We start from the raw sequence: 57671 nt of genomic DNA, 5'->3' as shown, positions 1-57671 counted from the left end.
AAAGGTCGATTTACCGGCCATGTTGGGACCGGTGAGCAGCCAGAGCTGGCCGGACTTTTGCGCCGGGCTTGGTGAGAGGTCGCAGGCATTGGCGATGAACGGCTCGCCATTGCGCTTCAGGGCCTGCTCCACCACGGGATGGCGGCCGGCCTCGATTGCGAAGCCGAGGGAATCGTCCACGTCCGGTCGCACATAATTGTCGTCGACCGCGAGTTTTGCCAGCGAGGTCGCGACGTCGAGCAAGGCGAAGGCGTGGGCGGCGGCGCGCAGATCGTCGCTGATGGCCATGGCCTTGGCTGACAGCCGCTCGAAAATCTCGAGCTCGAGCCCGAGGGCGCGGTCGCCGGCATTGGCGATCTTGGCTTCGATCTCGCCGAGTTCCGAGGTGGTGAAGCGCACTTGGCCCGCCAGTGTCTGGCGGTGGATGAAGGTGGCGTTCAGTGGCGCCGACATCAGCTTGTCGCCGTTCTGCGCGGTGACCTCGACGAAATAGCCGAGCACGTTGTTGTGCCGGATCTTCAGGCCTTTCACGGACGTCGTGTCGGCGTAGCGCGCCTGCATCGAGGCGACGACGAGACGCGAGGCATCGCGCAGGTTTCGGGCTTCGTCGAGCGCGGGCTCATAGCCCTGTCGAACGAAGCCGCCATCGCGCTTGATCAGCGGCAGCTGCTCGTCGAGCGCGCTGGCGAATTCCGCCGCGAGCTCCCGTGAGGGCCTCTGCAGCGCCGCCATCACCACCGCGATCTCCTGCGGCGGCTGATCGAGCTCGGAAAGCCGCGCCAGGACCTGGTCGGCGGCGATGACGCCGTCGCGCAGACCTGCGAGGTCGCGCGGGCCGCCGCGGCCGACCGAGAGACGCGCCAGCGCGCGCGACATGTCGGGCGCGCCGCGCAATATGCTGCGGATGTCTTCGCGCGCGGCGGAATCGGCGACGAAGGTGCTCACCGCATCGAGCCGGCGCGCGATGGCCGGCGCATCCGTCAGCGGCGCGGCCAGGCGTTGGGCAAGCAGGCGCGAGCCTGCCGAGGTCACCGTGCAGTCGATCGCATCGAGCAGCGAGCCGCGGCGTTCGCCTGCGAGCGTCCGGGTCAGCTCGAGATTGGCGCGTGTCGCCGGATCGATCGCCATGGTCGCGCCGGAAGCTTCGCGCGCGGGCGGCGACAGTGGCGGATGCTTGCCGACCTGGGTGCGGTCGACATAGGTGACGGCTGCCGCTGCGGCGGTGGCCTCCAGCCGCGTCAGCTGCGTCAGCCCGTCCATGGTCGCGACGGCAAAGTAGTCGCAGAGGCGCTTCTCGGCGGTGGCGCCATCGAAGACGTCGCGGGTCAGCGGGGTCACGGCCGGCAGCTCGCGCAAGGTCTGTCCGAGCTCGCTGTCGTTGTAGAGCGCGTCGGTGACGATGGCTTCGTTCGGGTTGATGCGCGCCAGCGTTGCGGCGAGCTCGCCGCCCGAACATTCCATCACGGTGAATTCGGCGGTCGAGATGTCGATCCAGGCGAGGCCGAAGCGGTCGCCGCCGGCAGACGAACGCGCCCGCGCGATCGCGAGCAGATAATTGTTGGCGCGCGCATCGAGCAGCGTGTCCTCGGTCAGCGTGCCCGGCGTCACAAGCCGCACCACGCCGCGGCGGACCACGCTCTTGTTGCCGCGCGCCTTGGCTGCAGCGGGATCCTCGGTCTGCTCGCAGACCGCGACCCGATGCCCAGCCGAGATCAGGCGGTGCAGATAGTCTTCGGAGCGCTCGACCGGCACGCCGCACATCGGGATGTCGGCGCCTTGATGCTTGCCGCGCTTGGTCAAGACGATGCCGAGCGTCCTGGAGGCGATCTCGGCGTCCTCGAAGAACAGCTCGTAGAAATCGCCCATCCGGTAGAACAGCAGCAGGCCCTGATGCGCCGCCTTGATCTCCAGGTACTGTTCCATCATCGGCGTGACGCGCGCGATGGCTTCCGCTGGCGAGGCGGGCGCTTCGTCGGGAGGCGGTACGGGTATCGGCTGTTGCATGGTCATGGGCGGCGCAACCTACAAAATTTCGCCTCCTGCTCCTATCGCTTTGGCCGGGAAGGGGAGGTTTTCCACGTTGTCCGCATTGCGGCATGCGTGGCCGGCGTGCGGACCCCTCGGAACACGCGTGTATCGGTCGATTGACCTGTTGCGGGCGCCCTCCTAAAACTCCGCCGTCATTGAAGAATTCTGGCCGAACCGCGGCATTCAGGGAGAACAACGATGCGTGACGTCTTTATCTGCGATGCCGTGCGGACCCCGATCGGCCGCTTCGGCGGCTCGCTCGCCAAGGTGCGTGCCGACGATCTTGCCGCAGCCCCGATCAAGGCACTGATGGCCAAGCACCCCAACCTCGACTGGGCGCAGGTGGACGAAGTCTTCTTCGGCTGTGCCAACCAGGCCGGCGAGGACAACCGCAACGTCGCCCGCATGGCGCTCCTGCTCGCAGGTCTGCCGGACTCGGTTCCCGGCCAGACGCTCAACCGGCTCTGCGCCTCCGGCCTGGATGCGGTCGGTGCGGCCGGCCGCGCCATCCGCTCCGGCGAGATCGAGCTCGCCATTGCCGGCGGCGTCGAATCCATGACGCGTGCGCCGTTCGTGATGGGCAAGGCGCAGGAAGCCTTCTCGCGTTCGGCCGAAATCTTCGACACCACGATCGGCTGGCGCTTCATCAATCCGCTGCTGAAGGCGCAGTATGGCGTCGACGCCATGCCGGAGACCGGTGAGAACGTTGCCGAGGAATTCCAGGTCTCGCGCGCCGACCAGGACGCTTTCGCCATCCGCTCGCAGCAGCGCGCGGGTGCGGCGATCGCGGCCGGCTATTTTGCGGAAGAAATCATCCCGATCACCATTCCCGGCGGCAAGGCGGGTCCGATCACTGTCGACAAGGACGAGCATCCGCGACCCGAAACCACGCTCGAAGGTTTGGCAAAACTGAAGCCGATCGTGCGCAATCCCGGCACGGTGACCGCCGGCAACGCCTCCGGCGTCAATGACGGCGCCGCCGCGATGATCCTGGCTTCGGAAGCTGCGGTGAAGAAGCATGGCCTGACGCCGCGCGCGCGCATCCTCGGCCTTGCCTCGGCCGGCGTGCCGCCGCGCATCATGGGCATCGGTCCCGTGCCCGCGACCCGCAAGCTGATGGAGCGGCTCGGCAAGAAGATCAGCGATTTCGACCTGATCGAGCTCAACGAGGCCTTTGCCTCGCAAGGCATCGCCTGCATGCGCCAGCTCGGCGTCGCCGACGATGCGGATTTCGTCAATCCGCATGGCGGCGCCATCGCGCTCGGCCATCCCCTCGGCATGAGCGGCGCGCGCCTCGCGCTCACCGCCGTCCACGGCATGGAGAAGCGCGGCGGCAAGCTCGCGCTCGCCACCATGTGCGTCGGCGTCGGCCAGGGCGTCGCGGTCGCGATCGAGAAGCTGAACTGACGGTCCACGCAGTGGACCGTCATCCCGGAGCCGCTCGCTAGAGCGGAATCCGGGATCTCGAGGTTCCGGGTTCAGCCCTGTCGGGCTGCCCCGGAATGACGGGCGATCGGGAGGCGGGCATGATCATCGAGCGCGAGCAGGACGTCACGGCCGCGGCACTGGCGGTGATGGAGCGGACTTCCGATCCGCGCATGCGCCAGATCATGATCTCCCTGGTCAAGCATTTGCACGGCTTCGTGCGCGACGTCCGCCTGACCGAGAAGGAATTCCGGGACGCCACGGCGATCGTGGCCGAACTCGGCAAGCTGACCACCGACACGCACAACGAAGTGGTGCTGATGGCGGGCTCGCTCGGCGTCTCGCCGCTGGTGTGCCTGCTCAACAACGGCGATCAGGGCAATACCGAAACCGATCAGTCGCTGCTCGGGCCGTTCTGGCGGTTGAACTCGCCGCGGGTCGAGAATGGCGGATCGATCGTCCGCTCCGAGACCCCGGGCGCGCCGCTGTTCGTGAACGGCCGCGTCGTGGACAAGGAGGGTCGTCCGGTCGTCGGCGCCGAGGTCGATGTCTGGCACGCCTCTCCGGTCGGCCTCTACGAGAACCAGGATCCTGACCAGGCCGACATGAACCTGCGCGGCAAGTTCACGACCGACCAGGATGGGCGCTTCTCCTTCCGTTCGGTGATGATGGTCGGCTATCCCATTCCGACGGGCGGCGTGGTCGGGCGCCTGCTGGAGGCGCAGAGCCGCCATCCCTATCGCCCCGCGCATCTGCATGCCCTGATCCTCAAGCCGGGCTTCAAGGTCCTGATCTCGCAGGTCTACGATCCCAACGATCCCCATATCGACAGCGACGTGCAGTTCGGCGTGACGCAGGCGCTGATCGGCAAGTTCCTGCGCCATGACGCGCCACATCCGACCGAACGCGAGGTTGCGACGCCCTGGTATTCGCTCGACCATGTCTACCGGCTCGAAGTCGGGGAAGCCCTACTGCCACGTCCGCCGATCAAATAGGGCTCAAACCCGCTTCCCCCAATTAGTTATATCCTATAATGATTGGCGGAAGCGTTGTCCGGCCGGACCACAATGGCCGGGGAGGAGTTCGCCAATGACATTCATCTATCCCGTCGATAGCAACAAGGCGCATCCGCTGCCGCTGTCGCCCGAGTACAAGAGCTCGATCAAGCGCGCGCCCAACAAGCCGTTGATCCCGATGCGCCATACGTTGTCGGAGCTGACAGGTCCGGTCTACGGCCACGAGACCGTGCGCGAGGGCGACAACGACCTCACCACCCAGCACAAGGGCGAGCCGATCGGCGAGCGCATCATCGTGCACGGCCATGTGCGCGACGAGGACGGCCGCGGCGTGCCGAATTCATTGGTCGAGATCTGGCAGGCCAATGCCTGCGGTCGCTATGTCCATGTCCGCGACCAGCATCCGGCGCCGCTCGATCCGAACTTCACCGGTGCCGGCCGTACCGTGAGCGATGCCGCCGGCTACTATCGTTTCGTCACCGTCAAGCCGGGTGCCTATCCCTGGGGCAATCACCACAATGCGTGGCGTCCCGCGCATATCCATCTGTCGGTGTTCGGCCATTCCTTCGTCACGCGCCTCGTGACGCAGATGTATTTTCCGAACGATCCGCTGTTCCCGTTCGATCCGATCTTCAACTCGGTGCCGGACGAGAAGGCGCGGGCGCGGATGGTCTCCTCGTTCGATCTCGAGAACACCCAGCCCGAATGGGCGCTGTGCTACCGCTTTGACATCGTGCTGCGCGGCAAGAACGCCACCCCCATGGAGAATCACTAAGTGCAGGATTCTGTGACGCCCGACGGTATCACCCCATCGCAGACCGTCGGTCCGTTCTTCAAATACGGCCTGACGCCGAACGGCGAATACGCCTGGAACGACGCGTTCACCAACTCGACGCTCACGCCCGACGTCACCGGCGAGCGCATTCGCATCGAGGGACGTGTGTTCGACGGTGACGGCGTTGCCGTGCCGGATTGCATGCTGGAGATCTGGCAGGCGGACGCGCAGGGCCGCTTTGCCGACCCGCAGGACAAGCGTGCGTTGCCGAATGCGAGCTTCCGCGGCTTTGCCCGTTGCGGCACCGACAAGGACGGCAATTACGCGTTCGAGACCATCAAGCCGGGCACGGTGCCGGATCCCGATGGCAAGCCGCAGGCGCCGCACATCCTCCTTGCGGTGTTCGGCCGCGGCATGCTGCGGCATCTCTACACCCGGATCTATTTCAGCGACGAGGCCGGCAACGCCGCCGATCCCGTGCTGGCGCTGGTGCCCACCGAGCGCCGTGCCACGCTGACTGCGGTGCGCGAAGCCGGCAAGCCGGCCTACCGGCTCGACCTGCGGCTCCAGGGTGACAACGAGACCGTGTTCTTCGACGTGTGAGGCAATGCGTGCCGGGAGGCTTGGTCGCCGGCACGCATGTCTCATCTGGCGCATCGCACGTGTGCGTCAGCCTCGCTGACTCAAATACCGATGGCTTGACGTCAAATTCCCGTAGTTAGACGGGGTTCGCGCGATACAATTTCGGCGCGAAGCAATTCCGTATTTACCGTATTCGTCTAGGGTGGCTGCAGTTTTGACACCGCCCTGGATTGTTTTCATGAAATTTCGCCTGTCGTTGTCATCTGCGATCATTGCGTTCGGCATCGTTCTCGCCATCGGTTTTGCCGCCGTGGTTTCGACCAGCCTCTACGCCTTGAAAGAGCTCAAGGTCGGCGGTCCGCTCTACTCCGACATCAAGCTCGGCAACGACCTCATCGCGGACATTCTGCCGCCGCCGGAATATGTCATCGAGGCCTATCTCGAGGCGACCCTGGCCATGCGCGAGCCGGACCAGCTGGCGGCCCACGGCGAACGTCTGGTCCAGCTCCGCAAGGATTACGACGAGCGCAAGGCCTTCTGGGTCACCTCCAGCCTCTCGACCGACCTGAAAACGGCGCTGGTGTCCAAGTCCGACGCCGAGGTGCAGAAGTTCTGGAAGGCGTCCGACCAGCTCCTGCCGGCCCTCAAGGCCAAGGACGCCGCTGCGTCCGAGCGCATCTATGCGCAGGTGAAGGACGCCTACACCGCGCATCGCGCCGTGATCGACAGCATCGTCGAGAACGCCAACAAGCAGAATGCCGCCATGGAAAAGCTGGCCGCGGACCGCGACAGCTCGATGCTTTATATCCTCCTCGGCGTCTCCACCGCTGTCCTGGCTTTCGTTGCTGCGGGCCTGCTCGGCGTCGCCCTCGGCGTGGTGCGGCCGATCGTGCGCATGACGGGCACGATGCAAAAGCTTGCGACCGGCGATCTCGCCGCCGACATTCCTTTCGCTGACCGTAAGGACGAGGTCGGCTCGATGGCGGGGGCGCTTGTGGTGTTCAAGCAGGCGGCGATCGAGAATTCCCGCCTGCGCGAGGAGCAGTTGCGGCAGGAGCAGGCGGCGGCGCTCGCCAAGCGCTCCGCCCTGCACCAGATGGCCGAGACCGTCGAGCGCGAGACCGGCCGATCGGTCGACACCGCCGGCGCAGCGACGCAAGGCGTCGAGCGGGCGGCGTCCAGCCTGTCGGAGATCGCGAGGTCGCTCTCCGCACAGTCGCAGGCGGTCGCGGCGGCCTCCACCCAGGCCCTGGGCAGTTCGCAGACCGTCTCGGCCGCGGCCGAAGAACTGAGTGCCTCGATCCGCGAGATCGCAAGTCAGGTCGTGCGGACCAGCACCGTCACAAAATCGGCTGTCGCCGGCCGCGAGCAGGCGCGTTCGACCATCCAGGCACTGGCCGGATCGGTGAAGAAGATCGCCGAGGTCTCCGACCTCATCGGCGGCATCGCCGGCCAGACCAACCTTCTGGCGCTCAACGCCACGATCGAGGCCGCCCGTGCCGGCGAGGCCGGCCGCGGCTTCGCCGTGGTCGCCGCCGAAGTAAAGTCCCTGTCCGACCAGACCGCCAAATCCACCGAGGAGATCACGCGGCTGATCACCGAGATTCAGGCCTCGACGCAGGCCGCGGTCGATGCCGTCGAGACGATGGGAGGGCACATCGTCGAGATCGACGGCGTGGCGACCTCGGTTGCCGCCGCCATGGAGGAGCAGGACGCCGCGACGCGGGAGATCACGCGGTCGATTTCCGAATCGGCTTCAGCGGCGAAGGAGGTCTCGGCCAAGATCGGCAATGTCAGCCGCGACGCCGCTTCCGTGAACGAGCGCGCCGCCGAGGTCAGGCAGGCGATCGCCGGCATGGCGGCCAATCTCGAACAGCTTCGGTCGGTCGTGGTGCGGACCGTGCGCGACTCGACCGAGGCGGCTTGAGCGCGGCGTCGGTTCGGCCGCTGGTGCGCGGGGCTATGATCGTGCAGTATGGCGCGGGACAGGGGCATCGTGAATTTCATGACACCTCCACAACTGCCTGATGTCGTTGAGCCCGCCCGACTGACGGCGGCACTGCGCAGAGGCGGCGTGCTGGACGCCGGCGCGGTCCGCGAGGTGAAGGTGCTGCATCAGCGCGACACCGTCGTGTCACACATCGTCCGTCTCGGTCTGCGCTATGTGGGTGAATCCGGCGGCGCGCCGCAGACACTGATCCTGAAGACCGCGAATTCCGACTTCGCCGAGAAGCTTGCCAATGGCGGCCGGCACGAGGTCGAATACTACACGCGACTGACGCCAAGCATGCCGCAGGGCCTGGTGCCCCGCTGCTTCGACGGACATTTCGACGAGGGCAACCTCACCTGGCATCTCCTGCTCGAGGACCTCACAGACAGCCACGACATCGCGGCGGCCTGGCCGCTGCCGCCGTCGCGTGAGCAGACGATCGCTATCGTCACCACGCTCGCACACTGGCATGCGGCCTGGTGGGACCATCCGGGCCTCGGCGACACCGTCGGCACCTGGGCGAGCCCTGAGGACAGTGCGGAGCGCATGGAGACCTTCGCGGGCCATTACGATCGCTTTGCCGATTCTCTCGGTGACCGCCTCAGCGAGGAGCGGCGCACCCTCTATCGCCGCCTCATCGATCAGTCGGACCGGCTCTCTCAGCGTTACCATTCCCGCCGTCATCTCAGCATCACCCATGGCGATGCTCATGTCTGGAATTTTCTGCTGCCGCGCGCAGGCGTTGCCGATACCGTGCGCATCTTCGATTTCGACCTGTGGAGCATCAACGTTCCAACCCACGACCTCGCCTACATGATGGCAATGCATTGGTATCCGGAACGCCGGCAGGCGCTCGAGCGCTCGCTGCTCAATTTCTACCATGACACGTTGATCGAAAGCGGCATCACCGGCTACACGCGCGGTGCGCTCGATCGCGACTACCGCTGGGCGGTGCTCTGGCAGGTCACGAGGCCGGTCTGGCAGTGGAGCATCAACATCCCGCCGGTGATCTGGTGGAATAATCTGGAGCGGATATTTGCGGCCGTGGATGATCTGGGCTGCGAGGAGTTGTTGGGGTAGTTAGCCGCATATTCAGTGTCGTCCCTGCGTTCGCAGCGACGACAGTGGAGATTGCGGCTGGACGAATCCTTACGCCACACCGTTACTCCATTACCGCATGCTCCGGTCCCGCCGCCTGCTTGCGCAGCGTGGCCTTGGTCGAGCCGATCAGCAGGGCGAGCGGGATGGTGCAGAGGATGAAGAACATCACCAGCTGATAGTCGTAGGCGAAGGCGATGATCTGCGCCTGCACGCTGACCATCCTGTCGGCCATGGCGCGGCCGGCGTCGGAAGACAGGTTGATCAGGCCCCTGACGTCGGGCATCTGCAGTGCATGGTTGAACGGGTTGATGTGCTCGGACAGGATCGCATAGGTCCGCCGCGTCCCCTGCGTCAATTGGGCGATGACGACGGAAATGCCGACCGAGCTCGCGACGTTGCGCATCAGGGTCAGCATCGCGGTGCCGTCAGTGCGCAGATCGTTCGACAGCGTCAGGAACGCCACGGTCGACAGCGGCACGAAGACCAGGCCGAAGCCGAAGCCCTGGATGATGCTGACCGTGACGATCTCCGGCACCTGGGTCAAATCGGTCCAGCCGGTCATCTGGAACAGCGAGCCCGCGGTCAGCGTCAGGCCGGCGATGATCAGCGTGCGCGCCTCGAAATAGCGCATCATGCGGCCGACCAGCATCATCGCGAAGAAGGTGCCGAAGCCGCGGCTCGCCAGCAAGAGGCCGGCGGTGATGATGGGATAGCCGATCACGTTCTGCATATAGGGTGAGGCCAGCGCCATGGTCGAGAACAGCACGAGCCCCATCACGATCATGAACACGCAGCCGGTGACGAAGTTGCGATCCCGAAACAGCGCGAAGCGGATGAACGGGGTCGAGGTCGTGAAGGAGTGCGCGAGGAAGAAGTAGAAGGCGACGGCCGAGACGATGAACTCCGCGAGGATCTCATTGGATTCCAGCCAGCCCAGCTGCTCGCCGCGGTCGAGGGCGAGCTGAAGCGAGCCGATCGCAACCGCCAGCGCGGCGAAGCCGAACCAGTCGAATTTGAGGCTGAGATTCTTGTCCGTCTCGTCCATGAAGACGATCAGCCCGAGCACGGTGATGAAGCCGAACGGCAGGTTGACGAAGAACACCCAGTGCCAGGAATAGGTCTCGGTCAGCCACGCGCCCAGCGAGGGCCCCATGATCGGGCCCATCATCACGCCCATGCCCCAGATCGACATCGCCTTGGCGCGTTCCTGGAGCGTGTAATAGTCGAGCATCACCGATTGCGACAACGGCACCAGGGCGGCGCCGAACACGCCTTGCAGCAGGCGGAACAGCACCATCTGGTTGATGTCCTGGGCGAGGCCGCACAGCACCGAGGCCATGGTGAAGCCGGCCGAGCAGATGATGAAGATGCGTTTGCGGCCGAAGCGGTTGGCGATCCAGCCCACCGGCGCCGTCATGATCGCGGCGGCGACGATGTAGGAGGTCAGCACCCAGTTGATCTGGTCCTGTGAGGCCGACAGCGTGCCCTGCATGTAGGGCAGGGCAACGTTGGCGATGGTGGTGTCCAGCGCCTGCATGATGGTCGCGGTCATGGCGCAGATCGTCACCATGTTCCGGCGCAGGCCGGGGACCATCAGGCTGGCATTGGGACCGGACATCGGATCAGTCCTTGCGTTTAGTCTTTATCTTGGCTCGCTGTCGCTGACAGGCCGAGCAGGCCGGCGAGCGAGCGCTGATGACCGGTGTCGATGGTGGCGTAGACGCTCATGCCGGCCTTCAGCTTCCGCACATATTTGTCGGTCTCGTCGAAATAGATGCGGATCGGCACGCGCTGCACCACCTTGACGAAATTGCCGGTGGCATTCTGCGGCGGCAGGATCGCGAATTGCGCACCGGTGCCGGGCGAGAGCGAGCCGATCTTGCCCTTGAAGACGTGGTTCGGGAACGCGTCGACCTCGAGCGTGACGGGCTGTCCTTCGGTGACGTGCGTGAGGTCGCTCTCCTTCGGATTGGCGTCGACCCAGGGGTGGGCGACGTCGATGATGGAAAACACCGGCGTGCCGGCGGCGACATAGCGGCCGAGCTGGATCTGCTCGACCTGCGTCGCCACGCCGTCCATTGGCGCGCGCAGCACGGTGTGGTCGAGGTTGCGCTGGGCATCGTCCAGCTTGGCTTTCGCCTGTGCGTAAGGCGGGAATTGTTCCAGCGGCAATTCGGGGTCGCCGAGCAGCTGCGTCTTGGCGTTGGAGAGCTGTTGCTTGATGTATTGCGCCTGCGCGCCGGCGGTGACCAGCGCATTCGAGGCATTGTCGAGATCGAGCTGCGAGCCGTAATTGTTCTTCACCAGCGATTGCTTGCGCTCGACATCGCGCTGCTTCAAATCGATGCCTTGCTGGGCGAGGCCCAGCATGTCGCCATAGATCTTGATGTTGGCGACGAGGTTGTCGTAGGTCGTGCGGGCCTGCGCGAGCTGCGCCTTGGCTTCGTCCACCGCGTGGCGAAACGGAGCGGGGTCGATCTCGAACAGCTCGTCGCCCTGCTTGACGGACTGGCCTTCCTTCACGACGACCTTCTGGATCTTGCCGGAGATGTCGGGCGTCACCAGCACCTTCTGCGCGCCGACATAGGCGTCGTCGGTGCCGACATAGCGGCCGCCATGTAGGTAGAAAGTGATGCCGCCGATGGCGGCGATGACAGGCAGCACGACCAGGAGCAGGAAGCGGCGGTAACGCCGCAGGCCCGCAACCAGGCGGCGGCGCGGATCGGTGCCGGCCTTCTTGGTGGGCTTGCCGCTGTCGGTCTTCTGCTCGGGCTGGAACTTGAGGACTTGGTCAGCCATAGCGCTGCTCCTTACGCGCCTGTTCCGCGCCGCTGGTCTGGATCGCGGTACGCACGTTTTCCTTGATGGTTTCGAGCTGGGTCAGGAGGCGATGGGCGTCCGCCGGCGTGATGCCGTCGAGCGCGTTGGCCGTGAGCTCGGACTTCAGCCCGCTCATCCGGCCCAACAATTGCCGGCCAGCCTTCCTCAGATACAGGCGCTTGACGCGGCGGTCCGAAGCGTCGCTGCGCCGCTCGATCCAGTCGTTGTCGCAGAGCTTGTCGATCAGGCGGGTCAGCGTGATCGGCTGCATCTCGAGCAGTTCAGCGAGTTCCGACTGCTTCATGCCCTCGCTGCGCTCGACCTTGGCCAGCACCGCCCATTGCGCCCGGGTGATGCCGAACCGTGATGCCTCCTTGTCGGCATAGACGCGCAACAGGCGGTAGAGCTCACCGAGCGTGAACAGGAAGTTCTGGTCAACGGACCCGCGGGTCATAAGCTTGGTCTCCAATAAGCTTGGGATATAATAAGCAAGCTTATGATTATTCCATGGCGGATTATCAGGATGCTGTCCCGCAGCGCGAGCATGGCTGGCAGCCGGTCGCAGGGTCGTGCTTTGGGTTCCCGGGCTCAAATGCTAGAACGTGGCCGCATGACCCTCGCAAAGCCGGCATTTCCCGCGCCTGACCACGATCACGGCCGCTGCACCGCGGACGCGCTGGCGCATGCCGAGGAGGTCTGCAAGCAGCGCGCACAGAAATTCACGCCGATACGCCGTCAGGTGCTGGGCGCCCTGCTCTCCAGCCATCGCCCGCTTGGCGCCTATGAGGTGATCGACGAGCTTGCCAAATCGATGTCGCGGCCGGCCCCGATCACGGTCTACCGCGCTCTCGATTTCCTGATGGCCAACGGCCTCGTGCACCGCATCGAAAGCCGCAATGCCTACCTTGCCTGTGCCGCCCACGACCACGACGCGACCTCGGCGGTGGCGTTCCTGATCTGCGAGCGCTGCGGCCTGGTCGGAGAGATCCCGTCGGCGTCCTTCGCCGGGGACCTCAATGCCGCGGCGCGCAGCTCGGGCTTTGCGCCTAAATTGTCCGTGGTGGAGATCACGGGCGTCTGCACCCATTGTCAGAAAGCTGCATAGAGCAACAACGGCGCAAAGCCGGTAATCGGGAAGAGATGTCCTCGCCACAAGCCAACTATTCCGCCGCACGTCCCCTCAGTGCCGGCGCCATCGCTCTGATGCTCATGCTGTGCCTGACCTGGGGGTTCAACCAGATTGCGGTGAAGCTCGTGCTGCCGGACATCCCGCCGATGCTCCAGGCCACGATCCGGTCGGCGGGTGCGCTGCCGGTGCTGTTCCTCATCGGCACGTTTCGCGGGGTCAAATTCTTCGAGAATGACGGCACGTGGAAGCCGGGCCTGATCGCCGGGCTGATGTTCGGCATCGAATTCGTGCTGATCTTCCAGGGGCTGCGCCTCACCTCGGCCTCGCGCGCGGTGGTGTTCCTCTACACCGCGCCGTTCTTCGTTGCGCTCGGCTCCTACCAGGTGCTCGGCGAACGGCTTGGCGCCTCGCAATGGCTGGGTCTTGCCATCAGCTTTGCCGGCGTCGCGCTCGCCATCGGTGTGCCGCAGCCCAATGTCGATTCGCATGTTCTGCTCGGCGACCTCATGATCGTCGGCGGCGCCGCGCTTTGGGCGGCGACCACGCTGGTTGCCAAGGGCACGCGGCTGCGGTTTGCCGCGCCGGAGAAGGCGCTGGGCTATCAGGTCGCGATCTCGATCCCGATCCTGGGACTGGCGGCCTGGCTGTTCGGCGAGACCATCACGCATACCCCGGCGCCGCTATCGCTCGGCCTGATGGCCTTTCAGGCGATCTGGGTGGTTGGAACCACGTTCACGCTTTGGTTCGCGCTGGTGAAGGCCTATTCGGCCAGCAAATTGTCGGCTTTTACCTTCATCACCCCTTTGTTTGGCGTCGTCGGTAGCTATTTCATCATGCACGACACCCTAAGCTTGGCGTTCGGGGCGGCAGCCGTCCTTGTAATTGCTGGGCTTTTTCTCGTTAACCGTCCCAGCCAAGTCGCTGCGGCGCCGCGCGATGCATTGCTGAACGTCACCAAAACCTGATATTTGGACCCCATGAACAAGCCCGAAACCACCATCGATTCCGACATCGCGGGGCCAGCGCCGCGCCATCATACCACCCAGGTCAAGGTCGGCGACGTCGCCGTCGGCGGCGGTGCGCCGATCGTCGTGCAGTCGATGACCAACACCGACACCGCCGACATCGACGGTACCATCGCCCAGGTCGCAGCGCTCGCGCGCGCCGGCTCCGAAATGGTCCGCATCACCGTGGACCGCGAGGAAGCCGCGGCCGCCGTGCCGCACATTCGCGACGGCCTCGCTAAGCGCGGTATCACCACGCCGCTGATCGGCGACTTCCATTATATCGGCCACAAGCTGCTGGCGGCCTATCCGGCCTGCGCCGAGGCGCTCGCCAAGTACCGCATCAATCCCGGCAATGTCGGCTTCAAGGACAAGCGCGACACCCAGTTCGCCGACATCATCGAGATCGCCAACAAGAACAACAAGCCGGTCCGCATCGGCGCCAATTGGGGCTCGCTCGACCAGGAGCTGCTGACTAAGCTGATGGACGAGAACACCGCCTCGTCCGACCCGCGCGATGCGCGCGCGGTGATGCGCGAAGCCATGGTGCAGTCGGCGCTGCTGTCGGCGGCGCGCGCCGAAGAGCTCGGCATGCCCAAGAACCGCATCATCCTCTCCGCAAAGGTCTCGGCGGTGCAGGATCTGATCGCCGTCTACGAGGTTCTCGCCAGCCGTTCCGACTACGCCATCCATCTTGGCCTCACCGAAGCCGGCATGGGCACCAAGGGCATCGTGGCGTCGTCGGCCGCGCTCGGTATCCTCTTGCAGCAGGGCATCGGCGACACCATCCGCATCTCGCTGACGCCGGAGCCCGGTGGCGACCGCACCCGCGAGGTGCAGGTCGGCCAGGAGCTCTTGCAGACGATGGGCTTCCGCACCTTCGTGCCGCTGGTCGCGGCCTGTCCCGGTTGCGGCCGCACCACCTCGACCACGTTCCAGGAGCTGGCAAGCTCGATCCAGGATTTCATCCGCGACGAGATGCCGACCTGGAAGACGAAATATCCCGGCGTCGAAGAGCTCAACGTCGCGGTGATGGGCTGCATCGTCAACGGCCCCGGCGAATCCAAGCACGCCAATATCGGCATCTCGCTGCCGGGCACCGGCGAAGCGCCGGCCGCGCCCGTGTTCGTCGACGGCAAGAAGTTCCGCACGCTGCGCGGCCCGACCATCTCCGCCGACTTCAAGGCGCTGGTGATCGACTATATCGAGCAGCGTTACGGCCAGGGCGCCAAGGTGCCGGTGACCGCGGCGGAGTAGGCGTCGCTCGAAGCATTCGAAATTACGGGGCGGGTTGGCGCAAGCAACCCGCCCCGTTTCTTTGTGTGCTGACCGTTCCCGGATTGCGCTTCGCTCCATCCGGGCTACCATGCTTCCAATCAAGAATGATCGGGAGCAACACCCATGAGCTCTTTGTCCGGCAAGCAGGGTCCGCGCTATCGCCACACGGCCGATGACGGCGTGCCGTATGAGACCATCGCGGTCGAAAAGCTCACCCCCATCATCGGCGCGGAAATATCGGGCGTCGACGTCGGCAGGCTCGTCTCCGACGACGCCCGCTCAAATCAGCAGATGGACGAGATCCATCGCGCGCTCGCCGAAAACCTCGTCATCTTCTTTCGCGACCAGCAGATCACGCCACAGCAGCATCTCGCCTTCGGCCGCAAGTTCGGCGAGCTGCATTTTCATCCCGCCGCGCCGCATGAGGACGAAGACCCGGCGCTGATGAAGATCTACGCCGACAAGAACTCGCCGCGCGCCAACGGCGAGGGCTGGCACTCCGACGTGTCCTGCGATCTCGAACCGCCGATGGGCTCGATCCTCTACATCAAGCAGTGCCCGCCGCGCGGCGGCGACACGCTGTTCGCCAACATGTATGCCGCCTATGAGGCACTGTCCGACCGCATGAAGGCCTATCTCGATGGCCTCACTGCGCTGCACGACGGCGAGCCGATCTATCGCGGCCTCTATGCGAACTATGGCGTCGCCGACCGACCGTCCTATCCGAGCGCCGAGCATCCCGTGGTGCGGACGCATCCGGTCACCAACAAGAAGGCGCTCTACGTCAACCGCGGCTTCACCCGCCACATCAACGGCATCCCGCGCGACGAGAGTGACGCGATGCTCGCCTATCTCTACCAGCACGCCGAAAACCCGCTGTTCCAGTGCCGCTTCCGCTGGACCGAGAACGCCATCGCCTTCTGGGACAACCGCTGCACCCAGCACCGCGCGATGTGGGACTACTGGCCGCATACACGCTCGGGGACGCGGGTGACCGTGAAGGGCGAGCGGCCGGTTTAGGTGGCGACCGTCGCCGATTGCTAAGTGATCTGAATCACGGATTTGGCGCTGCCCCCGTTGAATGATGTGGGCTCGCGGTGCTGCTTGCAGGCGCTGCAACCAGCGATATACTTGCGAAGGGCGATTTGGGGGAAATTATGCGCTGGGTGGCGGCTACCATTCTTGCGCTCGTTTTTTACGGGTTCGCGGGACAAGCGCTGGCTGAGAAGCGCGTGGCTCTGGTGGTTGGCAATTCGTCGTACCGGAATGTCCCGAGCCTTCCGAATCCCCGGAATGACGCCGCCGAGATTGCCTCGCTGTTCAAATCTGCAGGATTTTCCGCGGTCGATGCCCGCCGTGACCTCGGAATTTCAGATATGCGGCGCGCGATCAGCGATTTCGCCGAGATGGCAAGCGATGCCGACGTGGCCGTCGTCTATTTCGCCGGCCATGGCATCGAGGTCGACGGTGTGAACTACGTCATTCCCGTCGACGCGAAGCTGTCCCGCGATTTCGACATCGAGGACGAGGCCATTTCCCTCGATCGCATTCTGAAATCGATCGAGCCGACCAGGCGACTTCGCCTCGTCATCCTGGATGCGTGCCGAGACAATCCGTTCTTGAAGACCATGAAGCGAACCATAGCCTCCCGATCGATCGGTCGCGGTTTGGCGAAGGTCGAGCCCGCGGTGTCCGATACGCTGATTGCCTTCGCGGCCAAGGCCGGATCGGTCGCGCTGGACGGCGATGCGAAAAACAGTCCCTTCACGTCCGCGCTCCTGCACAACATTGCTGCTCCCGGCTTGGACCTGCGGATTGCGTTCGGTCGGGTTCGTGACGAAGTGCTGAAGGTCACCAATCGTCACCAGGAGCCGTTCGTCTACGGATCATTGGGCGGCTCCGTCGTCTCGATCGTCGATGCACCGAAACTGCCGCCTCCGCCGACGACGGATGATATCGTGTGGAATGCCGTGAGGGATTCGACCTATCCGGGCGTGTTCGAGGATTTTATCGCGAAGTTTCCGACCACCCCGCATCTGAAGGCGGCCGAGGCGCGGCGCGACGAACTGAGGCAGGCGCAAGCTGCTGCAGCCGCGCGCATACCCCCGCCGCCGACCGCCGACGAAATCGTCTGGGCGGCGATCAGGGATTCGACCTATCCCGCGATCTTCGATGATTTCCTCAGCAAGTTCCCGGCCAGCAAGCATCGAGCCGAAGCGCAATCGCGTGCCAACGAACTGCAAAAGCAGATTACGGCCGCCGCCGCCCGCATTCCGCCGCCTCCGACGGCCGATGAGGTCGTCTGGGATGCCATCAAGGGCTCGACGTATCCGGCAATCTTCGATGATTTCGCCAGCAAGTTTCCCGCGAGCCCGCATCTGACGGACGCACAGATGCGGCGGGATGAGCTTAAAAAACAGATTGCCGCCACGCAGGCTCCGCCGCCTCCCGCCGCAGAGGACATCGTCTGGGCCGCGATCAGGGGCTCGCGTGATCCCGCGATCTTCGATGAATTCGTAAGTAAATATGCGGCGAGCTCGCACGTCGCGGACGCTCGACAGCGCAGGGATGACCTCAGGAAGGAGATCGCTGCCGCTCAAGCGCCGCCTCCACCGCCTGCGCACGAAATCGTCTGGAACGCGATCAAGGAGTCGCATGACCCCGCGATCTTCGAGGAGTATGCCGCCAAATATTCGAACAGTTCGCACCTCTTTGCCGCGTTGTCGCGTCGCGACGAATTGAAGAAAGAGAGAGTGGCGGCGGCAGCACCTCTTCCGCCCCCGCCGACGACCGATGAAATCGTCTGGAATGCGATCAAGGACGGCCGTTCGCCGGCCATGTTCGAAGAGTTCCTCAGCAAATTTCCGGAAAGCTCGCGATCGGCGGAGGTGCGCGAACGTCTGAGGGCACTACAAGGGACGCAGTTGGCCTCCACCAACCCCGCGCTCACCGTCGGTGACACCGCCCCGCCGCGCGAAGGATTGACTGCGCTCGGCATCAAGGCGCTGTCCGATTCGGAAGAGGGCGCCCTGAAGCAGAAGGCCAGCTTCAAGGAATGCGAGAAGTGCCCGGAGATGGTCGTGGTCGCGCCGGGTACCTTCATGATGGGTTCGTCGGACAGCGTATCCAAACGCTCCACGGAATCGTCCCGCCACAAGGTCACGTTCGCGCGTTCATTCGCAGTTGGGCGCTACGCTGTCACATTCGACGAATGGGATGCCTGCGTCGCCGATGGGGGATGCAACGGATATAAGCCCTGGGACAACGGCTGGGGCCGCGGGAGGCGGCCGGCGATCAACATTTCCTGGTCGGATGCCAAGAGCTACGTGGCCTGGCTGTCGGCTCGCACCGGCAAGACCTATCGCCTGTTGAGCGAAGCCGAGCGAGAATATGTGACGCGGGCGGGGACGACGACGTCGTTCTGGTGGGGCGCCTCGGTCTCTCGGGGGCGGGCTAACTACGATGACAAGACCGGACAAGACAAAAACGCAAAAGGTGGCTCTGGGCAAAAGACGGCCCCGGTCGATTCCTTTCAGCCGAATCCGTGGGGCCTTTATCAGGTGCACGGCAATATCTGGGAATGGGTCGAGGATTGCGTCAACGACACTTATGAGGGCGCGCCGACTGACGGCAGCCCCTGGACGAAAGGCCGCTGCGAGCAGCGTGTCCTGAGGGGAGGCTCCTGGGTCAGCAAGGCGGATGCAGTCGAAGCGGGGAGCCGATATGGCGTGCAGTCCGAAGGACGCGTCAGCAACGTTGGATTTCGAGTTGCGAGGTCGCTGAAATAGCTTGGGCCGAACGCATCGGCCTCGCCAGCCGAGATGACACCTTACAATGACACAGTATCTTTTTATTGGAGATTTATGACATGACAAACTACTTAGTGCGGCTGCCAACGGCTTTCTCAATGAAAGTCATCGCGGCGCTCGTCTTGTTCTTCGGAATCCTCTGCGGCGCCCATGCGGGTGGGTCGAACATGTCGCTCGTCGTAAAATCCGGCGAGGCAAAGGAAATCTGCAAATGCGGCGGGCACTGGCGAGTCGACAACAGTGGCAAGGTCTGGCCCGTGAGCATTGAAGTCGTGACTCCGCCGAAGAGTGGCGCCGTGACGACGCGAGTGAGCACCGGGCAACGCAAATTGAGAAACGGAGAGGCCAAGACCGTGCGGCTGACCAGCGTGGTGTACCAATCCAAGAAGGGCTACGTCGGTGAAGACTCCTTCACCTATCGGCGCGTGACGGCAGACCCCACCGACCCGGATAATGGCAAGGTATACACAGTCGCCGTCACCGTCAGGTAATTGCGATGGGGGCGGATCGACGCGAATGATCCGCCCCGTCGGTCCCCGAGAAAGACGGCGGGTGAGGCTTCGCTGACCCGCCTTCGTACCGCCCCGCTGTTCTTGCGTTGACGTCCTCTCACTCTCGCGCCAATCTTCCCGAAAATATTCGGGAGGATCAGCCATGCTCCGCGCCGAGGACAACAAATTCCTGACCGAGTCAGGTGCAGGCACCGGCATGGGCGAATTGTTGCGCCGCTTCTGGATTCCCGTCTTGCTGTCCGAGGAGCTTCCCGAGCCCGATGGCGAGCCGAAGAAGATCGTCGTCCTCGGCGAGGAACTGCTTGCCTTCCGCGACACGCGCGGCGTCGTCGGTGTCATCGACCAATATTGCCCGCATCGCGGCGCCAATCTCTGGCTGGGGCGAAACGAGGAATGCGGCATCCGCTGTGTCTATCACGGCTGGAAATTCGACACCGACGGCCGCTGCCTGGACATGCCGACCTCCTACCCCGACCTCAACGCCAAGGACCTGATCCGCATCAAATCCTATCCGGTGCGCGAATGGGGCGAGATGGTCTGGGCCTATATGGGTCCGCTCGAGGCGATGCCCGAGCTGCCCGATCTCGAAATGGCGCTGCTGCCGGCCTCGCACCGCTATGTCAGCAAGAAATGGCAGGACTGCAACTGGGTGCAGGCGCTGGAAGGCTCGATCGACACCGCGCATTTCACCTTTGCCCATCTCTCCTTCGACAAGGAGGAGAACGAGATCCTGGACATCAAGAAGCACTTTGTGAATCCGATCGCACGGATGTCGAGCGATCAGATGCGCTGGATCGCGGAAGACCCGCGCCCGGTGATCAAGATCAGCCCGCACGAGGCCGGGCTGACCATTGCCGGCGGCCGGCTTACCGGCGGCGACAACATCTATTGGCGCATCGCGCAATTCCTGATGCCGTTCCACGCTTATGCGCCGAGCGCGATGCCGGGCGAGAGCATTTTTGGTCAGACCTTCGTGCCTGTGACCGACACCAATTGCTGGATCTACACCTACGCCTGGAATCCGGAGCGGCCCCTGACGCAAGCAGAGCGCGACGCCTACGACCGCGGCAACGGCGTGATCGCGGAGGTTGACGACAATTACGTTCCGCTGCGCCATAAGGGGAACGACTACCTGATCGACCGCAAGCTGCAGAAGACCAGGAGCTACACCGGCATCAAGGGTGTCTCCGAGCAGGACGCCGCCGTGCAGGACAGCCAGGGGCCGATCGCCGACCGCACCCGCGAGCATCTCGGGCCGACCGATCTCGGCATCATGCATTTTCGCAAGACCGTGATGGATCTGGCGCGGGCGCTGCAGCAGGGCGAAGCCCCGCCGCAGGCGGCGCATCAGGATCGCTATGCGGTGCGCTCGGGCGCCTGCGTCACCAGCAAGTCGAAGGATCTGCCCGCGGTCATGCTCGAACGATTCGGCGATGTAGCGGGCTTCGTCGGGCGGCCCCGCATCGCGGCAGCGGAGTAGGATTTGTCGTCAGGGCGGGACATCGTCGCAATTCTCCTGGTGTCGCTGGTCGCGCTATTGCTTCCGCCGATCGATGCGGGTCTGGCCGCCCCGGCCCGAAAGGTCGCGAAAGCGAGGCCCAGGCCTTCGCCCGCGCCGGCCAAATGCGAGATGCCGAAATTCCGGATCGTCGTGGATGTTGGGCATACGCCGGACTCCTACGGCGCATTGAGTGCGCGCAACGATCCGGAGTTCGGCTTCAACTTCCGTCTCGCAAGACTCATCACGGCGAAGCTCAAGTCCGAAGGCTTTGCCGCAACACGCCTGCTCGTCACGGACGGCAAGGCTCGACCCAGCCTGTTCAAACGTGTCGGCAGCGCCAATGGGTCGCACGCCGATCTCTTCCTGTCGATCCATCACGATTCGGTGCCGGACAAGTTGCTCGAGACCTGGGAATTCGATGGTGCGAAGAGCTATTTCAGCGATCGCTTTTCGGGCCACTCGCTGTTCGTGTCGCAGCGGAATTCGCACTTCGCCACCAGCCTGATGCTGGCCCGGATGATCGGCAGGCAATTGAAGGAGCAAGGCCTGCACTATGCCAGCCAATACACCTTGCCGCTGATGGGCCGTTACCGGCGCCAGTTGCTCGACAAGGATTTCGGCGTCTACCGCTATGACGGGCTCGTTGTCCTGTCGCGGACAAGCAGTGCCGCAGTGCTGCTCGAGGCCGGCTCCATCATCAATCGCGACGAGGAAATGGTGATGAACGCACCCGAGCGGCATGAAACGATTGCGGCGGCCGTGGCGTCGGCCATAGGGGAGTTTTGCACGAGGCGGTAGTTGCTCCCGCCGTCTTTGCGAGCGCAGCGACTGGTCCGCCGAAGCCTCGGCGAAGGCAATCCAGGATGCTTCCGCGGCGGCAGGCTGGATTGCTTCGTCGCAAGCGATCATCGCAATGACGGGCTGCCTACAGCGGCCCGGCCCGATACTCCCTGTTCGCCAAACTCGCCTCCTCAAGATCCAGGTCCCGCTCGATCCGGCGTCTCGTCTCGTCGGTGATCTGGCCGTCGCGCAGGAGGTCGTGGATGAATTTTCGCTCGGCCTCGATCAGGCTGCGGGTCAGCGCGGTGCCGGCGGCGGAAACGTCGTGGCGGGTGGGATCGAGCGAATCCGGGAGCTGGTTGACGCGGATCTCGTGGCGGGCGCGCAGGAGCCGCATCACCTCGTCGGAGATTTCCTTTTCCGCCGTCAACGCATCGAGCGACTTCAGCGCGGCCTCGAGCGCCTGGCGGCGTGCGGCGATCTCGGCCTCGTGCTCGGCGACATGCTCGGTGCGGCCGGCTTCGGCGACGCCGAGCCACCGCACCACCGGCGGCAGCGTCAGGCCGACGCCGATCAGCGTCACGAAGATGACGCCGAAGGCGACGAACAGGATCAGGTCGCGATACGGGAAGGCCTCGCCGCCCGGCAAGGTGAATGGCAGCGCGAGCGCAGCCGCCAGCGACACCGCGCCGCGCACGCCGGTGAAGGCGAGCACGAACGGCCATTGCCATGGCGGCGACGGATCGCGCTCGCGCAGCGACTTGGAGAGGATTCGCGGCAGATAGGTCGCGGGATAGAGCCACGCGAAGCGCGCGATCACGATGATGGTCAGAACCACGGCGGTCGCAATCAGGATGTCGTCGAGCGGAAAGGTCTTCGACTTCTCGTAGAGCGCGCGCATCTGGAAGCCGGTGAGCAGGAACAGCAGGCCCTCGATCAGGTAGATGATGAGGTCCCAGAAGAAGATGCCTTGCAGCCGCGTCGCCGAGGAGATCAGCAGCGGGCCGTTCCAGCTGACATAGAGGCCGCAGGCGACGGTGGCGATTACGCCGGAGCCGCCGACATGCTCGGGCAGCCAGTACGAGACATAGGGCGTGATCAGCGACAGCGTCAGCTCGACCTGCGGATCCCCGGACCATTTGCGGAAGCGCAGGGAGAGCCAGCCGACGCCGATGCCGAAGGCGATCTCGCCGGCGACGATGAGAAGGAACTCGCCCGCCGCCAGCGGCAACGAGAAATGTCCGATCATGATGGCGGCCAGCGCGAAGCGGTAGAGGATCAGCGCGGTGGCGTCATTCGCGAGCCCTTCGCCTTCGAGGATGACGACGAGCCGGCGCGGCAAGTTGAGCCGGCGCGCGATCGCGAGCGGCGCCACCACGTCGGGCGGCGCGACGATGGCGCCGAGCAGGAAGCCGATGGTCCAGGGCAGGCCGATCAGATAATGCGTGGCGGCCGCCACCATTGCTGCGGTGAAGATCACCGCGCCGACCGCGAGCAGCACGATCGGGCGCAAGTTCTTCTTGAACTCGCGCCAGCTCATGGCGACGCTCGCCGAGTAGATCAGCGGCGGCAGCACCATCAGCAGCACCAGTTCCGGCGGCAGCTCAACCGGCGGCATGCCAGGCACGAAGGCGAGGCCGACGCCGGCCAGCATCAGCAGGATGGCGGGGGCGACGTTGAAGCGGCGTGCGGCCAGCGCCACGCCTGCCAGCACGGCGAGCAGGATGAGAAAGGTCTGAAACTTCGCTTCCATGATGGTGTGTCTTGACCCGGAAGCGGCGGCTACGTCAATGCGCGCGGCTTACGCCAGCCGCTCAGTCACCATCCGCCCGATGCGTGCAAAGGCGGCTTCGATCTGCGCCGCATTCGGCGTGCCGCCCTGGGTATAGGCTGCGATCAGGATCGGCGTCGCGGGCTTGGGCCAGACCACCGCGATATCACCCGAGGCGTCTTTGCCGTTGTTGCCGGTCTTGTCGCCGATGGTCCAGGTCGCGGGGAGGCCGCCGCGCAACCGGTTCGCGCCGGTCTTGCAGTTCACCATCCAGTCGGTGAGCAGGGCACGCGAGGCCGGCGACAGCGCCTCGCCCACCACCAGGCGCCGCAAATTTCCTGCCATCGCCGCCGGAGTCGTGGTGTCGTGGGGATCGCCCGGCGGCGAGCGGTTGAGCTCGGGTTCGTTGTGGTCGAGCCGGGATGTGGTGTCGCCGAGCGATCGCCAGAAGGCGGTGAGCGCGGCGGGGCCGCCGATCCGCGCCAGCAGCAGATTTGCGCAAGTATTGTCGCTGAGCTCGACGATCGCCTTGCACATGTCGCTGACCGACATCGCGCCAGCCGCAAGATTCTGTTTGGCGACCGGCGCGTAGTCCAAGAGGTCGGCCTTGCCGTAAGCGATCATGGCCGCAAGCTGCTCCTCGTCGCGGTCGACCCGGGCCAGCACGCAAGCCGCAAGCGAGGCCTTGAAGGTCGAGCACATGACGAAGCGCTCGTCGGCGCGCCAGGCGAGCTTTTTGCCGGTCGCAAGGTTCTCTGCATAGACCCCGATCCGTCCACCGCTCTCGCGCTCATAGGTTTCGAGCTCAGGCGGTGCCTCAGCGGCCAACGCAGGAGAGGCGGCGATCCAGCACAGCGAAGCGAGCAGGGAACGGCGGTCGAGTGGCATGGGGACTTTCAGACAGGTGGGGGCGAGAAATGTGGCGGATGCTGTATCCGCCTCGTCATTGCGAGGCGCGAAGCGACGAAGCAATCCAGTCTGTCTCCGCGGAGGGTCTCTGGATTGCTTCGCTTGCAACGACGGAGGATGGATATCGAGCGCGGCAGATATTGGGCAGCGGAACGTCGAGCAGCCTCACTCCCTCAGGTCATACCGATACGATTTCGACACGATCTGCCAGCCGTCGGCGAGCTTCATCGCCACCAGATAATCGGTGAAGAAGCGCGGCGGCAGCTGGCAACGGACCTTGATGAAGGCGGTCTTGTCGTCCGAACGGTCGATGGTGACGATGAAATCCTCGCGCGGCTTGCCTTCGGCCTTGGCGGAGGCCCGCTTGCGGACGCGGTCGAGCCAGTCGGGTACGGTCAGGACCTGGAGCTCGCCCTTCTCGACCCAGCGCAAGTCAGCGGAGGGATGGAAAATGGTGCCGAGCTTCTCGGCGTCGCCCTCGTAAAGCCCGTCGAAATAGGATTGCACGACGGCTTCGACACTCGAACGGTTCTGGCTCATGGGTCATCCTTTTGCATGATGGCTTGGGCGGAACTTAGTCGTACACATCGAAATGCGCTATGGGTGTCTCTCGCTAATCGCGCGAGGGTGTTGGAATGACCGGATCAGAAACTTCGAACGCTCGTATCCTGATCGGTGAATGCTACTGCCGCGCCGTGCGCTTTGAGGTGGCCGATGCGTTCTCCTATGCGATGAACTGCCACTGCTCGAACTGCCGTCGCACTACCGGCTCCGCCTTCAAGCCGTTCGCCGGCATCGCGCAGGACAAGCTCCGCATTGTCCGGGGAGGGGACCGGCGGATGATTTTCGGCGACGACACCACCCATGACGCCCATTGTGGGCGATGCGGCTCGCTGCTTTATTCCCGGGTGCGGGAAGGACAATGGGTCCATGTCGCCATGGGAACCCTGGTTGATGCCCCCTCGATCCGGCCGAGCGCCCACATCTTCGTGGCCTCGAAGGCGCCCTGGCACGAGATTACGGACAATCTGCCGCAATATCGGGGGCATATTGGCGATGCCTAGGGGGAATTCGGTCTGCACGCCTGTTTGGCAGCGAACCGCGACCGCGCTGGCGCGACAAACAAAGGGGGACCTTCGGGCTGTCGCCGGCGCGGCCTTGGTGACCTCCATCACAAGCGCCGGCACCGGATCCTGCTAAAGCGGTCCCAAGGGGGACCGAAACGTCCCGAACTTCGGAAGTCGTGTCATGCGCAACCTGCTCAGACTCTGCCCGCTTCTCCTCGCCGCCGTGCTGTTGTTCGGCACAGATCCCGCCTTTGCCGGCAACCGCGTCGCGCTGGTGATCGCCAATTCGGCCTATCAGCACGCGCCGTCGCTCACCAATCCCGTCAATGACGGTGCGGTGATGGCGAAGACGCTGAAAGAGGCCGGTTTCAACAGCGTCGATTTCCGGCACGATCTATCGGCCCTGGATACGCGGCGCGTGCTGCGCGATTTTGCCGATGCGACCCGCAATGCCGACATCGCCGTGGTCTACTATGCCGGCCACGGCATCGAGGTCGAGGGCTCGAATTATCTGATCCCCGTCGACGCCAAGCTCGAGCGCGACACCGACGTCTATGACGAGGCGCTCTCGCTCGACCGCGTCCTGGTCGCCGTCGAACCGGCAAAACAGCTTCGGCTGGTGATCCTGGATGCCTGCCGCGACAATCCGTTCGGCAAGACCATGAAGCGCACGGTGGCCGCGCGCGGTATCGGCCGGGGCCTCGCCCAGGTCGAGCCGACCAGCCCCAACACGCTGATCGCCTATTCGGCGAAGGCCGGCTTCACCGCCCAGGACGGCGACGGGGCCAACAGTCCCTTTACGGTCGCGCTGTCGAAGCATCTGACGACGCCGGGCCTCGACGTCCGCCGCGCCTTCGGCTTCGTGCGCGACGACGTGCTCAAGTCGACCGGCAACAAGCAGGAGCCGTTCGTCTACGGCTCCCTCGGTGGTGAGGACGTGCCGCTGGTTCCGGTCAAGGTGACGGCCGCAGCAACGGTTGCGCCCGCGCCGAACCCGCAGGCCGACATCCGCCGCGATTACGAGCTCGCGCTCCAGGTCGGCAACAAGGCGGCGTGGGCCGCCTTCCTCGCCCAGCATCCCGATGGCTTCTATGCGAGCCTCGCCAAGCTTCAAGTCGAGAAAATTGGTGCCGAGCAGGCCCATGCGGCTGCCACCGAGAAGGCGAAACAGGCCGAGGCAGAACGCGATCGTCTCGCGGCGCTTGGCGCGCAGAAGGATGCGCAGGCCAAAGCCGCGGCCGATGCGAAGGCCGCCGAGCAGGCGCAGCTCGCTGCGCAGAAGGCCAAGGAGCAGGCGCAGCAGCAGGCAGCTGCCGCTGAGCAGCAGCGCGTCAATCTCGCCGCTGCGGCCCCGAGCGCGGCGCCGGCCAGCACGGCGAGCCCCGCCGGCAGCAACGTTGCCTCTCTGACGCCGGCGACCGCGCCGGCCGATCTCAGCCGTTCGGTGCAGACCGAGCTCGGCCGCGTCGGCTGCTTCTCGGGCTCTGCCGACGGCAATTGGAGCACGTCCTCGCAGCGCTCGCTGTCGCAGTTCAACCGCTATGCCGGCACCAAGCTCGACGTGAAGGTGGCGAGCACGGATGCGCTGGATGCGGTCAAGGCCAAGCCGTCACGCGTCTGCCCGCTGGTCTGCGAGCACGGCTTCAAGGCCGATGGCGACAAGTGCACCAAGATCGTCTGCCGTGAGGGCTATGCGGTCAACGACGACAATGAGTGCGAGAAGAAGCGCGCCGCCAAGCCGGCCAAGCCTGCAACGGCGAAGCGCGACGACGGTGATGAACGTCCCGCCCGGCAGCGTCCTCAGGCCGGCGGCGCGGCGGGCGGCTATGGTGCCGCGGCCGGCATTGCTGCTGCTGCCGGCGCCGGTCGCGCCGCTGGTGGCGGGCAAGTCATCTGCAATAGCACTGGCTGCCGCCCGGTCAGCCGTGGTTGCCACCTCGAATATCGCGGCGGCGGCGGCCCCGGCAACGATGCCAATGCCGAGGTGTGTCGTTAGGGCATGCATGATCCAGATCGTCGTCCCGAAAGGCCGGGACGACGTCAGGTCGCAATCGCGCTCGCCGCGATGTTGACCGTCAGTGCCAGCAAGGCTGTGTTGTAGATGAACGACACGATCCCGTGCGCCGTGGCCGTGCGGCGGATCGTCTTGTCGGTGATGCCGACATCGGAGACCTGCGCGGTCATGCCGATCACGAACGAGAAATAGACGAAGTCCCAATAGTCGGCGTGGTCTTCCTTGTCGCCGCTCGGGAACTGAAGACCACCCGGCTTGGCGTTCCGATAATAATCATGCGCGTAATGCAGCGCGAAGGTCGTGTGCACGGCGGCCCATGACAGCGCGATGGTGCTGATTGCGATGGTCAGCTCCAACACGCCCCGATGCGGTGTGCCGAGTTCTGAGACGATCGCGGCGATGCTGGCGAAGGCGCCGGTCGCCGTCACCAGCAGGATCACGAAACGGCCGTCGTCCTGCATCGCGGCGGCGCGCCGGATGTGGTGATGGTCGTTGCAAAGCATCATTGCGTAGACCAGCACGAGATAGACCGCGATCAGCGCATCCCAGCCGAACAGGAGCCGTGTCACCAGCCGGTGCGAGCCCGGCAGCAGCAGACAGACCAGGAGGCCGGCCGCGAGCGCGATGAAGGTCCGCGGCCGCGCGTAAAGCAGCCGCATCGGCCGCGACATCTGGCGGAAGCGGACGAGGACGGGATCTTCTTTGCCCTCGGCCGCCATCGATGCGTGTCAGCTCTTCCGCTCGGCGACAAACCGCGCGGCGGCCTGCAGCACGGCGGCGCGATCGCCGAAGATCGAGACCGCGCTGTCGGCCCGCGCAAGCAGGTCGCGCACGCGCTGCTTGGCGCCTTCGATGCCGAGCTGGGTGACGAAGGTGGTCTTGCCGAGTGCGGCATCGGCGCCGGCCGGCTTGCCGAGCGCGGCTGCATCGCCTTCGACGTCGAGCAAATCGTCGGCGATCTGGAAGGCTTCGCCGAGCGCGCGGCCGTAATCGTCGAGCGCCTGATATTCTTTCTGCGACGCCTGGCCGAGGATCGCGCCGGCGATGCAGCCGTAACGCAGAAGCGCGCCGGTCTTCATCTGCTGAATGCGGGCGACGTCGATCGGCTCGTTGCCGCCAAAGCGGCCTTCGCCGGCGAGGTCGAGGATCTGGCCGCCGACCATGCCGCCGATGCCGGCGCAGCGCGCCAGCGCGCGCGTCAGCAGCAGCCGCACATTGGCGTCCTGATGAATCTCGTCGCGGGTGACGATGTCGAAGGCGAGCGTCAGCAGACCGTCGCCGGCGAGGATCGCGGTCGCGTCATCGGTCTGCTTGTGCAGGGTCGGGCGGCCGCGGCGCAGGTCCGAATTGTCCATGGCGGGCAGATCGTCGTGGATCAGCGAATAGCAGTGGATGCACTCGAGCGCGGCGCCGACGAGCAGCGCGGCTTCACGGGGAACACCGAACACAGCCGCGCTCTCGACCACCAGGAACGGGCGCAGACGCTTGCCGCCGTTCAGGCTCGAATAGCGCATTGCGTCCATCAGTCGCTTGGGCCGGGCGATCTCATCGTGCAGGATGTCGTCCGACAACAGGCGCCCGAGCAGGGCCTCGGTGTCATCAGCGGTCTTGTCCAGACGCTTGGCGAAATCGGACGGGGACGTGCCGGTCATCAAGAAGGGCTCCAGAACTAAAATTCGGCGGGACAATCCTTTATGCGCCCGCCCCAGTCAATCGTTTGGAAGGCCTAAAAAGTGCTGGAAAAGGCCCGAATTATCACAGACTTAATGGGGAGAGCCGTGGCCGCGTTTCGTTCCATGCCGGAAAGGTCGATTTGCGCATCGTCAAAATCCTGCTGGTAGCGCTCGCGGTCGTCATTCTCGCGCCCTATGTGATCGCGCCCTTCTACCGCGCTGGCCATCCGGTTTCGACGCTGATGGCGTGGCACTCGCTTCGCGGTGCGCCGATGCAGCGGGAATGGATCGATCTGGCGGCGATGTCGCCCTCGCTGCCGCGATCGGTGGTTGCAGCCGAGGATGCCCATTTCTGCAAGCATCACGGCATCGATTGGGGCGCGTTGCGCGAAGCGATCGACGACGCACAGGAGGATGGTACGCCGTTCCGGGGCGCCTCCACGATCACCCAACAGGTCGCGAAGAATTTGTTCCTCTGGCAGGGCCGGGATTTCGTCCGCAAGGCGCTCGAATTCCCGCTGGCGCTCTGGATCGATCTCGTCCTGCCCAAGCCGCGGATCCTGGAGATTTACCTCAACATCGCCGAGCTCGGCCCGCAGGGCCAGTTCGGGGTGGGGGCGGCCAGCGCCTATGCCTTCGGCAAATCGGCCGCCGGCCTCTCCCCCCGGGAGGCAGCCCTTCTGGCCTCGATCCTGCCGAATCCGGTCAAACGCAGCGCCAAAACCCCCGGCCCGGGCGTCCGGCGGCTGGCCGGGACCTATGTGGCAAGGGCGCAGGCCTCTTCGCTTGCGACCTGCTGGCGGGAAAATCGCTGATTTTGGGCCCTTTCCGGGCGTATTTTCCGGCCCAAGAGCCTAGCTTTGCGGCCAGCCTTCCTCTATAAGCGCGGCCTTGATCGGCATTCAGCTCGCCTCGGATTGCGGGTGCTGAGCCGTCCCTCGCGGACGATGCCCTGATAACACCAATCCCTAGAGGATATTGAAATGGCCGTTCCGAGAAGAAAAACCTCGCCGTCGCGCCGTGGCATGCGCCGCTCGGCAGACGCCATCAAGAAGCCGACCTATGTGGAAGACAAGGACTCCGGCGAGCTGCGTCGTCCGCACCATCTCGACCTCAAGACCGGCATGTACAAGGGCCGTCAGGTCCTGAAGAAGAAAGAGTCCTGAGTTAAGGACCTTTCTCCAGGCAGGATAATTGGGCCTGCCTGATTTCGGCCAACCCATGAGATATGACAGTGGCGGCGGCGGAGCTAATGCTTCGCCGCCGCATTGTCCTGTCTGGATATCTTGATCGAGAAGGCATTTCGCCGATGGTCGGTTTCCCGCTGCTTCTGATTCCGCTCGCGGTCTACAACATCATCGCCTTCCTGATGCCAACCGTGTCCTTCACGGATGTGCTGTTCAAGGTGCCGATGGTGTCAGGCGAGACCTGGCCGATCACGCTTGCCGACGTGATGCTGGCGCTTGGTATCGTGCTGCTGCTGCTCGAAGTTATTAAGGGCGCGCGGCCCGGCTCGAAATTCCTGATGGATCATCTGCTGTCACTGATCCTGTTCGGCGCGGCCGCTGCCGAATTCGTGATGTGGCCCAAATTCGGCAACTCGACCTTTTTCCTGCTGGTGCTGCTCGCGATGGCCGATTTCCTCGGCGGAATTGCCCAGCGCACGCGCCGCCGCGTCACCTATGTCGCCGAGACAACGGTGCCGGCGCCACGCAAGGCCAAGCGTCAGGTGGAAGCTCCGGTGGGCGATGCCGCGGCCGAGCCCAAGTTCGAGCCGGTGTCCGCGCCGATCGCAGCACCGGCGGCACCGCCCGCGCCCTCGGCACAGTCGGTCGCCGAATCCGTGTTGATGGATCCTCCCGCACCGAAGCCGGTGCAGAGCACGCCCTCGCCGGAAGTCCCCTCGCCGCATTTGCAGCCGGGTGACGGCACGTCTCCGTCCCCCGACACGCCGCCGCGCTGATCGATCTCAAGCCACCTGCCGCGTGCGCGCGCTGACGCTTTGCAGCGGGCGCTTGCCGCCATAGGCCGTCTGCGCATCCTCGGAAGAGGCGCGACGCAGCCGGCTTGCCTGAGGCAGGTGTTCGGCATTGGCGATCAGCTGGGCGACGAAGCTCGGATCGGGGCGCGGCAACGGCGTCTTGTGGACCCATTGCAAAACCGGCAGTAGCGGCACCAGGGCTGTACCCGTGCCGTTTTCCGCCGCGTCCGATCGATCGGTACTCAACATCGCTATCACCGTTGATCCGGCAGAGCCTGTCGCGTTTCGGGACGCTGGCGCCGGGTGCGTGTCAGTACTCGCAAGGCCTATGCCGGACGGGCCGGTTTGGTTCCCCCGGCCTGTAGAAACGTGGTTTCCAAATTGTTTATCAACTTTGCCTAGGGTTGGGGACGAATCTAGCTCTATCCTGTGTCAGCTCAGGACTTTCCCGCTGTCCCGAAACGAGGCGATTTTGACCCCCGCATTACCGCAAGCCTCCGACATCCTGGCCGCCCTCGGCCAGGCCGTGTTTGCCTGGGACATCGGCAGTGATGCGATCGTCTGGGGTGACCAGGTCGCCAGCGTCTTTCCCGGCATTCCCGCCGAGCGGCTGGCGACGGGCGCCGAATTTGCCAAGCTGATCGAGCCCGCGTCATCGCTGCGGACCGCTGCGTTGGCACAAGCCTACGCCGTGCATGGTGCCGACGGCACGCCCTACCGGGTCGAGTACGGCGTGCGCATGAGCGCCGCCGATCCCGTGATCTGGATCGAGGAGACCGGCCGCTGGTTCGCCGGCCCCGACGGCCGCCCGGTGCGCGCGATCGGCTCGGTCCGAATCAACAATGAACGCCACGCCCGCGACGAGGAGCTGACCAAGCTCGCCCGGCTCGATCCGCTGACCGGCGAGCTCAATCGCTCTCATCTGATTGCCGCGCTGGCCGAGGCGATCGAGGAGACGACCCGCTTCCGCTCGACCGCGGCCTTCATGTTGGTCGGCATCGACCATCTCGCCCGCGTCAACGACGCCTTCGGCTTCGACGTTGCCGACGCCGTGATCCTCGACATCGCCAAGCGCATCCGCTCGCGCCTGCGCGGCGGTGACGTGCTCGGCCGCTTTTCCGGCAACAAGTTCGGCCTGATCCTGAAGAACTGCACCGTCGACGACATGAATGTCGCCGCCGAGCGCTTCCTCGCCGGCATCCGCGACGAGGTGGTGCCGACCAAATCCGGTCCGGTCTCGGTCACCGCCTCGATCGGCGCGGTCAGCGTACCGCGCTATGCCCGCAACACCGACGAGGCCGTCAACCGCGCCCATGAGACGCTGGATGCCGCGAAGCGCCGCCGCGTCGGCTCGTTCGCGGCATGGCGTCCGGATGCCACACGCGACGCCCAGCGCCGCGTCAACATCCGCGTCACCGACGAAATCGTCACCGCGCTGAACGAGCGCCGCATCAAGCTCGCCTATGAGCCGGTGGTTTCGGCCGGCTCGCGCGAGCGCGCATTCCATGAATGCCTGGTGCGGATGGACCAGGGCGACGGCCAGGTGCTGCTCGCGCCCGACATCGTGCCGGTCGCCGAACGGCTCGGCCTGATCCGCCTGGTCGATCACCGTGTGCTCGAGCTCGTGGTGGCCGAGCTCGCCGCCGCGCCCGACATCTGCCTCAGCCTCAACATCTCGCCGGATACGACCATGGATCCGGACTGGTGGGCGGGCATCGAATCGCTGATGCAGGCCCATCCCGGCGTTGCCGAGCGGCTGATCGTCGAGATCACCGAGACGGTCGCGATCCAGGACATCGATGACGTCCGCGCCTTCGTTGGCCGCCTCAAGCATTTCGGCAGCCGTATCGCCATCGATGATTTTGGCGCCGGCTACACCTCATTCCGAAACTTGCGCAAGCTCGGCGTGGATATCGTGAAGATCGATGGTGCGTTCGTGCAGAACATCACCCATTCCGCCGACGACCGCGCCTTCGTGCAGACCCTGATCGATCTCGCCCGCCGCCTCGACATCAAGACCGTCGCCGAATGGGTGCAGGACGAAGAGGCCGCAAGCATGCTGCGCGACTGGGGCTGCGACTACATCCAGGGCCGCCTGATCGGGCTGGCATCCGGCGAGCGTCCGTGGGGGGCTTCAACGGATAGTGCGCTTCCTGCTGCATGCTGAGGTCTCGTAGGGTGGGCAAAGGCGCACTTGCGCCGTGCCCACCATTCCTCCGTAATGGATACAGATCGTGGGCACGCTTCCGCCTTCGCTCTTCGAGCTACGGCGGACAAGTCGCTTTGCCCACCCTACGAGACCTCCTCACGCCCCCTCATCCAGCGCCACCAGCTCGCGCTTCTTGCGCAGCGACGGCAATAGCGGCGCGATCAGCAGCACCAGGGCAAACACAAGACACGCCCCCGAGATCGGCCGCTGCACAAAGGTCCAGAGATCGCCCTGCGACAGGATCAGCGACTTGCGCAGATTGTTCTCCATCATCGGTCCCAGCACGAAGGCCAGCACCAGCGGCGCCGGTTCATAGCCGAGCTTGCGCATGAAATAGCCGATGATCCCGAACGCGATCATCACATAGACATCGAACACATTGTTGCTGGAGCAGTAGACGCCCAGGATCGTGAACAGGATGATCAGAGGGAACAGGATATTGTAGGGCAGCTTGAGCAGCTGCACCCACATGCCGATCATCGGCAGGTTCAGGATCAGCAGCATGACGTTGCCGATATACATGCTGGCGACGATGCCCCAGAACAGGCCCGGGTTCTGCGTGATCAGCAGCGGCCCCGGCTGCAGGCCGTGAATGACGAAGGCGCCGAGCAGCAGCGCCATCACCACATTCGGCGGAATGCCGAGCGTCATCAGCGGAATGAAGGCGCCGCCCGCCGCGGCGTTGTTCGCCGATTCCGGTCCGGCGACGCCTTCGATCGCGCCATGGCCGAAGCGCTCCGGCGTCTTGGACAGCCGCTTCTCCAGCGCGTAGGAGGCAAACGACGCCACCACCGCGCCGCCGCCCGGCAGGATGCCGAGGAAGAAGCCGAGGATGGTGCCGCGCCCGACCGGACCTGCACTCGCTTTCCAGTCCTCCCTGGTGGGCAGAAGATGGGTGATCTTGGTGTTGATGATGTCGCGCTTGATCGCCTGCTCGGTGTTGAGCAGCACCTCGGCAACGCCGAATAGGCCCATCACGACGGGCACGAGCCCGATGCCGTCGATCAATTCCATGCGGCCGAAGGTCAGGCGCGGCTGCGCCGTGATGCTGTCGAGCCCGATCAGTCCGAGCACGACGCCGATGCAGGCCATCAGCAATGCCTTCGGCATCGAGCCCTGGGTGAGGAAGGTGAGCACCACTAGGCCGAGCACCATCAGGCTGAAATATTCGGCCGGGCCGAACGCGATGGCGACGCTGGCAAGCTTCGGCGCGACCAGCATCAAGGCGATCAGCGCGAACGTGCCGGCAATGAAGGAGCCGAAGGCGGAAATGCCGAGTGCAGGGCCAGCGCGTCCCTGCTTCGCCATCTGATGGCCGTCGATGCAGGTGACGACGGAAGCTGCCTCGCCGGGGATGTTGACCAGGATCGAGGTGGTCGAGCCGCCATACATCGAGCCGTAATAGATGCCAGCCATCATGATGATGCCGGATTCCGGCGTGCCCGACAGCGTCACGGGCAGCAGGAGCGACATCGCAGAGATCGGCCCGATACCCGGCAGCACGCCGACCAGCGTTCCGATGAAGACGCCGATGAAGCAGTAGAGCAGGTTGACCGGGAGCAGCGCGACGCCGAACCCATGCGCGACATTGACAAGCGTATCCATAGGGTCAGCCGATCCCGAACAGGCCCGAGGGCAGCTGGATCAGCAGCAGCCGCTTGAGCACCCACCACATGCCTGATGGTACCAGCACGGCGATCGGGATCGCCAGCGTCCAGCGAACGGGATCGATCAGCCGCAACAGCAGCAGCACCAGGGGGATCGACGACAGCAGGAAGCCGAGTGGCTCCAGTGCAATGGAGAATGCCACGAGACAGGCAATCAGCAGGAGCGGCTTGCTCCAGCGCACATTCTCCCAGCGCGAGGCCAATGTCGGTGCGCCCTCGGTGACCGCCGAGACGATGATGGCGCCTGCGAACACGCACATCAGGATGCCCGTGTAGAACAGCACGTAGCCGGAGCCGGGATCGTTGATGGTGCCGAGCTTGAGCTTCATGCCGGACCAGATCACGAAGCCGCCGAGCGCGAACCCGATCAGCCCGCCCCAGAGCTCGGAATTGCTGAGGCGGAGTTTGACGTTGGTTGGATTGTTCATCGATTCTCTCTCGGCCGTTCCCCGGACGCTGCGCAGCACGAAGTGGTGCGCTGCAGATCCGGGGTCCAGCGGTGCGTAGCAACGTGGGTCCCGGCTCTGCGGTGCACCGCTGAAGAAGCGCTGCACCGCGTCCGGGACACGGAAGCGGCTCAGCCCTACTTCTTCGCAAGCCCAAGCGTATCGATCACCTTGCGCTCGGACTCCGTGACCTCGACGACGAACTTCTTGTAGTCCTCGGTGTTCTTGTAGTTCGGCACCATGTCGTATTTGGCGAGCGTAGCCACGACCGCCGGATCCTCGACCGCCTTCTTGAAGGCATCGTGCAGCTTGGCGACGATCTTTGGATCCATGCCTTTCGGGCCGGCGATGCCGAAGGGGGAATCATAGACCATGGGATAGCCGAGCTCCTTCAGCGTCGGCGCGTCGGGATAGTTCGGCGAGCGTGCGCCGGTCCATACCATCAGCAGCCGCAGCTTGCCGGCGTCGACCAGCGGCCGCCATCCCGTGGAGTCCGCCTGAAGCATCGTGTGCTGCCCCAGCACCGCGGCGTTGGTCTCCGCGCCGCCCTTGAAAGGAACTTGCGTCAGCTTGATGCCGGACATCGCGGCGATCTGCTCCATGCCGATATGCAGCGAGGTGCCGGCGCCCGGCGTGGCATAGGTCACCTTGCCCGGATTCGCTTTCGCGAACTCCACGACGTCCTTCCAGCTCTTGAATTGCGACTCCGCGCTGGTGGTCACACCGAAGGTGTAGCCGGTGAGATGGATGATGTAGGTGAAGTCCTTTGCCGGATCCCACGACACTTCCTGCATCAAGGGCAGGCGGAACACGGTGATCGGAATCTGCGAGATGGTGTAGCCGTCCGGCTTAGCGGCCGCTGCCATGGTCGCCGGGCCCACCGTGCCGCCGCCGCCGGCCTTGTTGTCGATCACGATCGGCTGCCCCAGCACCTTCGAGGCGCTGTCGGCGATGGCGCGCATGGAGATATCGGTCGATCCGCCGGCCGGCCATGGCACGATCAGCGTGATTGGCTTGCTGGGATAGTCTTGCGCGCTGGCGGCAGTCGAGAGCAATGCGCCCATGACAGCATGCATCGCGGCAAATGCGATCGTCTTCAGCCCGTATAGCGGCATCGAAACTCCTCCCCTCGCGGCGGCCTCTTTGTGGGCCGCCGTTTCTCGTTCTTGCGCGGCGATTGTTCCTGAAATCGAGGGAGAAGAAAAGCGCATTGCGCGGATCGCGGGCGCCGGGCGGTGCGGCAATCCCGGTCGAGGCGGCACGTGCGACAATTCGTCGTTTGGTGGTGTGCCGAGAGGCGGAATTTGAGGAAGCCGTTATGCCACGCGCCGGACCGAACTCAGCGTCTCGATGGTGCGGCCGACCTCCGATGCGGGGCACGGCCTGCCGAAATAATAGCCCTGCACGGCGGTGCAGCCGCATTCGCGGACGAAGTCGAGTTGCTCCTCGGTCTCCACGCCCTCCGCGGTCGTTTCGACGCCGAGCACGGAGCCGAGGCTCGCGATGGTGCGGACGATGGCAACGCTCTCCGGACTTTCGCCGAGCGTGCCGACGAAGGAGCGATCGATCTTGATGCGATCGAATGGAAATTTGCGCAAGTAGCTCAGCGAGGAATAGCCGACGCCGAAATCGTCGAGGCTGACGCGCACCCCTAACGCGCGAAGCTGGTGCAGGATCTCGATCGTCGCGTCGCTGTCGTCGAGCAGCGCCGTCTCGGTGACCTCGAGCTCGAGCCGTTGCGGCGGCAGGCCGGCTTCGGCAAGTGCGCTCGTGACCATCGCCACCAGCCCGCGCGAACGGAACTGCACCGGCGACAGATTTACCGCGACGGTGACATCGGGCCAGGACGCGGCAGTCGCACAGGCGCTGCGCAGCACCCATTCGCCGATCGGAACGATCAATCCGGTCTCTTCAGCGATCGGAATGAACTCGGCCGGCGAGACGAAGCCGCGCGAGGGATGTTTCCAGCGCAGCAGCGCCTCGAACCCGGTGAGCTCGGACGAATCGAGCCGCAGCTGCGGCTGGAACACCAGATGGAATTCACGCGCCTCGAGCGCGCCGCGCAGATCGTGCTCCAGCGCGTGCCGACTGCGCGCCTCTTCCTCCATCTCGGGCTCGAACAGCTGATAGGCGCCGCGCCCCTTGGCCTTGGCCTGGTACAGCGCGAGATCGGCGCATTTCATCAGCTCGTCGGCATCGAGCCCGTGGTCGGGCGCGATCGCGATGCCAACGGAGACGCCGACATGGATCGACTGGCTTTCCAGTGGCGGCGGATGACCGATGACCTCGACCAGGCGCCGAGCCAGCTTTTCCGCCGATTGCGGCTGCGGTCCGCGCTGGAGGACGGCGAACTCGTCGCCGCCAAGGCGCGCGACGGTGTCGTGCTCGCCGACATTCTCCTTCAGCCGCGCCGCGACCCAGCGCAGCAGCCGGTCGCCGGCGGCGTGGCCGAGGCGGTCGTTGACGGTCTTGAAATTGTCGAGGTCGAAGCACAGCACGGCCATCGCGCCGCCGGCGATCGCGACCTGGTTCAGTCCCTCGCCCATCTTTTCGCGGAACAGCATGCGGTTGGGCAGGTCGGTCAACGAATCGTGCCGCGCCATGTGTGCGACGCGCGCCTGGGCCTTGTGGCGCTCGGTGACGTCCTCGTAGGTGACGACCCAGCCGCCATGCTCCATCCGCTTGTGATTGAGCTTGATGATGCGGCCATCGCTCAAATGGCGGTGCAGCGTATGCTCACCCTCGCGCAGCCGCTCGACGTAATCGGCATAGAGCCGCGCGGCTGTGGTGTTCCGATGGATGCCGAGCTCGCAGCTGTGCTCCATGATTTCGCGCATCGAGATGCCGGGCTTCACGATGTCAGGCGACAGGCCGTACATCTCGATGTAGCGGCGATTGCACACGATGACGCGCAGGCTCGCATCGAGCATGCACAGGCCCTGGCCCATGTTGTTCAGCGCCGCGTCGAAGCGGCGATACTGCTCGCTCAGCTCCTCGATCGCGTGCTCGCGTTCGGTGATGTCCTCGTAAGTGGCGACGAAGCCGCCCTCGGCCAGAGCGCAGTACCTGACCGAAATCACGGTGTCGTTCGACATCCGTCGGCGCATCGGGGAGGCGTCGTGATTGGCGATCCTCGCACTGGCGGCTTCCAGCAGCTGTTGCGGGCTGTATTCGGAAGAGAACGCGCCGTTCGCCATCGAGCGCTCGATCAGCTCGGCGAGATGCGTGCCGGGCCTGGTCTCCTCCGGCGACAGCAGGTAGATCTTGCGGTAGGTGTTGTTGCAGACGCGAAGGCGCATGTCGCTGTCGTAGAAGGCGAGCCCGTGCGCCATGTTCTCCATCGCGGCGTCGAGAATGAAGTTCTGCTGCCGCAGCGTCTCTTCGTATTGCAACCGCTCGGTGACGTCCTCGTGCACGGTGACCCAGCCGCCGTCGGGCAGGAAGCGGGAGACCGTCTGCACCATGCGGCCGTCATAACGCATCACCAGCAGGGATTTCGCCTTTCTGGTGCGCACGTCCTCCAGTCTGGATTTATGGAATTCGTCTGTCGGCATGCCCGGCAAATTGCCGCGCGATACCCAATGATCGAGCACCTCGCGATGCGAGGCGCCCGGCCTCACGATCTCGGGGTCGAGATTGTAGAGGTTCAGGAACCGTTCGTTGCAGACGACGACACGGCTGTCGGCATCGTACATGATGAGGCCGTGCGACATGTTGGAGAGCGCGTGCTGGCTGCGCTCGGTCTGCACGCGCAATTCCGCCTCGAGCCGGGCGAGGCGGGTGACATCGTCGCAAATCGTCATCCAGCCGCCGCCTGGAAGCGGCTTCAACTCGAGCGACATAACGAGGCCGGTCGCAAGCTGCTGCTCGGTCCGGAACGGCTTTCCCCCCGCGATCTGCGCGATCCGCGCCGAATACAGCGTGTCGAGCTGGTCCTGGGGAAAGTTGCCGCGCATCGCACTATGCGCAAGCACCTCACGGTAGCTCGTGCCCACCCGCACGATGTCGGCCGACATGTTGAACAGCGACAGGTAACGCTGGTTGACCAGCACGATCCGGTTGTCGGCATCGTAGACGCAGACGCCTTGTTCCATGTGGTCGAGCGCAAGCTGGCTCAGCGCGACCAGAGCCTCCGGGGCTTGCTCGCGGCGTGCACCAAGCTCGTTGTAGGGGGTCGACGTCATGGGGTTGGCGGGGTCTCGGCGGGCAATAGACTTAACGCAACCTAATTCAGCCGCCGAGGGTAGCGAAGAGGCCGGAAAATTCCCTTAAGCGCAGTAGTTTACGGAGGGTGACTGGCGATGGAGAGCGCGTTCAGATTGCTGAGGTGCCTGCAAGAGTTGGCCGCGAGGGAGCAACATATCAGGTGTCGTCCCTGCGAAAGCAGGGACCCATAACCACAGGGAGATGTTTGGCGAAGGCTCGAAGTGAAGGAGCCCGCGGTACAACTATCGGGGCTTAGAGATGGATCACGCGGTATGGGTCCCTGCGTTCGCAGGGACGACAGCGATGGTCTGGCCCGAGCCTTCCTACGGCCCGTACAACACCAGTTCCGTATCGGTGAGATCGCCGAGCTGCGGCCGATCCGGGCCCTTGAAGTATTTGCGACCGCGCCGCTCGGTATAAATACCGACAAGGCCGGGAATCGGGCCGTTGGAATCGATCGCCACCGCGATCTTGCCGAGCCGAAGCAGCAGCCGGCCGATCCGGCCTGCGCAGGCGGCGTATTCCGAGGCGCTGCGGCAATAGATCAGCTTCATCGCAGGAGGCGCAATGAAGCCGCGGCGGATCCGCACCGGTTGCAGGATGAAGGGGAATGTTCCCTTCGGCGTGCGGCAAACCAGGCTGAGGCAATTGTAGCGCGCATGCCGCGTCAGCAGCTCGGTTTCGGCTTCGGACAGCCCCTCGATCGTCTTGGCGTGAGGCGAGATGACCTCGATCTCGCTCCAGCGCGGGGGCCGCGCCAGGGCAGGAACCGAGAAGAATATGCCGCGGCAATAGGCGCGAAAGCCCTGCGTCTCGATGATCGGCCAGGTCCATGGTGCCGGGCTGATGTTGAAATAGGTCACGTCCTTGTGCCGCTGCGCGATCTTGGTTAGCAGCGGGGCATAGTTGCGGTAGGCCGGATCGACATACCAGCTCGATAGATTGCACTGGATGGCGGTCTCTTCGCCGTTCTTTCGCGCCGTGTAGATCAGCAGCAGCACGCCGACCGGCGTGCCGTCACTCTCGAGCATGTAGCCGAAGCGCGGATAACCCTCCGGCACGGACCGGAAGGCCTGCCGGCGCAGGCCCTGGATCCAATAGTTCCGCGAGCGGCCGACGAAGCCGCGCGTCAGCAGGTCCGCGACCGCTTCGGCGTCGGACGCGGTGATCTCGCGGCATCGCACCTTGGTGTGAATCACGCTCGTCCTACCCGTGGAAATGACAGGCCTCGTTTGGTCTATTGTTTCAGCATGATCTTTTCGGAAGACCGCTTCGCACTTTCGCCGACGCGGTCCTTCGGATCCGGATCATGCAGCTAGCGCCAGCCTTCGACATGGGCGTCGGCCGTGACCCGCGGCTGCAGGCCCAGGACGTCCCGCACCTTGGCGGGCCAGGCGGAAAGGTCGGTGCCGTGGGTGTGGAACATGGCGACCGCCAGCCGGTCCATGCCGAAGGCGACGCAGCCGGTGTGGGCCGGCTCGCCGCCGGCATCCTGGATTCCCCAGGTCGTGCCGAAATGCTCGCGGTGATAGTTGAAGCTCATGCAGGCCGTCGGCTGCTCTTCCGAGCGCAGCGGAATGAGCAGCTCGAACTTGAGCTGTTGTTGCTTCTGGCTCACCGCCTTCATCTGGCCGACACGACCGAAGAAAGGATCGCTGGCATAATCGACGCGGAAGGTGAGGCCGAGGTCGGTCGCGATCGCCTGCGCGCGCACCATCCAGCGCTCACGGAAATCGGCGACGTCGTCGGGGGTGCCGATGCAGACATATTCGCGCATCCGGAACGATTGCAGCCGGTCGAGATGCTTCGACGGCTCACGGCGGAAGCAATCGGCGGCAACGTCGAAGCGCAGGCCGCCCTTCGGCAAGGGGCCACGGCTCGCCGCAATCGGGTAGACCGGATAGCAGGCGGCGGGCGACAGCACGAGATCGGCGGGAGACAGCGAGGTGGTCCAGTCGCCGCCGGCATCGAAGCGGCTCACCGCGGCGTTGATCTCGCGCTCGGTGCCGTGCAGACCGCAAACGCAGCCGAGCAGATTCGGAAAGCTCTTGAGGTAGCCGGATTTCTCCAGCTGGGCCCGGCTCATCACCGGCGGGAAGCGCATCACCTCGGTGCCGCTCTCGCGATGACTGGTGATCAGCGCGGCGAGCTTCTCGACCACGCCTTCATAGAGTGCGGTGCGGGCGTAGACGCCGTCGGCGCCCATGCGGTGGAACAGCTTGTCGGCGAGGTGATCGAGCGGATCGATCATCTGCGGCGCGGTCGCGGGCGAGTCGGGGAGAATGGCAATATTCATGGCGCGATGTCCTGCTATCTCAAAATTGTTGTTGTTGATTCAGTCGTGAAGGCTTGTCGGCACGCCACTCATCAGCGTCGATGTTGCGGCATTGGCCAGAATACGGTCGTTGTTGATCATGATCGGGGACGACAGCACGTCGCGGAGGTGCCGGCCCATCGTGAACTCGCCGTCGTTGCGGTAGCCGGAGAGGCCGGCTGTGCGCATCGCATGCATCACGGTCTCGACCGCGAGTTCGGAAGCCTGCACCTTCAGCAGCGTGATCGAGGACTGGAAGTCGAGCGAGCCGAGGGCGCGCTCGTCATGCTCGGCGCGGGCAAAGGCATCGATATTGGCCGACAGCAGCGCGCGCAGCTTTGCCAGCGACATCTTGGCGGCGGTGAAATGTGCCGCGGCCGGCGGCATCGGGCCGCCAGAGGTGCGGGCCGCCTTGCGGACGAAGGCTTGCGCGCGGGTCACGGCCGCGGCGGCGATGCCGGCCCAGGCCGACGACCAGCACAGATGCGCGAACGGCGTCATGGTCTGGGCGTGGATCTTGTCATAGGATTCCGGGAAGACGCGATCGGCGGGGCAATCGACCTTCAGCTCGAAACCGGTCGAGCAGGTGCCGCGCATGCCGAGCGTTTCCCAGCCCAGCGTCCGCTTCAGCGAATAATCGTCCTTGGCGAGCGCCAGCAGCACCTGGTCGGAGGCGGCGGCCTCGGTGGCGCGGCGGGCGATGGTGACGAGGCCGTCGGCTTCCGCGCCGTAGGAGATCACGGTGGCGTCGCGCACCAGCGAGACGGTGTCGCCGGCGTGATCGACGGCAGCGGCGCTGGCGCGGATGTTGCCGCCGTTCTGGCCTTCGGTGGTGGAGGAGGCGAGCAGCCACTGGTCGCGGGCGACCCGGCGCATCATGGTCTCCATCCAGGGGATGCCGTGACCGTGCCTGACGACGCAGGCGACCTTGGTCTGGTGCATCGCGTAGATCATCGCGGTCGAGGCGCAGGCGCGTCCGAGCGTGTAGCAGATGTCGGTGACGTCGTAGATGGAGGCACCGAGGCCGCCGAATTCGACCGGGATCATGACGCCGAGCAGTTTCTGCTCGCGCGCGACCTCGAAAGCCCTGTGCGGGAAACGAGCGTCGCGATCGACCCCGTCTGCGTCGGCCGCGGCAGCTGCGGCGGTTCGGGCGGCGCGCTCGATCAGGGAGGGACCCTGCTCGAGGAAGCCCGTCTGCGTTTCGTCGACAGTGAGGACTGCTTCACGCACGTTCATACTCGTCCGCCTCCGGTTTGCCGTTCGAGATCGCCGGCATCATTCGCGATGCGCGTAAGCGATCCTCCGGCCATCTTTGCTTGTGACATGAGGCTACGGATTTAATTCAAATTCGTCGATGAAATAGAGGGTAAACAAAGCCCAATTCCGAACGAACAGTTAAGGTCCGGTTGTTTGCATCACCCGTTTTTCCAGCATCGCGTTAGGACTCTGGAAGAAGCCTGAATTTCAGACAATCTGAGTCATCGTTTACTAAGAAACGCGAAGTATTGGTGTCGCCCATTGCGGGACCGGCAGGCCGTGCCCATCGTAGCGGCAAGCGGTCCGACCTTTGACAGACAGACGGGAATTTGCCGATGCAATCCTTTGATACCGACGTACGCAATCGCATCATCAAGCTGGTGAAGGGCATCCTCGAGCAGAATTCGCTCATGGCCGCCGATGTCACGCCGTCTGCCAAGCTCGTCGATGTCGGCCTGACCTCGATGGACATGGTCAATCTGATGCTCGGCGTCGAAGCCGAGTTCGACTTCGCCATTCCGCAGTCCGAGATCACGCCGGAGAATTTCCAGTCCGTCGAGACGCTGGAGCGGATGGTGGCGACCCAGCTGCAGCTGGCGACCGCGGCCTAAGCAAACGGTGTCGTCCCTGCCTGGTGCGCAATTGCGCACGAGGCGCAGGGCCCATACCGCGGAATCTCTCGGTCGCTGACGGTCGAAGTACCGAACCACTAGTCTTCGCCAAATCACGGCCTGTGGTTATGGGTCCCCGCGCCCCGTGCGCAATTGCGCACTAGGCGGGGACGACGTCTCGTGTGCGGCCCGCCTCCGCCCTTCACGCCACCGGCATCCCCACCACCCGGTTCCAAAACCGCCGCAAAACTGGCATAGCTTAACCATGTCGCACGTGGCGAACAGGGTGGAGCAGGCATGACGCAGGCGGTATTGGGCATCATCGGCGGCTCGGGCATTTATGATTTGCCGGGCCTCGAGGGTGCGCGCGAAGAGGTGATCAGGACCCCCTGGGGCGAGCCGTCGGCGCCCGTGCGCCGCGGCACCATCGCAGGGTTGCCGATCGTATTCCTGCCACGGCACGACAAGGGGCACCGGCTGTCGCCCTCCGACATCAACTACCGCGCCAATATCGACGTTTTGAAGCGGGCCGGCGTCACCGATTTGATCTCGCTGTCGGCCTGCGGTTCCTTCAGGGAGGAACTGCCGCCGGGCACCTTCGTTCTCGTCGACCAGTTCGTCGACCGCACCTACAAGCGCGAGGGCTCGTTCTTCGGCCGGGGCTGTGTCGCCCATGTGTCGATGGCGCATCCGGTTTCTCCACGTCTGCGCATTCATCTTGCCGCGGCCGCTGAAGCCGAGAGCATCGCGATCGCGCGTGGCGGCACTTATGTCTGCATGGAGGGGCCGCAATTCTCCACCTATGCGGAGAGCATGACCTACAAGACATCAGGCTATTCCGTGATCGGCATGACCAACATGCCGGAGGCGAAGCTCGCGCGTGAGGCCGAGATCTGTTACGCCACGGTGGCGATGGTGACGGATTTCGACTGTTGGCATCCGGATCACGATGCCGTCACCGTGCAGGATATCATCCGCGTGCTGACCTCGAACGCCGACAAGGCCAAGGCCTTGGTGACGCGGCTGGCAAAGGACTTTCCGCGCGAGCATGAGCCCTGTCCGATCGGCTCGGACCGCGCGCTCGACACCGCGCTGATCACGGCGCCCGAGGCGCGCGATCCCGAGCTTCTGAAGAAGCTCGATGCGGTGGCCGGGCGTATCCTGCGGGTATGAGAAAGGCAGAATGCCATGAAGGTCGACGGCAAGCATTTTCGTAGCATCTGGCGCGAGCCTGACGGCTGGTCAATCGGTGCGATCGACCAGCGCCGCCTGCCGCATGAGTTCGTCGTCGCGAAGCTGACATCCTGCGAAGACGCAGCCGTCGCCATCCGCGACATGCTGGTGCGCGGCGCGCCGCTGATCGGTGCGACCGCAGCTTACGGCGTGGCGCTCGCCATGCGCGAGGACGCCTCCGACGCCGGCCTGAAGCGCGCTTACGACACGCTGGTGGTGGCGCGGCCGACCGCGATCAATCTGAAATGGGCGCTGGACGAGATGCGCATGGCGCTCGCGCCGCTCGATCCGCTGGAGCGCGCCGAGGCAGCCTATGCGCGTGCCGACGAGATCGTCGAGCAGGACGTCGAGATCAATCGCGGCATCGCTGGCAACGGCTTGAAGCTGATCGAGGCAATCGCATCGAAGAAGCGGGGCGAGATCGTCAACGTGCTGACCCATTGCAACGCCGGTTGGCTCGCCACCGTCGACTGGGGCACGGCGACGGCGCCGATCTATCTTGCACACGAACGCGGCATCAAGATCCATGTCTGGGTCGACGAAACACGGCCGCGCAACCAGGGCGCCTCGCTCACGGCCTGGGAGCTCGGTCATCACGGCGTGTCGCACACGGTGATCCCCGACAACACCGGCGGGCACCTGATGCAGCACGGCATGGTCGATCTCGCCATCGTTGGCACCGACCGCGTCGCCGCCAATGGCGATGTCTGCAACAAGATCGGCACCTATCTGAAGGCGCTGGCCGCCCACGACAACGGCGTGCCGTTCTATGTCGCGCTGCCGTCGCCGACGATCGATTTTGCCGTCCATGACGGCATCCGCGATATTCCGATCGAGCAGCGCAGCGGCGTTGAAGTCACCGACATGACCGGCCGAACCGCGGATGGAAGGCTGGAGACAGTGCGCATCGTGCCCGAGGGATCGCCGGTCGCGAATTATGCCTTCGATGTGACGCCGGCACGGCTCGTGACGGGCTTGATCACTGAGCGCGGCGTGCTGAAGCCGGATCGCGACGAGCTGGCGGCGGCGTTTCCGGAGCGGATCGCGGCGGCGTCAAAGTAGGTCTCGTAGGGTGGGCAAAGGCGCGAAAGCGCCGTGCCCACCATCTGCTTGTGGTGGGCACGCTTTCGCTTTGCCCACCCTGCGGCTTCGTGCCTCGCAACGACGAGGTGCCTACCCCAGCTTCAGCCCCGTCGCCTTCTCAAGCTCCGCGATCGCCTGGGCGCTGCTCGTCACCTTGATCGTGGCCATGCCCATCTCGCGTGCGGGTTTCAGATTGACGCCGAGATCGTCGAGATAGACGCAATTGTTCGGATCGACCTTCAGCGTCTCGACCATCAGCCGGTAGATTCGCGGGTCGGGCTTGCGCAGGCCGATCTTGGCGGACTCGATGACATGGTCGAACAGCACCATGACTTCGGCGATATACAGGGAGCGCCCGGTCATGCTGCCGATGGCATTGGCAGGCAGATTGTTGGTGATGCAGCCGGTCTTGAATTGCGCCTTGATGCGCTTCAATGCCTCCACCATCTCGGGGCGCAGATCGCCCTGCAGCAGCGGCAGCACGTCGCGGCCGCGCACCTCCGCACCGAGCGCGAGCGATTCCGTGGCGAACAATTCGTCGAAGGTGTCGATATCGACCTCGGCCCGCTCGAACTTGGCCCAGGCGTTTTCCAGATGGTTGGCGGCGTTGGTCCGCCGTATGATGTCGACGGGCAAGCCGCGCTCGGTCTCGAATCGCGCGAATGCCTCGAACGGCGAACTCGTCAGCACGCCGCCAAAATCAAAGATCACCGCCTCGATCGCCACTATCCTGCCCTCGTCAATTCCTTTCCAAGAGGGCTAGCATGCGCTATCGGCAAGGACCAGTCCGAAGCAATCTGCCGCCGCCAATGCCGAAGCGTGTTCCCATGAAGAAGCTTGCCACGTTCATCACGACTGCGCTGCTGCTCGCCACACCCGCCCATGCCATCGTCGGCGGTGGCACGCCCCAGGCCGATGGTGTCGCGCGCGCCGTCGTCACCATCGTCGGCTCGCGCGGCAATTCCTGCACTGGCACTCTGATCGCGCCGAAGATCGTATTGACCGGCGCTCACTGCGTGCCGCCCGGCGCGGACTACAAGATCGTCGATCGCAGCGGTGGCGCACCGCAATTGCTGAACGTGCGCACCATCGCGATCCATCCGGGCTACAAAGCGCAGGTGCACCGCGCCGGTGCAGACGTGGCGCTATTGCAGCTGGAAATTCCACTCAAGGGAAAATCGGCGGTGCCGGTCGGCGCGCCGAATATTCCAATCCAGGTCGGTAGCCGTTTCGTCATTGCCGGTACCGGTGTCACCGTGCGCGGTGATGGCAGGAGCGGCGGGGCCACGCGCGTCGCGGGCCTTGTCGTCACGGGCCAGCCCGGCACGCTTCAGATTCGCCTGGTCGATCCCGTAACCAACGGTGTTCGCGACGGAATTGGCGCTTGTACCGGCGATTCCGGTGGTCCTGTGTTCGAGGACAAGCCGAACGGCGCCGTGCTTGTCGGTGTCATCAGCTGGGCGACGGGACCGAACGCCGGCGATGGCTGCGGTGGATTGACGGGGGTCACGCCGCTCACGCTCTACCGCGACTGGATCTTGCAGACCGCGCGGAGCTGGGGTGCGGCACTGTGATTTGACCGCGACTTGATCTATGTCATTTTGAAGCGGAAGCGCGGCGGGTGATCATGCCGGCCGCGGAGGAAACGCGTCGTCCGTCAAGGGCGGCCACAAAAACAAGCAAGGCATAGAAGCAACAATGAATGTCGCTGTTCGCAGTCACGCCACGGCCAAACAGGCTTCTGAACATTTCGACGTGCTGATCGTCGGCGCCGGCATCTCCGGCATCGGCAGCGCCTATCACATCAACAAGCAACTTCCGGGCACGAGCTACGTGATCCTGGAAACGCAGGCGACGTTCGGCGGCACCTGGAGCACGCATCGTTATCCCGGCATCCGCTCGGACAGCGATCTCCATACGTTCGGCTATAGCTTCAAGCCCTGGGTCGGGCCGCCGATCGCGACCGCCGAAGAAATCCTCGCCTACATGAACGAGGTGATCGACGACAACGATATCGCGCGGCATATCCGCTACAAGCACAAGATCAATTCCGCCAGCTGGTCGAGCGAGCAGAATCTCTGGACTATCGAGGCTATTACAACCGACACCGGCGAGCCGAAGACCTTCACGGCGAACTTCCTCTGGATGTGCCAGGGCTATTACCGTCATTCGGAAGGCTACACGCCGGAATGGAAGGGCACCGATCGCTTCAAAGGCCGCATCGTTCATCCGCAGACCTGGCCTGATGATCTCGACCTCACGAACAAGAAGGTCGTGGTGATCGGCTCGGGCGCCACCGCGGCAACGCTGGTGCCGAACATTGCGGACAAGTGCGCGCATGCCACCATGCTGCAGCGTTCGCCGACTTATTTTCGCCTCGGCCGCAATGCCATCGAGATCGCGGAGGAGCTGCGCAGGCTTCAGGTCGACGAGGCCTGGATCCACGAGATCGTTCGGCGCAAGATTTTGTTCGAACAGGATGCCTTCACGAAACTCTGCGTCTCCAAGCCCGAGCAGGTCAAGAAGGACCTGATCGGCCAGATCAGCGCGGTGCTCGGTCCCGACTACGACGTCGAGACGCATTTCACGCCGACCTACCGGCCGTGGCGGCAGCGCATCGCCTTCGTGCCCGATGCCGATCTGTTCAAGGGCATCGCCAGCGGCAAGGCCTCCGTCGTCACCGACGAGATCGAATGCTTCGTCGAGAACGGTATCCAGCTCAAATCCGGCAAGCTGCTGGAAGCCGATGTCATCGTCACCGCGACCGGCTTCAATCTCGCGGCGCTCGGCGACATCGCCTTCGAGATCGACGGCAAGCCGCTCGCCTTCGGCGACACCGTCACCTATCGCGGCATGATGTTCACGGGCGTTCCGAACATGGTCTGGGTGTTCGGCTATTTCCGCGCCAGCTGGACGCTGCGCGTCGATCTGGTCGCAGATTTCGTCTGCCGGCTGCTCGGTCATATGAAGACCAAAGGCGCGAAGAAGGTCGAGGTGCGCTTGCGCGCCGAAGACCACAATATGCCGATCCTGCCCTGGATCGATCCGGAGAACTTCAACCCCGGCTACATGATGCGCAACATGGACCTGTTGCCCAAGCGCGGCGACAAGCCGGAATGGCAGCACAGCCAGGATTACTGGACCGAAAAGGACGAGATCCCGAAGACGGATCTGGATGACAAGGCGTTCGTGTATAGGTGAGGGCGCTGCTTGTGTGAGAGGCGGATGTGATCGCCACACACTCCGCTGTCGTCCCGGGGCGCGAAGCGAACCCGGGAGACCCATAGCCACAGGGAGAAGTGGTTACGGGCACTCGGAGTTGCCGACTCGCGGAAGATTGCTTCCTGTGGTTATGGGTCCCGGATCGGCGCTTCGCTTGTCCGGGACGACACCGGTTGCAAGGTTAGCGGCGTGCCAACTCATCGACACCGCAGCCTCTACGAATTCCTTCGCGTCGCGTTCGCCGCAATCGCCGCCGCCGCCGTGCGGTTCTCCACGCCGAGCTTGGCGTAGATCTGCTCGAGATGCTTGTCGACCGTGCGCGGGCTGAGGCCCAGGATTTGCGCGATGTCGCGGTTGGTCTTGCCCTTGCTGAGCCAGGCCAGCACCTCGCCCTCGCGGGTGGTGAGCCCGAGTTCGCTGGTGAATTCCGGCGGCAGCGCGGTGCCGGACTCCCTGGAGAGCCGCAGCAGGAACTCGTTCGGCGCGGTTTCGCCCATGTAATAGAGCCGAAGCTGCGGATTGTCGGGCAAGGAAGCCGCCTGGGATTTCGAGCTTCCCTTGGCCCTGGCCTGCTCCAGCCATTGCAGCAGCGATGGCGGCAGGACGAAATCGTCGGCCTGTGCGCCGTGATGATCGGACAGCAGCTTCTGCGCCTGCGGCGTCGCCCAAAGTACGTCGCCCTGGCGGTTGACCGCGAACAGGAACCGGCCGGACACGTCGAGCGCGGCGCGCGCGCTCTGGGTCAGGCGGGCATTGCCGAGATGGACGCGGATGCGCGCCAGCATTTCCTCGATCACGATCGGCTTTGTCACGTAATCGACGCCGCCGGCCTCTAGCCCACGAACGATATGCTCGGTTTCGGCGAGCCCCGTCATGAAGATCACGGGGACATTGGCAAGACCGGCATCGCGCTTGAGCCGGCGGCAAGTCTCGAAGCCGTCGATGCCGGGCATCACGGCATCGAGCAGCACGATGTCGGGCGTGATCTGGTCGATGATGCGTATCGCCGCCGCGCCGTCGAGTGCCACCATCACCGTCATGCCGGCGCCGTCGAGCGCGTCGGTGAGCAGCCGCAGCGTCTCGGGAGAGTCATCCACAACGAGCGCGACGTCGCGCTTTTTCGACTCAATGTTCATGCGCATGCAACGTCTTCAATGTGGCCATGTACTGCTCGAGATCGAAGCGGTCGACCAGCGACCGCATCTGTGCGACGAAGTCGGCATGTTCCGGATGCTCGCTGCCGATCTCGTCCAGCTTCAATTGGATGCCCTTGACGTAGCCGATCTGGCCGAGCCCGATCAGCGCCTCGATGTGCCGCGCCGGCGGCCTTGATCCGCTTTCGGGGCGCCAGAACGGCACCGTGATCTCGTCCGAGCCGTATTGCCATTCGATCTTGAGGAGCTGGCGGATCGTCTCCAGGAGCCTGGGGATGTCGATCGGCTTCATCAGATAGCCGTCGTGGAAAGGCTGCGCCAGCGGCGCGCCGTGGGCCTCGATCGCGCTGGCCGACACCATCAGGATGCGGGCCTGATGATGGCCGCTCGCGCGCAAGGCCTCCGCGACGGCCCAGCCGTCCATGGCGGGCATCGAGATGTCGAGCAGGAACAGATCGGGCCGGCAATGCTGCGCCAATGCGAGGCAGCCGGGGCCGTCCGGCGCGCTGAGCAGGATGAAGCCGAGCGGCGTCAGCACCTCGCGCAGGAGGTCGCGATGCACGGGGTCGTCGTCGGTGATGAGGATGGTCTTGCGAGCGCCGTGATAGCCGGAGATCGGAGCCTCCACCGGCGCGATGCGCTGCGGATTGGTGACCTCCGAGAGCAGGATCTTGACCTTGAACGTTGAGCCGGTGCCGACCGTGCTCATGACCTTGATATCGCCGCCCATCACGCCGGCGAGCAGACGGCTGATGGTCAGGCCGAGGCCGGTGCCGGTTTGCGGCTGCGAGACGCCGAGCGCACCGCGCTCGAACGGCGCGAAGATGCGTTCGAGATCGTCGCCCTGGATGCCGGGACCGGTGTCGATCACCTCGAACTCGGCAACGGGGCTGCGATAATGCACGACGAACTGTACGCTGCCGGCCTGGGTGAACTTGATGGCGTTCGAGAGCAAATTGATCAACACCTGGCGCAGCCGCTTCTCATCGGCATAGACCACCAGCGGCAAATACGCCGGCCGCCGGAATACGAAATCGATGCCCTTGGCAGCGGCCTGAAGGCGGAACATGCCGACGAGCTGATCGAGGAACTCGCTGAAGCGCACCTCGTCGCGCGACAGATACAGCCGTCCGGCCTCGATCTTGGAGATGTCCAGAATGCCGTCGATCAGGCCGGAGAGGTGGTCGGCACTGCGGCGAACGACGCGGACCTGATCGCGCGGCTTGGTGTTGAGCGTCGTGTCCTGCTCCAGGAGCTGGGCATAGCCGCTGATCGCATTCAGCGGTGAGCGCAGCTCGTGGCTCAGGCCCACCACGTAGCGGCTCTTGGCGAGGTTGGCGGATTCGGCGACCTCCTTGGCGCGCTGCAGCTCGGCGTCGGTGCGCTTGTGGGCGTCGATCTCCTGGATCAGCAGCGCGGTCTGCCGCCGGGTCTCCTCCTCGGCGGCCCGGCGGCTCTGTTGTGCCAGCACGAACAGCCACGCCACCACACCGATGATGATGCTGAGCGAGAAGAACACCTTCCAGAGCACGTCGGAGACGAGCGTATTCTCGCCGTGCACGCTCGCCGAGGTCTGCAGATAGATAAGGCCCAGCACCAGCGCGACGAGGCCGGCGGAGACCACGAACACGCCGACGTAATGGCCGAGTTGCGAGTTGATGCGCGCATAGATCGGCTGCGGCAGCAGCTTGCCCAGCGTCTCCGATACCTGCGCCTGGATCCGCGCTTGCGGCTTGCAGAGATCGTGGCAGCGGGCATCCAGCGAGCAGCACAAGGAGCAGATCGGTCCGGCGTAAGCGGGGCAGGAGGCCATGTCCTCCGGCTCAAACGCGTGCTCGCAGATGCAGCACTGGATCGACTCGAGGTCCTGCCAACTCCGCTTCGGCTTGCGCGCGATGTAATATTTGCCGTCCGTGGCCCAGGCAATCAACGGTGCGGTCAGGAAGGCAACGGCCAGCGCTATGAAGGCTGACAGCGCCTTCGCGGTCGGCCCGAACAGGCCGTAAAAGGCGCTGATCGAGACAATGGTCGCGATCGTCATCGCACCCACGCCGACCGGATTGACGTCGTAGAGATGAGCGCGCTTGAATTCGATCTGCTGCGGCCGCAATCCAAGCGGCTTGTTGACGACGAGATCCGCGACCAGCGCGCCGACCCAGGCGATCGCGACGTTCGAATAGAGCGCGAGCGTCTGCTCCAGGGCCTTGTAGACGCCGATCTCCATCAACAGCAGCGCCACGATGACGTTGAAGACCAGCCAGACGACGCGGCCGGGATGGCTGTGGGTCAAGCGCGAGAAGAAGTTCGACCAGGCGATCGAGCCGGCATAGGCGTTGGTGACGTTGATCTTCACCTGGGACAGGATCACGAACGTGCCGGTCAACGCCAGCGCGAGGTCAGGCTGCGACAGCACATAGCGGAACGCTTCGAGATACATATGCGCGGGCTCGGCGGCCTCCTCGGGCGGCACCCCGTGGCTGAGCGCGAAGAAGGCGAGGAACGAACCCGCCAGGAGTTTCAGCGCGCCAAGCACGATCCAGCCCGGTCCCGCGCTCATCAGCGCCACCCACCAGGACGCCCTGGAGGCGCGGCGGTCGCGCGGCAAAAATCGCAGGAAGTCGACCTGCTCGCCGATCTGCGCCACCAGCGAAAACACCACCGAGGCCGCAACCCCGAACAGCAGCAGGTCGAAGTGCCCGTTGAGGTCGCCGTGCTCGCCCGAGAACTTGCGCCACTCCGTAAAGGAGTGCGGGTTGTGCCAGGCGATCGCCGCGAACGGAATGATGTGGAGCACGATCCACAGGGGCTGCGTCCACAATTGGAAGCGGCTGATCAGCGTGATGCCGTAGGCCACCAGCGGGATGATGACGACGGCGCTGATGAGATAGCCGATCGGCCGCGGAATCCCGAAGCACATCTCGAGCGCGGACGCCAGGATCACGGCTTCGATCGCAAAGAAGATGAAGGTGAAGGACGCGTAGATCAGCGAGGTGACGGTGGACCCGATGTAGCCGAAGCCGGCGCCCCGCGTGAGCAGGTCGATGTCGATGCCGCATTTAGCGGCATAATAGGCGATTGGCACGCCACAGCAGAAGATGATGGTCGAGACCACGAGGATGGCGGCGGCGGCGTTGGTGACGCCATAGTTCAGCGTGATGGTGCCGCCGATCGCCTCCATCGCCAGGAACGAGATCGCGCCCAGCGCCGTGTTGGCGACCCGGGCGGCGGACCAGCGGCGCGCGCTCTTGGCCGTGAAGCGCAGCGCGTAGTCCTCCAGCGTCTGGTTGGCGACCCATTGGTTGTACTGGCGCCTGACGCGGTCTATTCGCTGCCGCCCTGCCACGCTCTACCCCACTCCTGATACGGACCCGGAGCCCTCGCAAATTCCGTACCAAAAGCCTACGTCGGCATTTTGCGGTGCAGTATACGCGATCTTGCGTATGCTGGCGCTGCATCAATCCGAGCCATCCTCACGGCACCAATCGCGTGTCCTCGAACAAAAGTGGGGTGCTCATGTCAGACGAACCAAACAAGGGCCTTTTGTCGCCGCTCCGGCGCAAACTATTGATGGGAATGGCCGCCGTGCCGGCCATCACGATGCTGCCGCGGGCATCCTTTGCGCAGGCTCCCGCGACCTCGGCCGTCAACACCACCGGCCTTGCGGTCACCGACACCGAGGTCACGGTCGGCATCCTGCATTCGGCGACCGGCACCATGGCCATCTCCGAGACCGGGTCGATCGAGGCCGAAAAGCTCGCCATCGAGCAGATCAATGCCGCCGGCGGCGTGCTCGGGCGCAAGATCAAGTTCATCCAGGAGGACGGCGCCAGCGATTGGCCGACCTTTGCGGAAAAGGCCAAGAAGCTGCTGGTCAACGACAAGGTCGCGGCGATCATGGGCTGCTGGACCTCGGCCTCGCGCAAGGCCGTGCTGCCGGTCATGGAGCAGTATAACGGCATGCTGTATTACCCGACCTTCTACGAAGGCCTCGAGCAGTCCAAGAACGTCATCTACACCGGCCAGGAAGCGACCCAGCAGATTCTCGCCGGCCTGAACTGGATCGCCAAGGAAAAGGGCGCGAAGTCGTTCTTTTTCATCGGCTCCGACTACATCTGGCCGCGCACCTCGAACAAGATTGCGCGCAAGCATGTCGAGAACGTGCTGAAGGGCAAGGTGGTCGGCGAGGAGTACTATCCGCTCGGCAACACCCAGTTCAACTCGGTCATCAACAAGATCAAGCTGACCAAGCCCGACGTCATCTTCACCGACGTCGTGGGCGGCTCCAACGTCGCCTTCTACAAGCAGCTCAAGGCCGCCGGCATCGACCTCTCCAAGCAGGCGCTGCTGACGATCTCGGTGACCGAAGACGAGATCGACGGCATCGGCGGCGAGAACATCGCGGGCGCCTATGCCTGCATGAAGTACTTCCAGTCGCTCGACAATCCGAACAACAAGACCTTCGTGCCGGCGTTCAAGAAGGCGTGGGGCGAGAAGACGGTGATTGGAGACGTCACCCAGGCTGCCTATCTCGGCCCGTGGCTGTGGAAGTTGACGGTGGAGAAGGCGGGTTCCTTCGACGTCGACAAGATCGCAGCGGCTTCGCCCGGCGTCGAGTTCAAGGGCGCTCCGGAAGGCTATGTGCGCATCCACGAGAATCATCACCTCTGGTCGAAGACCCGGGTGGGACGCGCCAAGCTCGATGGTCAGTTCGAGCTGATCTACGAGACCGCCGATCTCGTCGAGCCGGATCCGTTCCCGAAGGGCTACCAGTAAGAAGCGCTCCCAGTCGCGCTTTCGTCCAAATACCAAGCCTCTCCCTGGCGTGGACAGCAAATCCACGCCCAAGACCCCCGCGTCGCGAACCTGCTCGCGACGCGGGACCCTTATCCCCGACGGAGGACATCGATGTTCGGCGACTACTCGCTTGGTGATCTCGGCTCCATCTTCGTCATGCAGGGCTTTGCCGGACTGATCCTGTTCTCGGTCTACGTCCTGATGGCGCTCGGGCTTGCCATCATCTTCGGCCAGATGGGCGTCATCAACATGGCCCATGGCGAGTTCATGATCCTCGGCGCCTACGTTACCTGGATGACCTCGAATGTCTTCCAGTCTTATTTGCCCGGCTTGTTCAGCGGCTATTTCTTCCTTGCGATGATCCTGGCCTTTGTCGCGTCCGGCGCATTGGGGATGCTGGTGGAGTGGGTGCTGATACGGCATCTCTACAAGCGCCCGCTGGATACGCTGCTTGCCACCTGGGGCCTCAGCCTGATGCTGCAGCAGGCCTATCGCTCCGTGTTCGGCGCGCGTGAGGTCGGCGTCGAGCTGCCGCAATGGATGCTGGGCTCGCTGCACGTAACCGACAGCATCGAAGTGCCGATCAACGGCGTCTTCGTGATGTGTCTCACCGTGCTGATCACTCTCTCGGTCGCCTACGTCATGTACATGTCGCGCTGGGGCCGCCAGGTCCGTGCGGTGGTGCAGAACCGCATCATGGCCGGCGCGGTCGGCATCAATACCGAGAAGGTCGACCGCTACACGTTCGGGCTCGGTTGCGGCATCGCCGGAATCGCCGGAAGCGCCTTCACCATGATCGGCTCGACCGGGCCGACCTCCGGACAGCTCTACATCGTGGACACGTTCCTGGTCGTCGTGTTCGGCGGCGCCGCGAGCCTGCTCGGCACCATCGCCTCCGCGTTCTCGATCTCGCAGACGCAATCGACGCTCGAATTCTTCATGTCGGGCTCGATGGCCAAGGTCCTGACGCTGCTCGCTGTCGTCGGCATCCTGATGCTGCGGCCGCAGGGTCTCTTCGCCCTCAAAGTCCGCAAGTAACGAGAAGCAGGCAAGTCATGATCAACTCACGCTTCTTCAATCGGTCCGAGCTCATCGGCTTCATTGTCCTGGCCGCCGTGCTGTTCGTGATCCTGCCGCTGTCGCTGGATGTGTTCCGCCTCAACCTGGTCGCGAAATACCTCACCTACGCCTTTGTCGCGCTCGGCCTCGTACTGTGCTGGGGCTATGGCGGCATCCTGAGCCTGGGGCAGGGCGTGTTCTTCGGTCTCGGTGGCTACTGCATGGCGATGTTTCTCAAGCTGGAGGCTTCCAGCGTCGAGAACACGAAGATCCAGTCGACGCCCGGCATCCCCGATTTCATGGACTGGAATCAGATCACGTCGCTGCCGTTGTTCTGGCAACCATTCCACAGCCTCACCTTCACCATCCTCGCCATCATCCTGGTCCCCGGCCTGTTCGCCCTGATCATCGGCACCGCGATGTTCAAGCGCCGTGTCGGCGGCACCTATTTCGCGATCATCACCCAGGCCGTCGCCGCCATCCTGACCATCCTGATCGTCGGGCAGCAGGGCTATACCGGCGGCATCAACGGCATGACGGATCTGCGTACCCTCAAGGGATGGGACATCCGGCCCGACCACGCCAAGGTCATCCTGTACTTCGTCGAGGTGGTGCTGCTGTTCGCCTGCATCGGAATCGCGCAGTTCATCCGCCTGACCAAGCTCGGCCGCATCCTGGTGGCGATGCGCGAACAGGAGGACCGCGTCCGCTTCTCCGGCTACAGCGTCGCCAACTTCAAGATCTTCGCCTTCTGCATGGCCGCGGTCTTCGCCGCGATCGGCGGCGCAATGTTCGCGCTCAATGTCGGTTTCATGTCGCCGTCCTTTGTCGGCATCGTGCCGTCGATCGAGATGGTGATCTACACCGCGGTCGGAGGCCGCATGTCGATCTTCGGCGCGATCTGGGGCGCCATCCTGGTGAATTTCGCCAAGACCAGCCTGTCGGAATCCTTCCCGCAACTCTGGCTGTTCGGCCTCGGCGCGCTGTTCATCGCGGTCGTGCTCGCCTTCCCGAACGGTTTGTCCGGGCTCTGGGCCGACTACGTGCAGCCGCGGATCGATCGGCTGTTCGCCTCGCGCAAGCGGAAGCCGGGCTGGAACGACAATTCGGTCGCCGACGGCGCACCGGCAGAGTGAGGAGGCCATCATGCTCGTCGGACATCACGATGCCGATGCCACGCTGGCAGTGAGGAGATAGATCATGCTCGTCGGTCATCACGATGCCGATGCCACGCTGGCAGTGAGGAGA

48 protein-coding genes (1 of these 48 only partly in view) are annotated in these 57671 nt (G+C 64.3%); 28 read left to right on the top strand and 20 right to left on the bottom strand.

The features are described from left to right. Window positions 1-2010: the 5' portion of a DNA mismatch repair protein MutS gene (gene mutS, locus RAD10_RS02860; RefSeq protein WP_461616247.1), read on the bottom strand. Its footprint begins 729 nt before the window's first position; the window shows 2010 of its 2739 coding nt (coding positions 1-2010); its start codon is at window positions 2008-2010; its stop codon lies beyond the left edge, outside the window. A gap of 216 nt (window positions 2011-2226) precedes the next feature. Between mutS and pcaF the strand changes: the two genes are divergently transcribed. The 6 genes from pcaF (at window position 2227) to RAD10_RS02830 (ending at window position 8896) form a co-directional block, all read left to right on the top strand. Beyond that, a complete protein-coding gene (gene pcaF, locus RAD10_RS02855; RefSeq protein ID WP_247434963.1) occupies window positions 2227-3435 on the top strand; it encodes a 3-oxoadipyl-CoA thiolase in 1209 nt (402 codons plus the stop codon). Window positions 3436-3554: 119 nt separating this feature from the next. Next, the gene (locus RAD10_RS02850; RefSeq protein ID WP_461616246.1) at window positions 3555-4448 is read left to right on the top strand and encodes a dioxygenase family protein; all 894 of its coding nucleotides are present in this window, start codon (window positions 3555-3557) and stop codon (window positions 4446-4448) included. A 94-nt stretch (window positions 4449-4542) separates the two neighbouring features. Further along, window positions 4543-5244 carry a protocatechuate 3,4-dioxygenase subunit beta gene (gene pcaH / locus RAD10_RS02845; protein WP_461616245.1) on the top strand — a complete coding sequence of 234 codons (702 nt, stop codon included), beginning with the start codon at window positions 4543-4545 and terminating at the stop codon, window positions 5242-5244. Further along, window positions 5245-5847, top strand: a complete 603-nt coding sequence (gene pcaG / locus RAD10_RS02840) for a protocatechuate 3,4-dioxygenase subunit alpha (RefSeq protein ID WP_461616244.1) — start codon at window positions 5245-5247, stop codon at window positions 5845-5847. 217 nt (window positions 5848-6064) lie between these two features. Beyond that, entirely contained in the window at window positions 6065-7753 is a 1689-nt protein-coding gene (locus tag RAD10_RS02835; RefSeq protein ID WP_461616243.1) for a methyl-accepting chemotaxis protein, read from the top strand. A 48-nt stretch (window positions 7754-7801) separates the two neighbouring features. Continuing rightward, complete coding sequence (locus tag RAD10_RS02830; RefSeq protein ID WP_461616242.1) at window positions 7802-8896, top strand: phosphotransferase; 1095 nt, start codon at window positions 7802-7804, stop codon at window positions 8894-8896. An 82-nt stretch (window positions 8897-8978) separates the two neighbouring features. Here RAD10_RS02830 and RAD10_RS02825 read toward each other — a convergent pair whose 3' ends face one another. Genes RAD10_RS02825 through RAD10_RS02815 form a run of 3 tightly spaced genes read right to left on the bottom strand, consistent with a single transcriptional unit; the run spans window position 8979 to window position 12191 of the window. Continuing rightward, window positions 8979-10535 carry an MDR family MFS transporter gene (locus RAD10_RS02825; RefSeq protein ID WP_461616241.1) on the bottom strand — a complete coding sequence of 519 codons (1557 nt, stop codon included), beginning with the start codon at window positions 10533-10535 and terminating at the stop codon, window positions 8979-8981. A 17-nt stretch (window positions 10536-10552) separates the two neighbouring features. Next, complete coding sequence (locus tag RAD10_RS02820; protein WP_461616240.1) at window positions 10553-11716, bottom strand: HlyD family secretion protein; 1164 nt, start codon at window positions 11714-11716, stop codon at window positions 10553-10555. After that, entirely contained in the window at window positions 11709-12191 is a 483-nt protein-coding gene (locus RAD10_RS02815) for a MarR family winged helix-turn-helix transcriptional regulator (RefSeq protein WP_026201730.1), read from the bottom strand. The genes RAD10_RS02820 and RAD10_RS02815 overlap by 8 nt, the downstream gene beginning before the upstream one ends. A 156-nt stretch (window positions 12192-12347) precedes the next feature. Between RAD10_RS02815 and RAD10_RS02810 the strand changes: the two genes are divergently transcribed. The 8 genes from RAD10_RS02810 to RAD10_RS02775 all read left to right on the top strand — a co-directional run bounded on the left by RAD10_RS02810 (window position 12348) and on the right by RAD10_RS02775 (window position 21768). Beyond that, the gene (locus RAD10_RS02810; RefSeq protein ID WP_018316739.1) at window positions 12348-12842 is read left to right on the top strand and encodes a Fur family transcriptional regulator; all 495 of its coding nucleotides are present in this window, start codon (window positions 12348-12350) and stop codon (window positions 12840-12842) included. 35 nt (window positions 12843-12877) lie between these two features. Further along, a complete protein-coding gene (locus tag RAD10_RS02805) occupies window positions 12878-13831 on the top strand; it encodes a DMT family transporter (RefSeq protein ID WP_091964480.1) in 954 nt (317 codons plus the stop codon). Window positions 13832-13843: 12 nt separating this feature from the next. Then, the gene (gene ispG / locus RAD10_RS02800; RefSeq protein ID WP_461616239.1) at window positions 13844-15127 is read left to right on the top strand and encodes a flavodoxin-dependent (E)-4-hydroxy-3-methylbut-2-enyl-diphosphate synthase; all 1284 of its coding nucleotides are present in this window, start codon (window positions 13844-13846) and stop codon (window positions 15125-15127) included. 144 nt (window positions 15128-15271) lie between these two features. After that, entirely contained in the window at window positions 15272-16168 is an 897-nt protein-coding gene (locus RAD10_RS02795) for a TauD/TfdA dioxygenase family protein (protein ID WP_461616238.1), read from the top strand. A gap of 137 nt (window positions 16169-16305) precedes the next feature. Next, on the top strand, window positions 16306-18936 hold the full coding sequence (locus RAD10_RS02790; protein ID WP_461616237.1) for an SUMF1/EgtB/PvdO family nonheme iron enzyme: 2631 nt from the start codon (window positions 16306-16308) through the stop codon (window positions 18934-18936). Window positions 18937-19016: 80 nt separating this feature from the next. Next, entirely contained in the window at window positions 19017-19448 is a 432-nt protein-coding gene (locus RAD10_RS02785) for a hypothetical protein (RefSeq protein ID WP_461616236.1), read from the top strand. A gap of 163 nt (window positions 19449-19611) precedes the next feature. Further along, a complete protein-coding gene (locus RAD10_RS02780; protein WP_461616235.1) occupies window positions 19612-20949 on the top strand; it encodes a Rieske 2Fe-2S domain-containing protein in 1338 nt (445 codons plus the stop codon). Window positions 20950-20952: 3 nt separating this feature from the next. Then, window positions 20953-21768 (top strand): N-acetylmuramoyl-L-alanine amidase, encoded by an 816-nt coding sequence (locus RAD10_RS02775; RefSeq protein WP_461616234.1) that lies wholly within the window; start codon window positions 20953-20955, stop codon window positions 21766-21768. A gap of 127 nt (window positions 21769-21895) precedes the next feature. Here the strand turns inward: RAD10_RS02775 and RAD10_RS02770 are convergent, their stop codons facing one another. The 3 genes from RAD10_RS02770 to RAD10_RS02760 form a co-directional block, all read right to left on the bottom strand. Continuing rightward, a complete protein-coding gene (locus RAD10_RS02770) occupies window positions 21896-23503 on the bottom strand; it encodes a Na+/H+ antiporter (RefSeq protein ID WP_461616233.1) in 1608 nt (535 codons plus the stop codon). Window positions 23504-23551: 48 nt separating this feature from the next. After that, entirely contained in the window at window positions 23552-24409 is an 858-nt protein-coding gene (bla, locus tag RAD10_RS02765) for a class A beta-lactamase (protein ID WP_461616232.1), read from the bottom strand. A gap of 186 nt (window positions 24410-24595) precedes the next feature. After that, window positions 24596-24970, bottom strand: coding sequence for a nuclear transport factor 2 family protein (locus RAD10_RS02760; RefSeq protein WP_094894613.1), 375 nt, complete (start codon window positions 24968-24970; stop codon window positions 24596-24598). Window positions 24971-25065: 95 nt separating this feature from the next. Here RAD10_RS02760 and RAD10_RS02755 point away from each other — a divergent pair, with 95 nt between their 5' ends. After that, a complete protein-coding gene (locus RAD10_RS02755; RefSeq protein WP_461616231.1) occupies window positions 25066-25494 on the top strand; it encodes a GFA family protein in 429 nt (142 codons plus the stop codon). Between the two features lie 184 nt (window positions 25495-25678). Next, on the top strand, window positions 25679-27493 hold the full coding sequence (locus RAD10_RS02750) for a caspase family protein (RefSeq protein ID WP_461616230.1): 1815 nt from the start codon (window positions 25679-25681) through the stop codon (window positions 27491-27493). 44 nt (window positions 27494-27537) lie between these two features. Here RAD10_RS02750 and RAD10_RS02745 read toward each other — a convergent pair whose 3' ends face one another. Beyond that, window positions 27538-28230 carry a DUF1345 domain-containing protein gene (locus tag RAD10_RS02745; protein WP_461616229.1) on the bottom strand — a complete coding sequence of 231 codons (693 nt, stop codon included), beginning with the start codon at window positions 28228-28230 and terminating at the stop codon, window positions 27538-27540. Between the two features lie 9 nt (window positions 28231-28239). Beyond that, entirely contained in the window at window positions 28240-29163 is a 924-nt protein-coding gene (locus RAD10_RS02740) for a polyprenyl synthetase family protein (RefSeq protein WP_461616228.1), read from the bottom strand. 161 nt (window positions 29164-29324) lie between these two features. On the opposite strand from RAD10_RS02740, the gene mtgA reads away from it, so the two are divergent. The 3 genes from mtgA (at window position 29325) to RAD10_RS02725 (ending at window position 31147) form a co-directional block, all read left to right on the top strand. Then, window positions 29325-29999 carry a monofunctional biosynthetic peptidoglycan transglycosylase gene (mtgA, locus tag RAD10_RS02735; RefSeq protein WP_461616227.1) on the top strand — a complete coding sequence of 225 codons (675 nt, stop codon included), beginning with the start codon at window positions 29325-29327 and terminating at the stop codon, window positions 29997-29999. Between the two features lie 168 nt (window positions 30000-30167). Continuing rightward, a complete protein-coding gene (gene rpmF, locus RAD10_RS02730) occupies window positions 30168-30350 on the top strand; it encodes a 50S ribosomal protein L32 (RefSeq protein ID WP_007598106.1) in 183 nt (60 codons plus the stop codon). 143 nt (window positions 30351-30493) lie between these two features. Then, window positions 30494-31147, top strand: coding sequence for a hypothetical protein (locus tag RAD10_RS02725; RefSeq protein WP_461616226.1), 654 nt, complete (start codon window positions 30494-30496; stop codon window positions 31145-31147). A 6-nt stretch (window positions 31148-31153) separates the two neighbouring features. Here RAD10_RS02725 and RAD10_RS02720 read toward each other — a convergent pair whose 3' ends face one another. Further along, window positions 31154-31414 (bottom strand): hypothetical protein, encoded by a 261-nt coding sequence (locus tag RAD10_RS02720; protein ID WP_038970702.1) that lies wholly within the window; start codon window positions 31412-31414, stop codon window positions 31154-31156. 223 nt (window positions 31415-31637) lie between these two features. On the opposite strand from RAD10_RS02720, the gene RAD10_RS02715 reads away from it, so the two are divergent. Further along, on the top strand, window positions 31638-33332 hold the full coding sequence (locus RAD10_RS02715) for an EAL domain-containing protein (protein WP_461616225.1): 1695 nt from the start codon (window positions 31638-31640) through the stop codon (window positions 33330-33332). A gap of 138 nt (window positions 33333-33470) precedes the next feature. On the opposite strand, the gene RAD10_RS02710 is transcribed toward RAD10_RS02715, so the two are convergent. The 7 genes from RAD10_RS02710 to RAD10_RS02680 all read right to left on the bottom strand — a co-directional run bounded on the left by RAD10_RS02710 (window position 33471) and on the right by RAD10_RS02680 (window position 43246). After that, window positions 33471-34979 (bottom strand): tripartite tricarboxylate transporter permease, encoded by a 1509-nt coding sequence (locus tag RAD10_RS02710; protein WP_461616224.1) that lies wholly within the window; start codon window positions 34977-34979, stop codon window positions 33471-33473. A 4-nt stretch (window positions 34980-34983) separates the two neighbouring features. Beyond that, window positions 34984-35469 carry a tripartite tricarboxylate transporter TctB family protein gene (locus tag RAD10_RS02705; protein WP_461616223.1) on the bottom strand — a complete coding sequence of 162 codons (486 nt, stop codon included), beginning with the start codon at window positions 35467-35469 and terminating at the stop codon, window positions 34984-34986. Window positions 35470-35624: 155 nt separating this feature from the next. Beyond that, the gene (locus RAD10_RS02700; RefSeq protein ID WP_461616222.1) at window positions 35625-36602 is read right to left on the bottom strand and encodes a tripartite tricarboxylate transporter substrate binding protein; all 978 of its coding nucleotides are present in this window, start codon (window positions 36600-36602) and stop codon (window positions 35625-35627) included. A gap of 201 nt (window positions 36603-36803) precedes the next feature. Next, window positions 36804-39671: a PAS-domain containing protein gene (locus RAD10_RS02695; RefSeq protein WP_461616221.1), complete on the bottom strand. Its 2868-nt coding sequence runs from the start codon at window positions 39669-39671 to the stop codon at window positions 36804-36806. A 345-nt stretch (window positions 39672-40016) separates the two neighbouring features. Beyond that, entirely contained in the window at window positions 40017-40892 is an 876-nt protein-coding gene (locus tag RAD10_RS02690; RefSeq protein WP_461616220.1) for an acyl-CoA acyltransferase, read from the bottom strand. A gap of 116 nt (window positions 40893-41008) precedes the next feature. Beyond that, a complete protein-coding gene (locus tag RAD10_RS02685; RefSeq protein ID WP_461616219.1) occupies window positions 41009-41989 on the bottom strand; it encodes an amino acid--[acyl-carrier-protein] ligase in 981 nt (326 codons plus the stop codon). Between the two features lie 39 nt (window positions 41990-42028). Further along, a complete protein-coding gene (locus tag RAD10_RS02680; RefSeq protein ID WP_461616218.1) occupies window positions 42029-43246 on the bottom strand; it encodes an acyl-CoA dehydrogenase family protein in 1218 nt (405 codons plus the stop codon). 356 nt (window positions 43247-43602) lie between these two features. Here RAD10_RS02680 and RAD10_RS02675 point away from each other — a divergent pair, with 356 nt between their 5' ends. The 3 genes from RAD10_RS02675 (at window position 43603) to mtnA (ending at window position 46173) form a co-directional block, all read left to right on the top strand. Then, complete coding sequence (locus tag RAD10_RS02675) at window positions 43603-43878, top strand: phosphopantetheine-binding protein (RefSeq protein WP_461616217.1); 276 nt, start codon at window positions 43603-43605, stop codon at window positions 43876-43878. A gap of 297 nt (window positions 43879-44175) precedes the next feature. Further along, window positions 44176-45051 carry an S-methyl-5'-thioadenosine phosphorylase gene (locus RAD10_RS02670; protein WP_461616216.1) on the top strand — a complete coding sequence of 292 codons (876 nt, stop codon included), beginning with the start codon at window positions 44176-44178 and terminating at the stop codon, window positions 45049-45051. A gap of 15 nt (window positions 45052-45066) precedes the next feature. Continuing rightward, a complete protein-coding gene (mtnA, locus tag RAD10_RS02665; protein ID WP_461616215.1) occupies window positions 45067-46173 on the top strand; it encodes an S-methyl-5-thioribose-1-phosphate isomerase in 1107 nt (368 codons plus the stop codon). A 111-nt stretch (window positions 46174-46284) separates the two neighbouring features. Here mtnA and RAD10_RS02660 read toward each other — a convergent pair whose 3' ends face one another. After that, window positions 46285-46920 (bottom strand): HAD-IA family hydrolase, encoded by a 636-nt coding sequence (locus RAD10_RS02660; protein WP_461616214.1) that lies wholly within the window; start codon window positions 46918-46920, stop codon window positions 46285-46287. 101 nt (window positions 46921-47021) lie between these two features. On the opposite strand from RAD10_RS02660, the gene RAD10_RS02655 reads away from it, so the two are divergent. Both RAD10_RS02655 and RAD10_RS02650 read left to right on the top strand, forming a co-directional pair. Continuing rightward, window positions 47022-47768 carry a S1 family peptidase gene (locus RAD10_RS02655; protein WP_183235749.1) on the top strand — a complete coding sequence of 249 codons (747 nt, stop codon included), beginning with the start codon at window positions 47022-47024 and terminating at the stop codon, window positions 47766-47768. A gap of 124 nt (window positions 47769-47892) precedes the next feature. Then, window positions 47893-49395: a flavin-containing monooxygenase gene (locus RAD10_RS02650; RefSeq protein ID WP_461616213.1), complete on the top strand. Its 1503-nt coding sequence runs from the start codon at window positions 47893-47895 to the stop codon at window positions 49393-49395. 236 nt (window positions 49396-49631) lie between these two features. Here the strand turns inward: RAD10_RS02650 and RAD10_RS02645 are convergent, their stop codons facing one another. Beyond that, window positions 49632-50558 (bottom strand): response regulator, encoded by a 927-nt coding sequence (locus tag RAD10_RS02645; RefSeq protein WP_461616212.1) that lies wholly within the window; start codon window positions 50556-50558, stop codon window positions 49632-49634. Then, complete coding sequence (locus RAD10_RS02640; RefSeq protein WP_461616211.1) at window positions 50542-53913, bottom strand: hybrid sensor histidine kinase/response regulator; 3372 nt, start codon at window positions 53911-53913, stop codon at window positions 50542-50544. Before RAD10_RS02640 ends, RAD10_RS02645 begins: the two co-directional genes overlap by 17 nt. A gap of 170 nt (window positions 53914-54083) precedes the next feature. Between RAD10_RS02640 and urtA the strand changes: the two genes are divergently transcribed. The 3 genes from urtA to urtC all read left to right on the top strand — a co-directional run bounded on the left by urtA (window position 54084) and on the right by urtC (window position 57559). Then, window positions 54084-55343 (top strand): urea ABC transporter substrate-binding protein, encoded by a 1260-nt coding sequence (urtA, locus tag RAD10_RS02635; RefSeq protein WP_271593985.1) that lies wholly within the window; start codon window positions 54084-54086, stop codon window positions 55341-55343. A gap of 132 nt (window positions 55344-55475) precedes the next feature. Continuing rightward, window positions 55476-56402, top strand: a complete 927-nt coding sequence (urtB, locus tag RAD10_RS02630) for an urea ABC transporter permease subunit UrtB (protein ID WP_018316774.1) — start codon at window positions 55476-55478, stop codon at window positions 56400-56402. Between the two features lie 17 nt (window positions 56403-56419). Next, window positions 56420-57559: an urea ABC transporter permease subunit UrtC gene (gene urtC / locus RAD10_RS02625; protein ID WP_028139660.1), complete on the top strand. Its 1140-nt coding sequence runs from the start codon at window positions 56420-56422 to the stop codon at window positions 57557-57559. Window positions 57560-57671 lie beyond the last annotated feature (112 nt).

This window comes from Bradyrhizobium sp. 23AC (assembly GCF_054863025.1).
The sequence above is the reverse complement of the archived record's forward strand: the minus strand, read 5'-3'. Positions and strand labels throughout refer to the sequence as shown.

What these genes read in the sequence shown, in the direction of transcription:
- pcaF (WP_247434963.1), top strand. Translation starts at nt 2,227, where the DNA reads ATGCGTGACGTCTTTATCTGCGATGCCGTGCGGACCCCGATCGGCCGC.
- RAD10_RS02850 (WP_461616246.1), top strand. Translation starts at nt 3,555, where the DNA reads ATGATCATCGAGCGCGAGCAGGACGTCACGGCCGCGGCACTGGCGGTG.
- pcaH (WP_461616245.1), top strand. Translation starts at nt 4,543, where the DNA reads ATGACATTCATCTATCCCGTCGATAGCAACAAGGCGCATCCGCTGCCG.
- RAD10_RS02835 (WP_461616243.1), top strand. Translation starts at nt 6,065, where the DNA reads ATGAAATTTCGCCTGTCGTTGTCATCTGCGATCATTGCGTTCGGCATC.
- RAD10_RS02830 (WP_461616242.1), top strand. Translation starts at nt 7,802, where the DNA reads ATGGCGCGGGACAGGGGCATCGTGAATTTCATGACACCTCCACAACTG.
- RAD10_RS02825 (WP_461616241.1), bottom strand. Translation starts at nt 10,535, where the DNA reads ATGTCCGGTCCCAATGCCAGCCTGATGGTCCCCGGCCTGCGCCGGAAC.
- RAD10_RS02820 (WP_461616240.1), bottom strand. Translation starts at nt 11,716, where the DNA reads ATGGCTGACCAAGTCCTCAAGTTCCAGCCCGAGCAGAAGACCGACAGC.
- RAD10_RS02815 (WP_026201730.1), bottom strand. Translation starts at nt 12,191, where the DNA reads ATGACCCGCGGGTCCGTTGACCAGAACTTCCTGTTCACGCTCGGTGAG.
- RAD10_RS02810 (WP_018316739.1), top strand. Translation starts at nt 12,348, where the DNA reads ATGACCCTCGCAAAGCCGGCATTTCCCGCGCCTGACCACGATCACGGC.
- RAD10_RS02805 (WP_091964480.1), top strand. Translation starts at nt 12,878, where the DNA reads ATGTCCTCGCCACAAGCCAACTATTCCGCCGCACGTCCCCTCAGTGCC.
- ispG (WP_461616239.1), top strand. Translation starts at nt 13,844, where the DNA reads ATGAACAAGCCCGAAACCACCATCGATTCCGACATCGCGGGGCCAGCG.
- RAD10_RS02795 (WP_461616238.1), top strand. Translation starts at nt 15,272, where the DNA reads ATGAGCTCTTTGTCCGGCAAGCAGGGTCCGCGCTATCGCCACACGGCC.
- RAD10_RS02790 (WP_461616237.1), top strand. Translation starts at nt 16,306, where the DNA reads ATGCGCTGGGTGGCGGCTACCATTCTTGCGCTCGTTTTTTACGGGTTC.
- RAD10_RS02785 (WP_461616236.1), top strand. Translation starts at nt 19,017, where the DNA reads ATGACAAACTACTTAGTGCGGCTGCCAACGGCTTTCTCAATGAAAGTC.
- RAD10_RS02780 (WP_461616235.1), top strand. Translation starts at nt 19,612, where the DNA reads ATGCTCCGCGCCGAGGACAACAAATTCCTGACCGAGTCAGGTGCAGGC.
- RAD10_RS02770 (WP_461616233.1), bottom strand. Translation starts at nt 23,503, where the DNA reads ATGGAAGCGAAGTTTCAGACCTTTCTCATCCTGCTCGCCGTGCTGGCA.
- bla (WP_461616232.1), bottom strand. Translation starts at nt 24,409, where the DNA reads ATGCCACTCGACCGCCGTTCCCTGCTCGCTTCGCTGTGCTGGATCGCC.
- RAD10_RS02760 (WP_094894613.1), bottom strand. Translation starts at nt 24,970, where the DNA reads ATGAGCCAGAACCGTTCGAGTGTCGAAGCCGTCGTGCAATCCTATTTC.
- RAD10_RS02755 (WP_461616231.1), top strand. Translation starts at nt 25,066, where the DNA reads ATGACCGGATCAGAAACTTCGAACGCTCGTATCCTGATCGGTGAATGC.
- RAD10_RS02750 (WP_461616230.1), top strand. Translation starts at nt 25,679, where the DNA reads ATGCGCAACCTGCTCAGACTCTGCCCGCTTCTCCTCGCCGCCGTGCTG.
- RAD10_RS02745 (WP_461616229.1), bottom strand. Translation starts at nt 28,230, where the DNA reads ATGGCGGCCGAGGGCAAAGAAGATCCCGTCCTCGTCCGCTTCCGCCAG.
- RAD10_RS02740 (WP_461616228.1), bottom strand. Translation starts at nt 29,163, where the DNA reads ATGACCGGCACGTCCCCGTCCGATTTCGCCAAGCGTCTGGACAAGACC.
- rpmF (WP_007598106.1), top strand. Translation starts at nt 30,168, where the DNA reads ATGGCCGTTCCGAGAAGAAAAACCTCGCCGTCGCGCCGTGGCATGCGC.
- RAD10_RS02725 (WP_461616226.1), top strand. Translation starts at nt 30,494, where the DNA reads ATGGTCGGTTTCCCGCTGCTTCTGATTCCGCTCGCGGTCTACAACATC.
- RAD10_RS02720 (WP_038970702.1), bottom strand. Translation starts at nt 31,414, where the DNA reads ATGTTGAGTACCGATCGATCGGACGCGGCGGAAAACGGCACGGGTACA.
- RAD10_RS02710 (WP_461616224.1), bottom strand. Translation starts at nt 34,979, where the DNA reads ATGGATACGCTTGTCAATGTCGCGCATGGGTTCGGCGTCGCGCTGCTC.
- RAD10_RS02705 (WP_461616223.1), bottom strand. Translation starts at nt 35,469, where the DNA reads ATGAACAATCCAACCAACGTCAAACTCCGCCTCAGCAATTCCGAGCTC.
- RAD10_RS02700 (WP_461616222.1), bottom strand. Translation starts at nt 36,602, where the DNA reads ATGCCGCTATACGGGCTGAAGACGATCGCATTTGCCGCGATGCATGCT.
- RAD10_RS02695 (WP_461616221.1), bottom strand. Translation starts at nt 39,671, where the DNA reads ATGACGTCGACCCCCTACAACGAGCTTGGTGCACGCCGCGAGCAAGCC.
- RAD10_RS02685 (WP_461616219.1), bottom strand. Translation starts at nt 41,989, where the DNA reads ATGAATATTGCCATTCTCCCCGACTCGCCCGCGACCGCGCCGCAGATG.
- RAD10_RS02680 (WP_461616218.1), bottom strand. Translation starts at nt 43,246, where the DNA reads ATGAACGTGCGTGAAGCAGTCCTCACTGTCGACGAAACGCAGACGGGC.
- RAD10_RS02675 (WP_461616217.1), top strand. Translation starts at nt 43,603, where the DNA reads ATGCAATCCTTTGATACCGACGTACGCAATCGCATCATCAAGCTGGTG.
- RAD10_RS02670 (WP_461616216.1), top strand. Translation starts at nt 44,176, where the DNA reads ATGACGCAGGCGGTATTGGGCATCATCGGCGGCTCGGGCATTTATGAT.
- mtnA (WP_461616215.1), top strand. Translation starts at nt 45,067, where the DNA reads ATGAAGGTCGACGGCAAGCATTTTCGTAGCATCTGGCGCGAGCCTGAC.
- RAD10_RS02655 (WP_183235749.1), top strand. Translation starts at nt 47,022, where the DNA reads ATGAAGAAGCTTGCCACGTTCATCACGACTGCGCTGCTGCTCGCCACA.
- RAD10_RS02650 (WP_461616213.1), top strand. Translation starts at nt 47,893, where the DNA reads ATGAATGTCGCTGTTCGCAGTCACGCCACGGCCAAACAGGCTTCTGAA.
- RAD10_RS02645 (WP_461616212.1), bottom strand. Translation starts at nt 50,558, where the DNA reads ATGCGCATGAACATTGAGTCGAAAAAGCGCGACGTCGCGCTCGTTGTG.
- urtA (WP_271593985.1), top strand. Translation starts at nt 54,084, where the DNA reads ATGTCAGACGAACCAAACAAGGGCCTTTTGTCGCCGCTCCGGCGCAAA.
- urtB (WP_018316774.1), top strand. Translation starts at nt 55,476, where the DNA reads ATGTTCGGCGACTACTCGCTTGGTGATCTCGGCTCCATCTTCGTCATG.
- urtC (WP_028139660.1), top strand. Translation starts at nt 56,420, where the DNA reads ATGATCAACTCACGCTTCTTCAATCGGTCCGAGCTCATCGGCTTCATT.